This window comes from Agromyces sp. S2-1-8, assembly GCF_021129215.1.
Classification (GTDB): domain Bacteria; phylum Actinomycetota; class Actinomycetes; order Actinomycetales; family Microbacteriaceae; genus Agromyces; species Agromyces chromiiresistens.
The window spans coordinates 1,081,798-1,139,468 of the sequence record NZ_JAJOLP010000001.1 but is presented as its reverse complement, the minus strand read 5'-3'; the positions used below and the strand labels follow the sequence as shown (position 1 = coordinate 1,139,468).

The window sequence follows — 57,671 nt, the reverse complement described above, 5'->3', positions numbered from 1 at the left end:
GGGCGCCTACTCCCCGCTGCCCTGGCTCGCCGACGCGGTCGACGGTCGAGGCGGTCGGTTCGGCAGCGAGCAGGCATTCGTCGACGAGGTCATCGAGACCATCGCGCTGCCGACGGTGCGCCGGCTCGCGTCGGAGGAGACGCCGTTCATCGGCCTGCTCTACGCGGGACTCATCCTCACCTCCCGCGGGATCCGCGTGATCGAGTTCAACGCCCGCTTCGGCGACCCCGAGACCCAGGTCGTGCTGCCCCGCCTCGAGACCCCGCTGTCGGGCCTGCTGCTCGCGGCCGCCACGGGTGGGCTGGGCGGGCTCGACCGGCCGGTGTTCAGCGACCGGGCCGCCGTCACGGTCGTGCTCGCGAGCGAGGGCTACCCCGAGTCACCCGAGACGGGCCGGGTCATCGAGGGGCTCGACGCCGCGGCATCCGTGCCCGGCGTGCACCTCGCCCACGCCGCGACCGCGGTGGGCGCCCTGCCCGACGACGCGCAGCCGGGCGACGACGCGCCGCTCATCGCGACCGGCGGCCGCGTGCTCAACGTGGTCGCCCTCGGCGACGGCTTCGCCGACGCCCGCCGACGCGCCTACGAGGCCCTCGGCCAGGTGCGGCTCGACGGCGGCCAGTACCGCACCGACATCGCGGCGCGCGTCGCGGAGTGAGCGGCGAAGCGGCCCGAAGCGAGGAGATCAGCATGACCGACACCGGTGAACTGCCCGGCTGGACCCACGTCTACTCGGGCAAGGTGCGCGACCTGTACGTGCCGACGAAGCTGATGACCGACGACGACAGCTGGACGGGCGACCCGCTCGCGACCTCGCCCGTCGTGCTCGTCGTCGCGAGCGACCGCGTGAGCGCGTTCGACCACCTGCTCGAGCCGGCGATCCCGGGCAAGGGCGCCATGCTCACGGCGCTCACGCACTGGTGGTTCGACGAGCTTCCACAGGTGCCGAACCACCTCGCGCACCCGCTCGACGACCGGCTCGAGGTGCTCGAGCTCCCCGAGGTGCCGGCCGAGGTCGCCGACCGGGCGACGCTGTGCCGCACGCTCGACATGTTCCCGATCGAGTGCGTCGTGCGCGGGTACCTCACGGGCAGCGGCTACAAGGAGTACGTCGCGACCGGTGCGATCGGCGGCATCGAGCTGCCCGAGGGCCTCGCCGACGGCGACCGCCTGCCCGAGCCGATCTACACGCCCGCATGGAAGGCGCCGCTCGGCGCGCACGACGAGAACATCTCGTACGAGCGCACGATCGAGCTCGTCGGCGAGGTCGTCGCCGCGCAGCTGCGCGAGCTCTCGCTCGAGGTGTTCGCACGCGCCTCGACCATCGCCGAAGAGCGCGGGCTCATCCTCGCCGACACGAAGTTCGAGTTCGGCGCCGACCGCGCGACGGGCATCGTGACGCTCGCCGACGAGGTGCTCACGAGCGATTCGAGCCGGTACTGGGATGCCGCGGCCTACGCCGCCGGCACGACCCCGGCCGAGCGCATGGCGAGCTTCGACAAGCAGATCGTGCGCGACTGGCTCGCCGCGAACTGGGACCAGCAGGGCCGCCCGCCGGTGCTGCCCGACGAGGTCGTCGCACAGACCGCCGCGCGATATCGCGAGCTGCTCGACCGGCTGCGGCTGCCGATCGAGGGTTGACGAGCGGGCGCTCGGAACCCGGTGGTCGAGGAACGAAGCGAATCGAGACCCGCGCGATGGACACGAGGAGGTGACCCCCACCCGATGAACCTCGACGACCTGCGCCGCCTGCGCCGCGCCCGCGACACGATGGACCGCGACTACGAGCAGCCGCTCGACGTGGAGGCCCTCGCGAGGGTCGCCCTCATGTCGGCGGGGCACTTCTCGCGCAGCTTCCGCGAGGCGTACGGCGAGACCCCGTACAGCTACCTCATGACGCGGCGCATCGAGCGGGCCAAGGCGCTGCTGCGCCGCGGCGACCTCAGCGTGACCGAGGTGTGCTTCGCGGTCGGCTGTACCTCGCTCGGTTCGTTCAGCTCGCGGTTCACCGAGCTCGTCGGCGAGAGCCCGAGCGCCTACCGGGCCCGGTCGCACGACGTCGCGGCGCCGATTCCGGCGTGCATCGTGAAGATCCAGACCCGCCCCGTCAGGAATGGAGAAGCGGGCAAGACCTCGCCTCGGTAGCGTCGAGGTCATGGACATCTCACTCTCCCAGTGCTTCATCGCGGTCGACGACCACGACACCGCGATCCCCTTCTACCGCGACGTGCTCGGCCTCGAGGTGCGCAACGACATCGCCTACGAGGGCATGCGATGGGTCACGGTCGGCTCGCCGTCGCAGCCCGACGTCAACATCGTGCTCGAACCGCCGATCGCCGACCCGAACGCGACCCAGTCCGACAAGGATGCCGCGGCGCAACTGCTCGCCAAGGGCCTGCTGCGCGGCGTGAACTTCACGACGCCCGACGTCGACGCGACGTTCGAGTCGATCCGCGCCGCGGGCGCCGAGGTGCTGCAGGAGCCGATGGACCAGTTCTACGGCGTGCGCGACTGCGCCTTCCGCGACCCTGCGGGCAACATGCTGCGCTTCAGCCAGCCGAGCGCTGGATGACGAGCGCCGCCGCGCAGCGGCCGACTCGAGCCCCCAGCGCGGGCCGCTGACTCGACGGTGGGAACTTCTGACCCGCCGACGGCGTGTCGCGACTCGACGCGCGGACGTGGTCTCAGAAGTTCCTACAGTTCTGTGAGGTCGCCGGCGACCGGGGCGGCGAGCCCCAGCTCCGCGACGACCTCGGCGACCCGCGCCCGCTGCCCCTCGTCGAGGCCGAGGATCGGCCGCGGCAGGCACCGGGCGGGCGCGAGCCCGAGCTGTTCGGCGATCGCGGCGACGACGCGCAGGCTTCCGCCGAGCTCGGCGAACAGCTTCCACAGCGGATCGAGCCGGGCCGATTCCGCGTACGCGTCGGAGACCCGCCCGGCCTGCGCCGCGCGCGTGATGCGAAGCGCCAGCTCGGGCAGCGTGCCGCCGATGACCGAGTACCAGACGTCGCAACCGGCGTTCAGCCCGGTCGCCGCGAACGCATCGCCCGAGATGCCGATCGTCACGTGCTCGGGCACGACCGCGCGGATCGCGGCGACCCGCTCGCGCATCGCCGCCTCATCGAGCGGCATGCCCGGGATCTTGATCGATGCGACGCCCGGCAGCTCGGCGAGCCGCGCGTAGAGCTCGCTCGTGAAGGCGAAGTGCGTCGTGGCGGGGTTGTCGTAGACGATGACCGGCAGCTCGGTGCTCGACACGACCTCACGGAACAGCTCGACGACGTCGTCGTGCGTGAGCGGCTGGTACGTCATCGGGGCGAGCAGCACTCCCCTGGCCCCCGCCGCCTCGGCATTGCGCACGTTCGCGAGCACGTCGCGGGTGCGCAACGCGCCCACGCCGACGACGACCGGCGTCTCGCCCGCGTGCTCGACCGCGAGCCGTGCCACCCGGGCGCGCTCGTCGGTCGAGAGATACGCGTACGACCCGGTCGAGCCGAGCGCGGTGATCGTGTCGACACCCGCGGAAGCGAGCCGCCCGACGAGCCCGGCGAACGCGCGCTCGTCGACGGCGTCGTCGGAGAACGGCGTGAGCGGAAACGCGCTGAGTCCGGTGAATATGCCTGCGCCGGCCATGCGACTACGCCTCCGCCGGCACGTGCGCGAGGCCGAGCGCCGGGTTGCCGTAGACCGTCTGCACCTCGGAGATCACGACGCGGTACTCGCCGAGCCACTCGCCGTTGCGCCCCTTGGCGATGCGGTGGGCGTCCATGCCGACGAGCTCGCGCAGCGCCTCCATGCTCGACCAGTAGTACACCTCGGCGTGCAGCCCGGTCGCCTCGTTGTGCCACTCCTCCTCGCCGAGGAAGCCCGGAATGCGCCGGGCCCGCTCGGCGATCTCGTCGTTGAGGCGATGGAACGCGTCATCCAGTTCGCCGATCTCGAAGATGAACGTCGAACTGCAGGCGGGTGTCGTGCTCATACTCGTTCCTCCAGGGGTGCGGGATCGGGGTCGCCGGTCGGTCGGTTGCGGATGCCTCCGCGCTGCGCTCCCGCCCCGGCGAGCACGACGAGCACGATGCCCGCGACCTGCGCCAACGACGGGATCTGGTGCAGCACGACGAGTCCGAGCACGACGCCGAAGGCGGGCTCGAGCGCCATGAGCGTGCCGAACGCGGTGTGCGTCATGCGGCGCAGGGCCAGCATCTCGAGCCCGAACGGGATGACGGGCGAGAGCAGCGCGAGGCCGGCGGCGACGAGCAGCACCCACCACTCGAAGTGGCCGGCCACCTGCGGTACGCCGACGAAGGCCGTCACCACCGCGGCGATCGGGATCGTGATCGAGAGGCCGCTCACGCCCGAGAAGCGGTCGCCGACCTTCTGCGTGAGCAGGATGTAGACGCCCCAGCCGGTGCCTGCGAGGGCGGCGAAGCCGACCCCGACGAGGTCGACCTGCCGGTGCCAGGGCTCGGTGAGCAGGATGACGCCGGCGAGCGCGAGCACGGGCCAGACGAGCATGCGGCGGCTGTGGCTGCGGATCGCCGCGACGGTGAGCGGCCCGAGGAACTCGATGGCCACGGCCGTGCCGAGCGGAATGCGGTCGACCGCCGACAGGAACGCGACCATCATGACGCCGGTCGCGACGCCGAGGCCGACGAGGGGCAGCACGTCGACGCGGCGGACGCGGCGCAGCGGCGGCCGCGCGATGACGATGAAGAAGAGCGCGCCGAACGCGAGCCGCAGCCACGCGGTGCCGGCTGCGCCGAGCTGCTCGATGAGCGGCACCGAGAGCGCGTTCGTCGCCTGGATCATGAGCATCGCGGCGACCGCCATCGTCCACGGCGGCACCCGCTCGCTCGCGCGGCTCACGATCCCGCCTCGCGATGGGTCGTGCCGACGCCGGGTTCGAACACCGCGAGCGAGAATCGCGCGGGCCGGTCGGCGGTGTTGGCGTAGGCGTGGTCGACGTCGCCGGGGAAGGTCAGCGCGTCGCCGACGGCGAGCGCGTGGGTCGCGTCGCCCACCTCGATGACGAGTTCGCCGTCGAGCACCTGCAGGAGTTCGCGCGTGCCGGTCGAGTGCGCTTCGCTCGCGTGCCGTTCGCCGGGTTCGAGCGTCCAGTCCCAGAGCTCGACGACGTCGGGGGTCTCGGTGCCCGCGACGAGCACGCCACGGCCGCCACGTTCACCGCTCCAGAGCGCGGCGCCCGCGCCGTGGCGGGTCACCTTGACGAGGTCGGATGCCACGGCCCGCGGCTCGACGAGGGCGGGCAGTCCGATGCCCAGGGCGTCGCTGAGTCGCAGCAGCGTGCCGACGCTCGGGTTCACGGCACCCTGCTCGACGTTGACGATCATGCGCCGGCTGACGCCGGCCTCGGCTGCGAGTCGGTCGAGGGTCCAATCGCGCGCCTGTCGCTCGTCGCGCACCCTGCGCCCGATCGCGAGCGCGAGCGTCTCCGTCTCGGCATCCATGAGTGCATGATAGTGCACTGATGGCAGCGTGGCGCCCCCTCGACCGACGACCCGAACGCCGGTGCAGTTCAGTCGAACGGCGCCGCGCGCGCCTCGAGCCAGGCGATCGCCTCGTCGCGCCCGACCGCGCCGGCCGCCACCGCGCGCACGAAACGGTCGATCGCCCGGGGCTCCGGCTCGACGAGGTCGAACCCGTTGAGTTCGTAGAAGACGGCAGTCACGAGCCACGAGAGACGCTTGTTGCCGTCGAACAGCGGATGGTTGCGACTCAGCCCGATGAGCAGCACCGCGGCCTTCTCATGCAGGCCGGGATGCACCTCTTCGCCGAAGACCGGCATCGGTGCGGCGAGCGCCGACAGCAGCAACCCGCGATCGCGCACGTGGAAGCCGCGCGATGCGAGCCACTCCTCGACGTCGGCCGGCTCGACGTACTCGGTCACTGCGACAGCAGGTCGAGCGCGTCGGCGTCGCGTGCCTCGATGCGGGCGAATGCGGCGCGGGTGCGCTCGGCCTTCGCCGCGCGCTCGGCGCGATCGCGGATCGCGGCGAGCACGACGTCGTTCTTCGAGCGGTGCTCGCGTGCGGCAAGCTCGGTGAGCAGTCGGTCGTCCTCTTCGGAGAGGCGCAGCGTGAGGGCCATGAGATCACCTCCGGTGATACCACGATGATACCAGTCGGGGGATGCCGCGATTCTGCCGATCCGGAATGGATTCGCCGCGACATCCGTTAGTATTAGTTGTGCTTACAACCAATGGGGCGCCCGAAGGCGCCGGACTCCTCGCGGCCGACACCGGCATGGGTGCGGTGACGCTGCGCGTCGCCGACCTCGACGACATGATCCGCTACTACCGCGACGGCGTCACCCTCGAGCTGCTCAGCCACGACGGCCCCGTCGCCGTGCTCGGCCGCGGCGCGACGCCGATCGTGATCCTGCAGCACGCGCCCGAGCTGAAGCACGCGTCGCCGCGCGACGCCGGGCTCTTCCACACCGCGATCCTCTTCGACGCGCGTGAAGCGCTCGCGACGGCGATCGCCTCGGTCGCGACTCGCTACCCCGGCACCTTCACCGGCAGCGCCGACCACCTCGTGAGCGAGGCCTTCTACTTCACCGACCCCGAGGGCAACGGCGTCGAGCTGTACTTCGACCGCGACCGCTCGACCTGGAGCTGGGTGCACGGCACCGTCGAGATGGCGACCATCTACCTCGACCCGAACGGCTACCTGCGCGACCACCTCGGCGAGACCGGCACGGCCGCCGTCGCCTCGGGCGACCGGCTGGGCGACGCCGTCGTCGGCCACGTGCACCTCTCGGTCGGCGACGTCGCGAGCGCACGCGAGTTCTACGTCGACCGGCTGGGCTTCGAGACGACCGCCGAGATGGGCGACCAGGCGCTCTTCGTGTCGGCCGGCGGGTACCACCACCACATGGCGATGAACACGTGGAACAGTCGCGGCGCCGGCCGCCGCGGGCTCGCCCTCGGCCTCGGCAAGGTCGAGATCGTCGTGCCCACCGCCGACGACCTCGGCGAACTCGGCGAGCGCATGGCCCACTACCGGGTCGGCACGCGCGACGACGGCCGGACGCTCGCGTTCGACGACCCGTGGGCCAACCTCGTCGAGGTGCGCGCGGCGGGATGATCGGGTCCCGCGGATAGGCTGACCCGATGACCTACCCGCTCCGATCGATCCGCCGATACCCCGTCAAGGCGATGGGCGGCGAGGCCCTCACCCAGGTGGCGCTCGACGCGCGCGGACTCGTCGGCGATCGCGGTTTCGCCGTCGTCGACGTCGACGGCAAGTTCGCGTCGGGCAAGAACACGCGACGCTTCCGCCGGCGCGACGCGGTCTTCGAGTACGCGGCTTCGACGACGGCGGACGGCTCGGTGCAGGTGCAGCGGGGCGACCACGGCCTGTGGCTCGTCGGCGAGGAGGAGCTCGACGCCGACCTGTCCGAGCGCATGGGCGCGAGCGTCCGAGCGCTGCCCGAGCGCGACATCCCCATGCAGGACGGCGGGCAGATCTCGATCGTCGGCACCGCCTCGCTCGCGTGGTGCGCCGAGCGCTTCGGCATCGACTCCGACCCGCGACGGCTGCGCGTCAACCTCGTCGTGGAGACCGACGAGCCGTTCGTCGAGGAGGGCTGGCTCGGGCGGGAGATCACCGTCGGCGACGCCCGGCTGCGGGTCGTCGAACGCATCGAGCGGTGCCGAACCGTGGATGTCGCGCAGGACGGCACGACGGCGGAGGGGCGACTGCTGAAGCCGCTCACGAAGGAGCGCGAGATGTCGCTCGCGGTGTACGCCGACGTGGTGGCGCCCGCGGTGATCCGCGTGGGTGACGGGGTCGGGCTCGCGGGCTGAGGCCGACGAGGCCGAGGTCGCTCGGGGTCGGGTTCAGGCCGCTCGGGGCGTGGTCTCGATACGCGCCCTCCTTCGGGCGCTCCTCGACCGACGGTGGGCCGGCCGGGCGCTACTCGACCGACGGACGCGGCTTCGGGCCCTTCGCGTGGGACATGTCGTGGAAGGCGTCGAACGCCTGGCCCGGCACGGGCATCGGGGTCGTGCCCGGTCGCGCCCGCAGCCCGTCGAGGATGATCGTGAGCTGACGCCGCCAGAACGGCAGGTACTCGCCGCCGTACTGGCCGAGCGAGCCGAGCATGTCGACGAGGATGCTGAGGTCGACGGCCGTGACGTCGGCGCGCAGGGCGCCCTCGGCCTGGGCGCGCTCGATCATGCCGTTGACGAGCGGCTCGAACTCGATGCCCGGGCGATGCGACGGGTCGAGCTCGGCGACCCGTCGCATGACGGCGGGCAGGAACGGCGAGTCCGCGACCCAGGCGCCGAGGCGCTCGACATAGAGCTCGACCGATCGCCAGCCGGTCTCGGCACCGAGGATCTCGGGGGCGAGGTCGTGCAGCTCTGCGACGGCGTTGTCGTAGAGCTCGCGGACGAGTGCGTCGCGATTGGGGAAGTGTCGGTAGACGGTGCCCGCCCCGACTCCCGCGCGCGTCGCGAGCTCGTCGAGCGGCGCGTCGATGCCCCGCTCGGCGAAGAGCCGCCGTGCTTCGGCGAGCAGACGTTCGTGATTGCGCCGTGCGTCCCGGCGCGACGAAGCCGAGGAGGTCATCGCTTCACTGTACGCGGTTCTTCACGTATGATTCGGAGAGCCGTCTCCGTTTACCCGAAGAACGAGACGACCGACCTTCACGGGGGAGTGGAGGACGACCGCGCGGCGGGCGAGCCGGGAGATTACGGCGAGCGCCCGTCGCGTCGGTTCGGGGTCGGAGCGGTGGTCTCGATACGCTCCTTCGTCGCTCCTCGACCGACCTGGTGGCGGCTCAGCGCTACTCGACCGACCGTCGCGCTTAGGCTTGACGGGTGAGTACTGAGTCAGCCAGCGCGGGCGAAGGCGTGAGCGACGGCGTCGCGGCGAACACCCGAACCATCGAGGCGACGGTCGTCACCGACTTCAGCGACCGCATGAGCTACGGCGGCTACCTCGACCTGCCGACGCTGCTCAGCGCGCAGCGCCCGATCTCGCGTCCCGAGCACCACGACGAGCTGCTGTTCATCATCCAGCACCAGACCACCGAGCTGTGGCTGAAGCTCGTGCTGCACGAGCTCGAGACCGCGCGCGACCTGCTGCGCGCCGACGAGCTCGGCCGGGCGCTCAAGTGCATCGCCCGCGTCAAGCACATCCAGAAGACCCTCACCGAGCAGTGGTCGGTGCTCGCGACGCTCACCCCGACCGAGTACGCGCAGTTCCGCGGCGTGCTCGGCAACGCGAGCGGGTTCCAGTCGTACCAGTACCGCGCGGTCGAGTTCGTGCTCGGCAACAAGAACGCGAAGATGCTGCAGATCTTCGAGTCGGATGCCTCGGCCACCGCCCTGCTGCGCCATGCGCTCGAGTCGCCGAGCCTGTACGACGAGTTCCTCCGCCTGCTCGCCCGGGCCGGCTACCCGATCCCGACCGAGGTGCTCGAGCGCGACGTGACCCTCGCCTGGACCTTCACCCCCGAGCTCGTCCCCGTGTTCGCGCAGATCTACGGCGACACCGACGAGCACTGGTCGGCCTACGAGACCTGCGAGGAGCTCGTCGACCTTGAGGACAACTTCCAGCTCTGGCGGTTCCGTCACCTCAAGACCGTCGAGCGCATCATCGGCTCGAAGACCGGCACGGGCGGTTCGAGCGGCGCCCCGTTCCTCAAGCGCGCGCTCGAGCTCACGTTCTTCCCCGAGCTCTACGCGGTGCGAACCGAGATCCCGGGTTGATCATGGGCGACGTGCACGAACCGCTCGGGCGGGCCGCCCGGCGCTCGCTCAACGGGGCGCACGCGGGAGAGGTCGGCGTCGTGCTGCCGCCGTTCATCGACCACCACGTGCACGTCGAGCTCGTCGACCCCGACCCGATCGTCGCCCTCGGCATCGCGGCTGTCGTGGACCTCGGCGCGAGTCCCTCGGTCGTCGCAGCGCGCGCCGCGCGCGACGGGCTGCCGGCCGTGGCGTTCGCCGGCGCCTTCCTGACCGCCGTCGGCGGGTACCCCTCCGATCGGCCGTGGCGGCCCGAGGGCAGCGTGCGAGAGCTCGCCGCGGTCGAGGGCGGCGACGGCGACCGCCGCGACCACACGGCACTGCCCGACTCGATCGAGGCCGCCGTCGACGAGCAGCGCGCGTTCGGGGCATCCGTGGTCAAGGTCGTGCTCAACGCCGATGCGGGCCCGGTGTTCGACCGAGCCACGCTCGAAGCGGTCGTGACCGCCGCGCACGCGCGGAGCCTGCCGGTCGCCGTGCACGCCGAGGGCGCCGGAACTGCGAGCCTCGCGATCGAGGCGGGCGTCGACGCCCTCGTGCACACGCCGTGGACCGAGCGGCTCGACGACGAGCTCATCGCGCGCGCCGCCGCCCGGCAGGCGTGGATCTCGACGCTCGCCATCCACGCGCGCGACTTCGGCGACTCCCCCGAACTCGACTGCGCGATCGACAACCTGGCCCGCTTCCATGCGGCCGGAGGCCGAGTGCTCTACGGCACCGATCTCGGCAACGGCGAGCTGCCCGTGGGGGTGAACGCCGTCGAGCTCGCACTGCTCGAGCGGGCCGGGCTCGAGGCAACCGATCTCGTGCAGGCGCTCGCCGACCCCTGGCCGCGCGCCGAACGCGGCGACTGGGGCCTCGGCGGCATCGCGACGTTCGTCGCGGGCGCCGATCCGGCCGTGCCCGGCACCTCCCCCACCCCCCTGCCCGACCGGCTCGCGACCGCGCGCGTCGTGCCCGCCGACGACCTGGAGTTGTTGTGACCCTCGACCCGAACCTCGCCTTCGCCCGCCGCATGGACCGCGCCGACGGGCTCGCCCACTACCGCAAGCGATTCGTCGGAGCCGACACGGACCTCGTCTACTTCGACGGCAACTCGCTCGGCCGTCCGCCCGTGTCGGCGGTCGAGCGGGTCGAGCGGTTCCTCCGCGAGGACTGGGGCGGACGCCTCATCCGCGGATGGGACGAGGCGTGGCTGCAGCTGCCGACCGAGATCGGCGACCGCGTCGGCCGCGCCGTCATCGAAGCGAAGGCCGGCCAGACCGTCATCGGCGACTCGACGACGGTGCTGCTCTACAAGCTCGCGCGCGCCGCCGTCGACGCGCAGCTCGCTCGCGACCCCCACCGGCGCGAGATCGTGATCGACACCGACAACTTCCCGACCGACCGCTACATCGTCGACGGCATCGCCCGCGAGCGTGGCATGCGACTGCGCTGGATCGACGTCGACACGTCGTCGGGCGTCACCCCCGAGCAGCTCGCCGAGGCCGTCGGGCCTGAGACGGCGCTCGTCGTCGTGTCGCACGTCGCGTACCGCTCGGCCTATCTCGCCGACGCCCCCGAACTCACCCGCATCGCGCACGACGCGGGTGCGCTCATCCTCTGGGACCTCTGCCACTCGGCCGGATCGGTCCCCGTGAAGGCCGATGCGTGGGGCTTCGACCTCGCCGTCGGGTGCACGTACAAGTACCTCAACGGGGGGCCCGGGTCGCCAGCGTTCGCCTACGTGCGCGACGACCTGCAGGGCGTGCTCGAGCAGCCGATCCAGGGCTGGTGGGGCAACACCGACATGTTCATGATGGGGCCGTCGTACGAGCCCGTGCCCGACATCCGACGCTTCACGAGCGGCACCGCGCCGATCGTGGGAATGCTCGCCATGGAGGAGACCCTCGCGATGATCGAAGAGGCGGGGATGCCTGCGCTGCGCGCGAAGTCGATCGCGCTCACCGAGTTCGCGATCGCCCTCGCCGACGAGTGGCTCGCGCCGCTCGGCGTGACGCTCGCCTCCCCCGCCGACGCCGAGGAGCGCGGCGGCCACGTCACGCTGCACCACGATGCGATGCGCGAGGTCACGGCGCGGCTGTGGCAGCGCGACGTCATTCCCGACTACCGCGACCCGGGTGGCCTGCGCATCGGCCTCTCGCCGCTGTCGACGAGCTTCGAGGAGGTGCACCGCGGGCTCGACCTCACGCGCGAGGTGCTCCGCGAGGTGCTCACCGAGCGGGCGGGGCTGGCGTAGCGCGCCGGTCGGCTGCCTCGGCCGCGTACGGAGCGAGGCCGGCCTGCCGCCGAGCGGCGGCGATCTCGTCGAGCCCCGCATCGAGCAGCCACCGGTCGTCGGCACGCCTGCGCGCCGTCTCGAGCACCATGTAGAGCACCGCTCCGGTCACGAGCACCGTGGCCGCGGCGAACGGCCATCCGCTCAGCGCGGACGCCGTGAGCCCGATCGTCATGCACGAGCCGAGGATTTCGAGGACGGCAGCCCAGCTGACGGCTTCGCGCGGCACCAGCTGCTGCCGCGAGCGAAGAAGCCAGGTGAGCATCGTCGCCGCGACCGCGACGGTGATCGCGCACGCGGTCGCCGAAACCGCCAGGGCGAAGTCGGTCGGCACGGCGAACATCCCGGCACCCCGCTTGCCGGCGGCGAAGACCGTGAAAGTGTCGGGAAGCCGGGTCCGCGAGACCGCGAAGGCGATCAGGCAGGCAACGGAGATGATCTGCAGCGCCACCAGTGCGCGATGCTGCGCGAGTGCTGCGCGGCGCAGCGTCCAGCGCCACGATCGCGATGCACGGTCGGCGCCCCCTTCACGACGACGACGCCGTCCGGATCCCACCGCCACCTCCACCGCTTCGCCGAGAGCGCGCATCCACGCCGCGGCACAACGCTACTGCGTGACCGCGCGCGCCGTGCCTGCTCTCCTTCACGATGAGCGAACGCTCACTCGGTGCGAGCGGCCTCCGGCGAGGCATCCGCGTCGACGGGCCCGGCGGTCGCCCCGGCCGGGGCGCTGCCGCTCGCCCCCCACGCGACCGTGACCTTCGGCTTCGCGAAGAAGAGCACGACGATCGCGCCGGCTGCGAAGCCGAGGATCGGCAGGAGCATCGACTGCGACATCGCCGCGGTGAAGCCGTCGAGGACCTGCGGCGGCATGCCGCCCGCCCCACCGCCGGCCTGCTCGGCCGCGTTCGTGTCGAACCCGGGCAGCTCGGCCGTCAGTCGCGCGTTCATGAGGGCCGCGATCGCGGCCGAGCCGAGCACCGAGCCGACCTGACGGGTCATGTTGTAGACGCCCGATCCGGCGCCGGCCTGCGACTGCGGCAGGTTGCGCGTCGCCGACGAGGCGAGCGGTGCCCAGACGCCCGAGAGCCCGAGGCCGAGCAGCCCCGAGGGGATGAGCAGCACCCAGAGCTCGGTGTCGGGCTCGAGCAGCGTCGCCGTCCACGCGAGCGCGGCCGCGGTGATCGCGAAGCCGGCGACGGCGATCCACTTGGGGTCGACACGGTCGACGAGCCTGCCGACGACCGGCGCCATCGCACCCGTGACGACCGCCATCGGGATGAGCATGAGCGCCGCCTGCGTCGGGGTCAGCCCGCGCGCCACCTGGTAGTAGAACGCGAGGGGCAGCGGCATCGACACGATCGCGAGGCCCACGAAGGTGATCGCGACGTTCGAGAGCGAGAAGTTGCGGTCGCGGAAGAGCCCGAGCGGCAGCAGCGGCTCGGCCCGGTTGAACGCCTGCCAGACGACGAACCCGGCGAGCACCACGACGCCCGTGATGATGACGCCCCACACCGTGATCGGCCCGGTGATCGTGCCCCAGTCGTACGTCTCGCCCTCCTGGATGCCGAAGACGACGAGGAACATGCCGACGGCGCTCAGCACGACGCCGAGCCAGTCGAAGCGGTGCGAATGCGTCTCGAGGTTCGACACGAGCCGCCAGGCCGCGATGAACGCGACGATGCCGACGGGCACGTTGACGAAGAAGATCCACTCCCAGCCGAGGGAGTCGACGAGCACGCCGCCGAGGATCGGCCCGACGAGCGTCGCGACGCCCGCGACGGCACCCCAGAGGCCCATGGCCTTGCCGCGCTGGTCGGGCGGGAAGATGCGGGTGATCACGGCCATCGTCTGCGGGGTCATGAGTGCCGCGCCGAGGCCCTGCACCGCGCGGGCGACGATGAGCGTCGTGATGTCGCCCGACAGTCCGCACCACAGCGAGGCGAACGTGAACACGACGAGGCCGATCATGTAGACGCGCTTCGGCCCGAAGCGGTCGCCGAGGCGCCCGGTGATGAGCAGCGGCACCGCGTACGCGAGCAGGTAGGCGCTCGTCACCCAGATCACCGAGGTCAGGTCGGTGTCGAGGTCCTCGAGGATCGCCGGGTTCGCGATCGACACGATCGTCGAGTCGACGAGGATCATGAAGAACCCGATGACGAGCGCCCACAGCGCTGGCCAGGGCTTGAGGGTGCGTTCCATGCGTGGAACCTTCCGGTCGGTGGGGCGGTCGCCCCCGGTCAATGGACGGATGATCTCGAGACGCGCTTCGCGCCACTCGATCCGGCGGCCTCGGGCCAGGCGAGCTCGCCCGACTCGAGATCGCCGATGGTCTGTTCGAGCCACGTCGCCTCGGCGACGAGGAGCGTTCGGGTGTAGTGCACGTTGAGGATGTACGCGGTCGGCAGCCCGCGGGCTTCGATCCTCGCGAGCGAGGCGTCGATGAAGCCGAGCAGCTCGCGGATCGACGCGAGCCTGACGCCGAGCAGCTCGGCGACCTCGGCCGCGGGCAGGTGGTGCGCCTCGCCGATCGCGACGGGGAACTCGGGGTACTCGTTGACGTGGCGGCCGAGCATCTCGGCGATCGTGGCACGCAGCCGCTCGCGCCCCTCGTCGGTGATCGCGTAGACCGTGCGCTCGGGGCGGTTGCCCTGGCGCTCGACCGCAACCTCGGCGATCAGGCCGTCGGCGGCGAAGCGCTCGACGGCCCGGTAGAGCGATCCGGGCGAGACCTTGACGACCTTGTCCTCGGATCGTTCGAGCATGAGCTGGTACATCTCGTAGGCGTGCATGTCGCGTTCGGCGAGCAGCGCCAGCACCGTGACGCCGAGCGGCGAGAGCGTGGTCATTCCGGTCCCCTCCGAGGCATCCGCTCACAACTATTCCGCACGGAATAATACGTCCGGAACAATCGATGCGCAACCGACCGGCGGCCCTCCCGCCTCCGCGTTACCAAGGTGCGGCCACCACGGCAACCCCCTCGCCCGAATCGGGCCGCTCGGGGTTCGCGAGCGTACGATTGCCGATCATCTCGTGAAGGGAGCCCCCCCATGTCCGGCACCGAGAGAGACCTCGACGAGACCGTCGCCGCCGCCCGTCACGCGGCCGAACGCGCCGCCGACCGCGCAGGCGACGTGACCGAAGACCTGGTCGACGAAGCGGGCGACCGGCTCGACGACCTGGGCGACCGCGTCGAGAACGTCGCCGACGCCGTCGGCGACGTGATGAGCGACGTGCGCCGCAGCGCGACCGAAGCGGTCGAGACGATCGGCACCCAGGCGAGCGTCGTCGCCGGGGAGGCGCGGGAGGTGCTCGACGACGGCGTCGCGTACGTCAAGGCACGGTACCGCGAGCACCCCGCAGCGGTCATCGCGGTCGGAGCGGCCGTGGTCGTCGGCGTCTGCCTGGTCGTCAAGGCGCTCACGCGGCGCTGAGCACCGAACGACGGATGCCTCGTCCGGCTGCCTCCGGCCGAGGCATCCCCGATCGACTCGGTGGGGGAGCGCGAGGCGCGCCCCGCCGTCACATCGCGGCGGCGGGCGCGGGCGCTCGGCGTCGGTCGCCGATCACGATCGCGAGGACGACCGCGAGCGCGAGCCCGAACTCGAACACGGCCGAGAGCCACAGCTCGGGGGCCGAGATCACGAGCGAGACGCCGAGCACGACGTGCATCGCGCAGATCGTCAGGATGATCGCGCGGCCCGCCACCTCGTTCGCCCGGTGCACGAGCACGAGCGCCGCGACGATCGCCGCGCCCATGAGCATGTTGTAGACGCCCACGTTGCGGGTCCACAGCGCCACGGCGTCGTACTCGTCGGGGTCGATGAGGAAGATCGGGTACAGCTCTGGGCTGCGAAAGAAGAACGACTCGAGCACGCCGACGGTGACGAGCGTCAGCGCCTCGAGGGCGGCGAGCACCTGCGCGACGGGATTCATGCGATGGATTCTCGTCGCCCGCCGCAGCCGCCGCATCGGGGCCTGCCCCGCCCTGCGGGGTGCGGACAGCCCGACCACGGGAGGCGGTCGACCGCAGGTTAGAATCGAGGCATCCACACCCTCGACACCGGACGGAGAACCGCGGTGCCCACCATCGTCGTCGACGTGATGCCCAAGGCCGAACTGCTCGATCCTCAGGGGAAGGCCGTCGCCGGCGCCCTCGCCCGCACCGGTCACACCGGGTTCAGCGGCGTGCGCATCGGCAAGCGCTTCGAACTCACCGTCGACGGTCCGGTCGACGACGCGCTGCGCGCGAACGTGCAGCAGATCGCGGAGGAGATCCTCTCCAACCAGGTCATCGAGGACGTCGTGGGCATCCACTACGAGGTCACCAACGCCGAGCTCGCCGAAGAGGCGGCCGAGGCCGGTGCGGTCGCGGGCGACGGCTTCGGCGCCCCCGCGGGCGAGACCCACTGAGCGGCGGGGTTCGCATGCGTATCGGCGTCATCACCTTCCCCGGCTCGCTCGACGACCGCGACGCGCAGCGCGCGGTGCGACTCGCGGGCGGCGAGCCCGTCGCGCTCTGGCACGGCTCGCACGACCTCGAGGGCGTCGACGCGCTCATCCTGCCCGGCGGATTCAGCTACGGCGACTACCTGCGCTGCGGTGCGATCGCCTCGCTCTCGCCGATCATGACCGAGGTCGTCGCCGCGGCGAACGCGGGCATGCCCGTGCTCGGCATCTGCAACGGCTTCCAGATGCTGACCGAGGCGGGCCTGCTCGAGGGCGGGCTCATCCGCAACGACCACGGCTCGTTCATCTGCCGCGACCAGGTGCTCACCGTCGAGAACGCGTCGACCGCGTGGACCGCCGAGTTCGACGCCGGCCAGCAGATCACCATCCCGCTGAAGAACGGCGAGGGCGGCTTCATCGCGTCCGACGAGACGCTCGACCGGCTCGAGGGCGAGGGCCGCGTGGTCTTCCGCTACGTCGACGTGAACCCGAACGGGTCGCTGCGCGACATCGCGGGCATCACGAACGCGCGCGGCAACGTCGTCGGCCTGATGCCGCACCCCGAGCACGCCGTCGAGCCGGGCTTCGGCCCCGACACCGCTGCGGCGATGCGCTCGGGCGTCGACGGGCTCGGCTTCTTCACGAGCGTCGTCAAGCGGGCGCTCGTCGAGGCGTAGGCCCCGCGCCGCCTCGCCTCGCCTCGCCTCCCGTCCGCGCGGCGTGCCTCGTCTCCCCCCTCGCCGAGTCGCCAAAAAGTGCTGCTCAGCGTGCATCGAACCGCACTTTTCGGCGAGTCGTCCGGCCTCAGGGCGCACGAGCGCGCGCCGCTCCGGGTTCCCGCTCGCCCGGTGCGACGAGTCGCCGGAAGATGCGGCTGAGCGAGTCGCGAAGGGCACTTCTCGGCGACTCGACCCCTGAGACCGGAGGCGGTGACTCGCCCTGTGGATGACGGGCGACGTCCGTGGTCCAGGTGCGTCAGAGTGTCGGAATGCCTCGCGTGCCGCTCCCCGACGAGCTGGGTCGTCGCGCGTTCACGACGGCGGAAGGCGTTCGCTCGGGGCTCGGCACCGGACGCCTTCGCGGGCCCGACCTGCTGCGGCCCTTCCACGGAGTCCGGACGGTCGCCGAGGCATCCGATACGGTGGCTCGCTGCCGCACCTACCTGCCCCGGCTGAGGCCAGGGCAGTTCTTCAGCCACGACACGGCCGCCCGGCTCTGGGGCGTCCCGCTGCCGACGCGGTTCGACCCGACCGCGCCGCTGCACGTCTCCACGTTCGCTCCGCGGCGACCCCCGCGTACGCGCGGCGTGATCGGCCACGAGCTCGGGCCCGACCGCGCGACGATCGTCGTCCGCGGTGGCCTTCCCGTGACCGACGCGGCCTCGACCTGGCTGCAGCTCGCCGGGGTCCTCGCACTCGACGACCTCGTCGCCGCCGGCGATCACCTCGTGCTCGACCCGGCCGTCCTCGATCCACTCGATCTGCGCCCGTTCCTGTCGCTCGACGAACTGGTCGAAGCCGCGCAAGAGTTCCGCGGGCGCGGGAGCCGCCTCGCGACCGAAGCCGCACCGCTCGTGAGAGTCGGCGCCGAGTCGCGGCCCGAGACACTGGTGCGACTCCTGCTCGCACGTCCTGGACTGCCCGAACCGGTCGTGAACCATGTCGTCACGGCCGTCGACGGTCGCTTCATCGCCCGTGTGGACCTCGCGTACCCCGAACTGCGCATCGCCATCGAGTACGACGGCGACCAGCATCGCACCAGCACCCAGCAGTACGAGCACGACATCGCTCGGTTCGACCGACTGCACGAGGCGGGATGGCTCGTGGTGCGCGTCCGATCGCACGGGCTGTTCCGCGACCCGGCCGATACGGTCGCGCGGGTCGCGCGTGCACTCGCCGCACGCTCGCGCTGAACTCGACCGATCCGACGCCACGCCCAGACACGCGAGTCGCCAGGAAGTGCGCCCGAACGCGCTGCAAGCAGCATCTTCCGGCGACTCGCCTCCCCAAAGCGGGCCGGGCGCACCCACCCGCGCTCGAGTCGCCTGAGCGCGCGCGAGCGAAGGGTGCGGCACACTGGGCGGATGCCGCAGCCGACGCCGCCCGAACTCCACGCCCGCCTCGCCGAGATCTTCGCGGCGCGCGACCGGGCCCACATGCAGCCCACGATCGACGCGTTCCTCGCCGTCCTCGTGGAGCATCCCGATGAACCCGAGGTGCTCTACGAGGTGGGCGGCGCCTACGACACGGCCGGCGAAGAGCAGACCGCGGCCGGCTACTACGAGCAGGCGATGGCCGCCGGGCTCGACGGCGACGCGCTGCGCCGCTGCCTGCTGCAGTACGGCAGCACGCTGCGAAACCTCGGCCGGCTCGACGAGTCACTCGCAGTGCTCGAGCGGGCACGCGACGCGTTCCCCGAGTCCGACTCGCTGAAGGTGTGGCACGCGACGAGCCTGCACGCGGCCGGCCGGCACGACGCCGCCTTCGCGATCATGCTCGAGCTCGTCGCCGACCGCGTGCGCACCGATGAGCTCCTGCGCTACGAGGCCTCCCTCCGCGGCAACGCGGCCTACCTCGCCGAGCGCGACGAGCGGCACTGAGCGGGCCGACGGGCCGCCCGACGCCGGGACGGCTGACGACGGCGGCGGCGGCCGGCCCCGGGTTCGGGACCGGCCGCCGCCGGATCGTACGTCGAGCACGCAGTACCTCAGAACGACGCGGGGATGACTCCGGTGTCGGTCTGGTACGCGGTCACCGGCGCGTGCGGGATCTCGTCCCATCGGGCCGGGTCCTCCTGGGGCACCTCGCCGGTCGCCATGCCCGTCAGCAGCTCCCGCAGCGCGAGCACGTTCTGCTGGATCGACTTGCCGCGCGCCTTCTGGCCGAGGCTGCCGTCGGAGGTGTTGCCGCTCGTCTCGAAGAAGATCGCGGGGTTGCTGTGCCCCTCGGGGTTCAGCCCGTCGTGGTTCAGCCCGAGCATCATCGCCGAGACCACGCCGCCCTTGATGTCGATCTCGACACCGCGTCCGACGTCGTAGCGGTCGATGTTGATGTACCCGTACTTCGAGAGCTCGTCGAAGACGTGCACCTGCATCTGACGGGTGAGCACGTCGTAGGCGCCGCCCTGGATGCCGGGCAGCGTGGGCCCGCCGGGTGCGAGCGAGACGCCGAGCGACAGGGTGACCTCGTCGCCGTCGCCGCGCTCGGTCTTGAGTCCCTGGTGGTGGACGTCGACGGCGAAGGCCGGGTCGACCATCGTCCAGTACTCGTAATAGGCCTCCGACTCGGCGGCCTCGAACTTGCCGACACCCCAGTCGCGGTTGAGGTCGATCCGCTTGTTCGTGCCGTCCTGCAGCACCGTGTGGCGGATGTTCAGCTCCGATCCGTCGGGGTTGTACATCGGGATGACGTGGAACGTGTACGCGTCGCGCAGCAGTTCCCACTGGGGCGAGCCGTTGGTGCCGAGCTCCTTGAGCACCGCGAGCAGCGACTCGGTGCCGTAGGGCTCGTTGCCGTGGATGCGGCCCTGCAGCCACACGTTCTCGGGGCCGTCGCCGACGGTCGCGACGTAGAGGGCGCGCCCCGTCTCGGAGGTGTTCACCGCGGTGCCGGCCTCGGCCAGGGTGAAGGCGTCGAGCCCGAAGCGCGAGGTGGCCTCGAGCTTCTCGAGCTCGGCGACGAGGTCGGCGTAGTCGACGATGCTCGAGATGTTGGTGTTGCCCTCGGGCGACGGGAAGTTCGCGTCGGCGAGGGCGGGTGCGCCGGCCGTGAGCGGGGCGGCGAGTGCGAGGGCGGCTGCTGCGGCGAGCGCGACCCCCCTCGGGCGACGGTGCTGAGTCTTCGGGTCGTTGGTCATGTGCTTCTCCTCGTCGAGATGGCATGGCGCGAATGCGACACGAATCCGAGGATGGATCCGTCACGACCGTCCCCCCAGACGTATGGGCAGCCTACGGAGGGGACGTGGCACGGCTCAAGAGCCGGGCGTCCAGATTGTTCAACGATTCCGGCCCGTTCGTCCCCCGCGCTCAGCGGTACTCGGGGTTCTCGTCGTACGGGTCGACCTCGAACCCGTAGTGGTCGCCCCCGTCCCACTCCGAGCGCAGGTTGCCGCCGACCGGGAACCCGCCGGCGTCCTTCAGCAGCCGCGCGAGGTGCAGCAGGTTGTAGGTCATGAACGTGGTGTTGCGGTTCGTGAAGTCGTTCTCGGGGCCGCCCGACCCGGGGTCGAGGTAGCTCGGGCCGGGCCCGGCCTCGCCGATCCAGCCCGCGTCGGCGCCCGGCGGGATCGCGTAGCCCACGTGCTGCAGGCTGTAGAGGATGTCCATCGCGCAGTGCTTGATGCCGTCTTCGTTGCCGGTGATGACCGCCCCGCCGACCTTGCCGTAGTACACGTACTGGCCGCGATCGTTGAAGAGCCCGCTCATCGAGTAGATGCGCTCGATGAACTTCTTCGTGATCGACGAGTTGTCGCCGAGCCAGATCGGCCCGCCCACCACGAGGATGTCGGCGGCGTCGACGAGCGGCCAGACCTCGTCGGGCCACGCGTCGGTCGCCCAGCCGTGCTCGCGCATGTCGGGGTAGACCCCGGTCGCGACATCCAGGTCGACGAATCGCAGGGCGTCGACGCGCACGCCGTGCTCGCGCATGAGCGCGATGCTCGCGTCCATGAGCCCCTGGGTGTTGCTCACCTCGGGACTTCGCTTGAGCGTGCAGTTCACGAAGAGGGCTCGCAGGTCGCTGAAATCCGGCAGCTCGGCCATGCGCGAGATGGTACTCGGGCGCGGCGGGTGCCGACAGGGGGCGGATGCCTCGTGGCGACGCCGCCCGCCTCGACGGCGCCGCCCGAACGGTTCAGTGCCGCGCGAGCAGCTCCTCCTGCGTCGGCCGCTCGTCGGCGCCGCTGCGCCGCGGCCAGAGCGAGACGGCCCGCTCGGCCATGGCGGTGATCGTGAGGGAGGGGTTCACGCCCGGGTTCGCGGGCACCGCGGCGCCGTCGACGACGTGCAGCCCCGGGTAGCCCCAGACCCGGTGGTACCGGTCGACGACCCCCTGGTCTGGCGAGCCCGACACGACGGCTCCGCCCAGGAAGTGCGCCGTCAGCGGGATGCCGAACACCTCGGGCCAGGAGCCGCGCGCCTCGGCGTGCACACCGCTCGCCGACGCGACCCGCGCCGCGATGGCCTGTGCGGCGAGATGCGCGCCGGGCAGGTGGCTCGGGTTGGGGTCGCCCTCGCCCTGGGCGCTCGTGAGCACCCGTCGCCCGAAGCGTCGCCGCAGCGACAGGGTGAGCGAGTTGTCGGCGGTCTGCATGACGAGGGCGATGATGCCGCGTTCGCTCCACCGGCGCAGCGAGCCGAGCCGCAGCGCGGTGACGGGATGCCGGAGCATCCCGCCGACGAGCGAGCCGAGTCGGGCGAGGAGCGATCGGTCACCCGGAACGAGCCCGGTCGCGAGCATGCCCATGAGATTCGAGCCGGGTCCGTAGCGCACGTTCTCGACATGGGTGCGCTCGTCGACGTGGAACGACGTCGTGATGGCGACGCCGCGGGCGAGCTCGAGTTCCTCCGGCACCGCGATCGCGACGGCGCCGTCGAGCGCCTCGGAGTTCGTGCGCGTGAGCCGGCCCAGCGCATCGGGGAGTGCGGGCAGGGCGCCCGAGTCCTTCATCCGGTGCAGCAGCTGCTGCGTGCCCCAGGTGCCGGCCGCGAACACGACCTGCTCGGCGCTGACCGTGCGACGGTCGCGGGCGAGCCACGCTCCGCTGCGCACGGTCGTCACCTCGTAGCCGCCGCCCGCGCGCGGCCGCACCTCGACGACCGTGCGGAGCGGCTCGATCGTCGCCCCGAGCCGCTCGGCGAGCGCGAGGTAGTTCTTCGCGAGGGTGTTCTTCGCGCCGACCCGGCAGCCGACCATGCAGTTGCCGCACAGCGTGCAGCCCGTGCGGTCGGGGCCGTCGCCGCCGAAGAACGGATCGGGCACCGTCTCGCCGGGCGCGCCGAAGAACACCCCGACGGGTGCCCGGCGGAAGGTGTCGCCGACGCCGAGGTCGTTCGCCGCCCCCTCCATGATCCGCTCGACGGGGCCCGAGTGCGGGTACTGCTCGACGACGCCGAGCATGCGCTTCGCGGTGGCGTAGTGGGGGGCGAGCTCGTCGTGCCAGTCGCCGAGGGCCGCCCACTGCGGATCGGCGAAGAACGCCGGGCCGGGCTCGTAGAGCGTGTTCGCGTAGTTGAGCGATCCGCCGCCGACGCCCGCACCGGCGAGGATCATGACGTGGGGCAGCCGGTGGATGCGCTGCACCCCGAAGCATCCGATCGCGGGCGCCCAGAGGTAGCGGCGAACGTTCCACGAGGTCTTCGCGAAGTCGGTGTCGGCGAAGCGGCGTCCTGCTTCGTAGACGTGCACGCGATAGCCCTTCGCCGAGAGGCGCAGCGCCGCGACCGAGCCGCCGAAGCCCGATCCGATGACGACGACGTCGTGGTCGAAGGCGGTCATGCGGAGGCCTCGGGCGCATCGTCCGACGGTACGAGCACCGTGAGCGCGCCGGGCACCACCCGGATGCGCGCGCGGCCGGTTCCGACCCGCTCGCCGTCGGCGTAGACGACGAGCCCGGGGGCGTCGACGTCGACGGTCGCGACGCGCGAGGTCGTCACCTCGGGCCGGTCGACGTGCACGCCGCGCAGCAGCAGCGGGAACAGGCGCACGAGCTTCGCCCGGCCGAGCGGTCCGACGTGGGTGACGTCGAGCAGGCCGTCGGCCGGGTCGGCGTCGGGGCACACGGGCATGCCCCCGCCGTAGCTGCGCGTGCTGCCGACGGCGATGAGCGTGCCGGGCGCCGGTCGTGGCGCGGCGCCGTCGAGGCCGAGCTCGAAGGCGGTCGGCCGCAGGCGGGCGAGCTCGATGAGCAGGGCGAGGTAGTACCTCGCGCGACCGCGCGGCCAGCGCAACCGATTGGTGCGTTCGGCGACGTGCGCGTCGAAGCCGATCGCCGCGACCGTGAGGAACCGGCGGATGCCCGCCGTCGACTCGATCTCGCCGACGTCGATCGTGCGCGGACGGCCGTGCACGGCGAGTTCGGCGGCGTCGGCCGCCGCGTCGGATGCCTCGAAGGGCAGCCCGAGCGCGCGGGCGAGATCGTTGCCGGTGCCGGCCGGCACGAGCGCGATCGGCACGCCCGAGCCCACGACCGCGTCGAGCACCGACGAGAGCGTGCCGTCGCCGCCGACGATGACGAGCGCCCGGGGGCGGCTCGCCACCGCCTCGTGCGCGAGCCGGCGGGTGTCGTCGACCGAGCGGCCTCGGTGCACTCGGACCTCCGTGGCGAGCTGTTCGAGGCGCTCGACGGCCCGAGCGGCGGCATCGGCCCCTCGGCCCCGGCCGGAGGTCGGGTTCACGAGCACCGAGATGTGGTCGGCCACGTCAGGCGATCCCGGTCGACGGGCGGGCGGCGGATGCGGCATCCGTCGACGCACGCTCGACGAGCGCCCCGGGGTTCATGATGCCGGCGGGGTCGAGCTCCGCCTTCACCGCCCGCAGGATGCGCATTCCGACTGCGCCGACCTCGCGTTCGAGCCACGGCGCGTGATCGCGACCCACGCCGTGATGATGGCTGATCGTGCCGCCGCCGGCCATGATCGCATCGTTGACCGCGGCCTTCACGGGCTGCCAGGCCGCGAGCTGGTCGCCCTTCAGGCCCGCGATGATCGTGAAGTAGAGCGCGGCGCCCGTCGGGTAGACGTGCGAGACGTGGCAGAGCACGAGCGACTTCGCGCCGGCGGCGGTGAAGCCGTCGGTGATGGCGGCGGTGACCTCGCGCTTCAGCCGCGCGAGGTTCGACCAGGTCGTCGCCGTCTCGAGGGTCTCGCAGAAGACGCCGTGGTCGAGCAGCGCGTCGCGCAGGTACGGGGCGTTGAAGCGCCCGTGCACCCATTCCTCCGCCGCATCCGGGCCGGTCGACGTACCGCCGGCCTCGCGCAGCACCGTCGCCGTGCGCGCCCGTCGTTCGGCGGCGAGCTCGGCATCGCCCTCGAAGACGGTGACCGCGCTCGCGCCCTTCGCGAGCGCCTTGCCGATGCGTCCCACCTGGGCGAGCGCGATCCCCGTCTCGGCCTCGTCGGAGAGCCGGATGACGGTGGGGCCGGTGCCGAGCTGCGCGACCCGGCGCAGGGCGTCGACGCCGGTCGCGAAGTCGGGGAAGGTCCACGCCTCGGCGAGTCGCACCGCGGGCACCGGGTGCACGCGCAGCCGCACCTCGGTGATGACGCCGAACGCGCCCTCGGAGCCCAGGAAGAGTCGCAGCAGGTCGGGTCCGGCGGCCGATCCGGGCGCGCGGCCGAGCTCGAGCTCGCCGGTCGGGGTCGCGACGCGGAGCCCCGTCACCATCGTGTCGAAGCGGCCGTTGCCGGCGGAGTTCTGGCCCGACGATCGGGCGGCGGCGAAGCCGCCGAGCGTCGCGTACCTGAAGCTCTGCGGGAAGTGGCCCAGCTCGAAGCCCCTCGCGCCCAGCAACGCCTCGGCCTCGGGACCGGTCGTGCCGGCGAGGAGCACCGCTTCGCCGCTCGTCTCGTCGAGGGAGACGAGCCCGGTCAGGCGCCGCAGGTCGAGGGCGACGACCGCACGGTGCGCGCCGCGTTCTGGGTCGAGGCCCCCGACGACGCTCGTGCCGCCGCCGAAGGGCACGACGGCGATGCCGCGCTCGCCCGCGACGTTCAGCACGGCGGCGACCTGCGCGTGATCGGCGGGGGCGACGACCGCGTCGGGCGTGTCCTGGTGTCGTGCGCGGCGGCGCAGCAGGTCTGGCGTCGAGCGTCCGCCCGAGTGCCGGATGCGCGCCTCGTCGTCGATCGAGACGTGCCGGTCGCCGACCACGGCCGCGAGCACGGCCCGGTCGTCGTCGCCGAGCCGCGTCGGGGCGATCTCGACGTCTGCCAGCGCCGTCGCCGGTTCGGGCTTCCGCACCCGCCCGAGCACCATCGGCAGGAGGGCCCGCACCGCGAGCGGCAGCTCCTTCGCCTTGGCAGGATCGCCCCACCCGTTCCACCGCATCGGGGCGGATGCCGCGTCGGGGGCTGCGGCGAGGGTGCTGTCGTCGTCATCGACCATGCGTTACAGTGTGACACATCATGGAAGATCGTCAAGCACTCGAGCTCGACCGTCCCGTGTGGGACGAGGCCGAGTCGCGCATGCTCGACGCCGCCGCCGAACTGATCTCCGCACGCGGCGTCGGCGGGGTCACCGTCGCCGAGGTCGCGCGCAACGCCGGCGTCAGCCGGCCGACGGTCTACCGGCGCTGGGCGAGCGCCGACGAGATCGTCCGCGCGACCCTGCTCCGCGCGACCGTGACGCTCATCGAGCGGTTCCCCGAGCCCGCGACGTCCCGTGACGAGATCGTGCGCGACGTGCTCCGCTTCGCCGAGCTGTTCCGCGCCGACCCGCTGTACGGCCGCCTCCTCGAGCGCGAGCCCGAGGTGTTCACCCGGTACACGCTGCAGCGCCTCGGCCAGAGCCAGCGCGTGATCCTGCGGTGGATCGCCGAGTCGATCGCCCTCGCCCAGCAGGCCGGCACCGTGCGCCCGGGGGCCCCCGGCGACATCGCGGTCATGCTGCTGCTCATCGCCCAGTCGGCGATCCTCTCGCACGACACCGTCTCCGCCCTCATCGACGAGCCGCATTGGAGCAACGAACTTTGGCACGCACTCGACGGACATCTGCGTCCCTGACCTCCTCCCCCGACGCGGCGCCGACGCACTCCTCAGCACTCGATGCCGCACGACGCGCCCGCGACCTCTCGGCGCTCGCCGACCGCGCCGCACCGGTCGACGTGCTCGTCATCGGCGGCGGGGTCACCGGTGCGGGCGTCGCACTCGACGCCGCCAGCCGCGGCCTCTCCGTCGTGCTCGCAGAGGCGCACGACCTCGCGTTCGGCACGAGCCGGTGGAGCTCGAAGCTCGTCCACGGCGGACTGCGCTACCTCGCGACGGGCGACGTCGCCGTCGCTCGTGAGAGCGCCGTCGAACGCCACCTGCTGATGACGCGCGTCGCCCCGCACCTCGTGCGGAGCCTCCCCCAGCTGCTGCCGTTCACCCCGTCGGTCTCGTCGAGGCAGCGGATGACGGGACGCGTCGGGCTCGGCCTCGGCGACGGCCTGCGCATGCTCGCGCACACGCCCGCGAGCGTGCTGGCGCACCCGCGTCGCATCGATCGCGACGAGGCGCTGCGACTCGCGCCGGCGTTGCGACGCGAGGGTCTGCGGGGCGGCATGCTCTCGCACGACGGACAGCTCGTCGACGACGCCCGGCTCGTCGTCGCACTCGCGCGCACCTCGGCCGCGTACGGCGCGACGGTGCTGACGCGGGTGCGGGTCTCGGATGCCGCGGCCGACGGGGCGAGGCTCGTCGACGCGGTGACGGGCGAGTCGGTGCGGGTGCGTGCCCGGGCCGTCGTCAACGCCGCGGGCGTCTGGGCGGGAGAGCTCGACCCCGGCATCCGCATGCGGCCGAGCCGCGGCACGCACCTCGTGCTCGATGCGGCCGCGCTCGGCGACCCCACGGCGGCGCTCACCGTGCCGCACCCCGGGTCGGTCAGCCGATTCGTGTTCGCGCTGCCGCAGCAGCTGGGTCGGGTCGTCGTCGGCCTCACCGATGAGGAGGCGCCGGGACCGATCCCCGACGTGCCGCAGCCGCATGACGACGAGATCGACTTCCTGCTGCGCACGCTCTCGTCCGCGCTCGAGCGCCCGCTCGGCCGGGACGACGTGCTCGGCGCCTTCGCGGGGCTGCGCCCGCTCATCGACACCGGAGCCGACGGCGGCACCGCCGACATCTCGCGCCGTCACCACGTGGCCGTGTCGGGCACGGGACTCGTGAACGTGCTCGGCGGCAAGCTCACGACCTACCGGGCGATGGCGCGCGACGCGGTCGACCTCGCCTGCCGGCACGCCGGCCTCGTCGACCCCGGTTGCCGCACCGCGGGGCTCGCGCTCGTCGGTGCGCGCGGATCGGCGGCGCCGTTCGCGAGCCCGGCCGACGGCGGGGGCTCATCGGCGAGCGGTCACGAACTCCCGGCATCGCTCACGGCCCGCTTCGGCGCCGAGGCCTTCACCGTGCTCGCCATGGCCCGTTGCGACCGACCCGCCGACCGCATCGCACCGGGCCTCGACGTCACCCGCGCGGAGATCGAGTTCGCCGTGCGCGCCGAGGGCGCTCTCGACGTCGACGACGTGCTCGACCGCCGCACCCGCATCGGCCTCGTCGCCGCCGACCGCGACCGCGCGCACGACGCGGTCGCGGAGCTCGTCGCCGAGGCCGCTGCACGGCTCGCCTGAGACGCCGACGGGCCGGATGCCTCACCACGAGGCATCCGGCCCGTCGCCCTGTTCGGCGCCCCTCGCGTCAGCCGAGGTCGAACGCCTGCACCTCCGCGAGCTGCAGCCGGTAGTACCCGAGGCGTCCCTCGTCGGTCGTCGGCCGGCCGAGCTCGGTCACGGCGATCCGCACGTGGCGCGCCTGCACGGTGTCGAACCGGTAGGTCTGGGGCCGCGGGCCGGGGTCGGCCTGGCCGGTGACCTCCTTCACCGTGGTCCAGGCCTGGCCGTCGTCGCTCACCTGCAGCGCGAACGCCTTCGGGAAGTGCGCCCCGTCGGTGCCGTCGGCCGCGGGGTCGTCGGCCGTGGCGGTGCGCGGGTAGACGACCACGGTGTTCAGGGCCGTCGCCTCGCCGAGGTCGAACGCGACCCACTGGTCGACGCCCGTCGGCGACCGGTCGGGGCCGTTCGAGGTGTAGCCCTTCGCGCCGCCCGCGAGGCTCTCGCGCTTGCCGTCGACGAGGTTCGCCGTGCTCCACGCGGGTGCCGACTGCAGGCTCGTGCGCGCCGTCGCGGCGGCGCCCGCGAGCACGTTCTCGGCGGCGTCGAGGCCGGGCGTCGCGGGCATCACCCAGACGTCGGCGATCGACGGGTCGTAGCCGCCGTCGACGTCCTGGAAGCGGAGCCGCACCGTGCCGTCGGCGGTCGCGTCGGAGGGCTCGACCAGGAACTGGAAGGTCATCGTGCCGGCCCCGCCCGCGGTGCGGGCGTAGCGCTGCTCGAAGACGGTCGCCCCGTCGGCGGACACGTCGTACGTCTTCTGGCGCGCGCCGTCGAACGTCTCGACCGCCCGCACGACGAACGGCTCGCCGGCCGGCACGGCGACGTCGAACTCGAACCATCCGCCCGGGTACGAGGTGTGCGTGTAGCGACGGGTGAGGCCCGCCTCGCTCGAGGTGCCCGAGTGCTCCGAGGCGGTGAGGCCGTGCGAGCGCTCCGACTGGGCGAGGCCGAGGTCGACGTGATCGACGACGACCGCGGGGGCGTTCGAGAGCCCGACGGCGAGCGTCGCCGCGCGACGCTCCTCCGCGGTCTGCCCGACCGACGCGGTGAGCGCGACGTCGCCCGCGGTGACCGTGTACGGCACGGTCACCTCGACGTTCGACGCGGCGGATGCCTCGGCGGGCAGGTCGAACGCCGCGGTCGCGTCGCTCCACCCGTCGGGGCCTTCGATCCGGACCGTGCCCGTGCGGTCGTCGTCGCTCAGGTTGGCGAGGTCGACCGTCACCGCGACGACGTCACCGGGGTGCGCCGTTGCGGGCTCGATCGTGACGTCCTGCACGAGGACCGGCGCAGCGACCACGAGCTCGGCGTCGACGGGGATCTCGACGTCGGTGCCCTCGTACCGGTAGTTCAGCGATCCCGTGAGGCCGTAGCGGCCGGGAGCGGTGTCGGCGGGCACCGCCACGACGAAGTCGAACGTGGCGTCGGCACCGGGCGAGAGCTGCGGGAGGGTCCGTCCGCCGTCGGCGGTGACGGTGAAGCCGTCGTCGGAGACGAGTTCTGCCGCGACCCGGCCGAGCTTCTTGCCGCCCGCGACCTCGACGGCGATGCTCGCCGTCGCCTCGTCGCCGGGGAACACGCCGTCGGCGGGCACCGTCAGCGAGACCTCGGCGCCGGCGAGCGCGGCGCACGCCTGCGTCAGCTTCGCCGCGGCGGGATCGAGGACGGCCCGAAGCGCGTCGGCGGTCTCCGCCGGCAGCGCCCCGTGGTCGACCTCGCGGTCGAGGTACGCCGAGATCGTCTGGATCGTGCTCAGCGTCTTGTGCGCCGCGGCCGCGGTGCGGAGGTCGCGGTCGCGGCCCCGCTCGTCGCCGACGTACGAGTCCCACGCCTTGCCGGCGCGCTCGGCGAAGGTCGCCGCGAACTCGCCGAGCGCCTCGGCCTGCTCGGCCGAGAGCGAGCCGGCCTCGTCGAGGGCAGAGACCTGGTCGCCGAACGCCGTCGCCGCGTCGCGCGTGTCGCCGAGGCGGCCGAGCGTCGCGTCCTGCGCGAACTCGTACTCGCCCGATCCGACGGTGAACACGGCGACCCCGTCGGCGTACCGCGAGAACTCGACGCCCCGCGCCGACGCCGCGGGGACGCCGCCCTCCGTGACCGCCCAGCGGCTCGTCGTCGGGATGCGGATCTCGGCCGTCGTGTTCGCCGGCACCGTGACGTCGAGGCGCATCGTGCCCGAGGCATCCGTTCGCCAGTCGGAGACGACCGTGCCGTACGGCGTCTCGAGCGAGTAGTCGACCCGGTCGATGCCCTCGCCCGGCTGCGGCGCGACGAGCACCTTGCGATACCCGGGCTCGAGTGCCGAGACACCGGCCATGGTGCGGTACATCCACTCGCCGACCGCGCCGTAGGCGTAGTGGTTGAACGAGTTCATCTCCACCGGGCCGAACGAGCCGTCGGGCATGATCGAGTTCCAGCGCTCCCAGATGGTGGTCGCGCCCTTGCCGATCTCGTAGCCCCACGACGGGTAGTCGGTGTTCTGCAGCAGGGTGTAGGCGATGTCGGTGCGGCCGATCTTCGTGAGCGCCGGCAGCAGCCCGTCGACGCCGAGGAAGCCCGTCGAGAGGTGGTTGCCGCGACGCGCGAGCGTCTCCTCGAACTGGGTCGCGACGGCCTCGTCGAGCCCGTCGGGGATCAGGTCGTTCATGATCGTCAGGATGTACGCGGTCTGCGAGTCGCCGCGCACCGTGCCGTCGGCCGACACGAACGCCGTGCCGTAGGCCGCCTTGATCGCCTCGTAGCGGTCGAAGTACGCCTGCGCGACGTCGTCGTGCCCGAGCGCCTGCGCCATCTCGGCGAACTCGCGAGTGCCCTTGGCGAGGAAGGCGGTGTCGATCACCGTGGCCGGGGTGTCGTCGTCGAGGTTCAGCCAGTCGTTGTACCCGCCCACGTTGCGGATGTGACCGACCGCGCTCGCGTCGAGGTAGTCGACGTAGCGCTTCATCGAGTCGTAGCTGTCGGCGAGCACCTGGGTGTCGCCGTAGGCCTTCCAGATCGAGTACGGCACGTGCACGCCCGCGTCGGCCCAGCCGGCCCGTCCGTACCCGCCGTCGAAGCGGCCGGGGATGATCGGGGCGACGCCGGGGAAGGAGCCCTCGGCGTTCTGGGTGTCGCGCAGGTCCTGCAGCCACTTCGTCAGGAACAGCTGCGAGTCCATGTTGTAGTTCGCGGTGTTCGCGAACACGTTGATGTCACCGGTCCAGCCCATGCGCTCGTCGCGTGCGGGCGTGTCGGTCGGGATCGAGAGGAAGTTGCCGCGCTGGCCCCACAGGATGTTGCTCTGCAGCTGGTTCACGAGCGGCGACGACGTCTCGAGCGAGGCGGTCGGAGCGTTGTCGCTGCCGACGACCACGCCCGTGATGCCGTCGGCGGGCGGCGCCTCGTCGACGCCGGTGATCTCGACGTAGCGGAAGCCGTGGAAGGTGAACTTCGGCTCCCACGTCGCCGTGCCGTCCTCGGCGAAGGTGTAGTAGTCGGTCGCCTTCGCGCTGCGGAAGTTCGCGGTGTAGAGCGAGCCGTCGGGGTTCAGCACCTCGGCGACGCGGATGCGCACCGTCTGTCCGGCCTCGCCCGTGAGCTTCACCCGCACGTGGCCGACCATGTTCTGCTCGAGGTCGTAGACGTGCACGCCGTCGGCGGGGCTCGGCAGGGCCTTCGCGTCGAGCTCGTCGACGACCCGCACCGGCGGCGCCGTCTGGGGCTCGAGCTTCGCCGTGGCCGACGGGCGCACGACCGCGTCGGACCAGTCGCCGTCGTCGTAGCCCGCCTCGGCCCAGTCGCCGACCTCGGCCGCGCGACGCGCGTCGTAGGCCTCGCCGTCGAGGAGGTCGGCCGAGGTCGTCGGGCCGTTCGTGGTGCGCCAGTCGTCGCCGGTCGCGATCACCTCCTCCGAGCCGTCGGTGTAGCGGACGCGGAGCTGGGCGATGAGCGACGTGTCGCTGCCGTAGATCGAGTCGCCGAACATCGCGACCCGGCCGGCGTACCAGCCGTTCGCGACCTCGGCCCCGAAGGCGTTGTCGCCCTCGGCCACGAGATCGGTGACGTCGTAGCTCTGGTACTGGATGCGCGTGTTGTAGTCGGTCCAGCCGGGCGCGAGCTCCTGGTCGCCCACGGGCTCGCCGTTGAGCTGGAGCTCGTAGAGGCCGCGGGCGGCGGCGTAGACGCGGGCCGAGGCGACCTCCTTGTCGACGTCGAACTCGGTGCGCAGCAGCGGAACGTCGGCCCCGTACGCGTACCAGGCGTCGGTGTCGCCCGAGACGACGAGGTCGCCGCCCTTGAGCGTGCCGCCCGTGAAGGTGCGGTCGTTCGCCGGGAAGTCGGTCTCGAGCAGCACGTCGCCCGTCTTCGAGGTGACCTTCACGGCCGAGACGGTGCCGGTCTCGGCGCCGCTCGTGCGGAAGCCGACGAGCCCGGCGGCGGTGTGGGTCGGGACGGTGCGGGTGTCGAGCACCGCGCCGTCGACCTTCGTCGTGATCGTCGTGCCGTCGACGGTGATCGCGTAGTCGTGCTTCGCCGCGAAGTCGAAGCCCGCGGGGAACGGCGTCGCCGAGAGCACCGTGTAGCCGCCGTTCGACTTCACGTGCGGGCGGAGCGACTTCGAGCTCTCGCTGAGCTGCCACATGTACGCGTTCGAGCCGTCGCGGCCGCGGAAGTAGACGCCGAGCGCGCCCGAGACCTTCGAGGCGGTGAACGTCATCGTCGAGTCGGTCCACCCGGCGGGGATCGAGGTGTCGGCCCCGATCCAGTCGGCGCCCTGCCACTCGTCGAGCGAGGCGAGCGCGGTCTCGAAGCGGGCGGGCTCGCTCCAGTCGGTGGCGCGTCCCGCGCCGTCCCACACCCGGACCTGCCAGGCGTAGCGGGTGGCGCCCTCGAGGTCGGGGCCGCCGTAGGGCACCTCGACCGAGGCGCCCGATTCGACGCGGCCGCTGTCCCACACGTCGGGCGAGTCGAGCGCGGCCTTGCTGGTGGCGACGCGCACCTGGTACGCCGACTGGGTGACGCCGCGGCCGGCCGAGGCGAGCTGCCAGCTCAGCTTCGGGGCCGCGAGCGGGATGCCCAGTGGGGATTTCGCCGAGTTGGTCTCGAGCCCGCCGACGGTCACGGACGGCGCCTGCGACGCCGCCGCGAAGGCGGCCGTCGGTGCGGCCGAGATGACTGACGCGAACACGGTGCCGGCGACGAGTACGCCCGTCGCTGCATTGCGGAGTTTGGATCGCACGCGTTTCTCCTCATTGATGAAACGTTTCAATCGATTGCTGACAGTCGGAGCCTATCCACCGCGCCGACGAGCGGTCAACCCCTCGGCCGATGAGCGGTCAACCCTCGGTCGTCGAGCGGTCAACCCCTCGGTCGTCGAGCGCCGCCGCGAAGGGGGGCGCGACACCGGTCCGGGCCGCGGCACGCCACGGACGCCCCGGGGCCGGAAGCGAGCGGGCGCGGCGACGGGCCGGACCCCTCCGCGGGAGGCATCCGGCCCGTCGACCTCGCTACGCCGCCGCGCCTTCCTCGGCCGCGACCGCGTAGGCCGCGCGCAGCACCTGGCCGAGGCCCGCGTCGACGCTCGTCCAGTACTGGAAGAAGCGCTCGCGGATCTCGTCGACCGTGATCGCCTGCGCCTGGCCGAGCAGGGTCACGTGCAGGCGCTCCTTCGCCTCGGCCGAGTACACGTCGCGGTAGAGCGTGCCGGCCTGGCCGAAGTCGCCGTCGTCGGCGCGCAGCGTGTACGCGGTGCGCACGAGCTCGCCGTCGCCCTCCCACGAACCCTCGCCCGCGGCCGACGCGTCGGCGGTCGGCCCGCCGAACGAGTTCGGCGCGTACACCGGCACGTTCGGCGCGTTGTAGTGGTGACGCTGCGCGCCGTCCTGCGAGTAGTTCGCGACGGGCGCGGCATGCGGCGCGTTCACCGGCAGCTGGTTGTAGTTCGTGCCGACCCGGTAGCGCTGCGCGTCGGGGTAGCTGAACACGCGCGCCATCAGCATCTTGTCGGGGCTGATGCCGATGCCCGGCACCGTGTTGGCCGGCGAGAACGCCGCCTGCTCGATCTCGGCGAAGAAGTTCTGCGGGTTGCGATCGAGCGTGAGCGTGCCGACCTCGATGAGCGGGTAGTCGGCGTGCGGCCAGACCTTCGTGAGGTCGAACGGGTTGAACCGGTACGTCTTCGCGTCCTCGTAGGGCATGACCTGCACGTGCAGGTCCCACTTCGGGTGGTTGCCGGCCTCGATCGCCTCGTGCAGGTCGCGGCGGTAGTAGTCGGCGTCGGCACCGGCGATGGCCTCGGCCTGTGCGGCATCGAGGTGCAGGTCGCCCTGCCGCGAACGGAAGTGGTACTTCACCCAGAACCGCTCGCCCTCGGCGTTGATCCACTGGTACGTGTGCGATCCGAAGCCGTGCATCTCGCGCCACGACTTCGGCAGCCCGCGGTCGCCCATGAGGTATGTGACCTGGTGGGCCGACTCGGGCGAGAGGGTCCAGAAGTCCCACTGCATGTCGGAGTTGCGCAGCCCCGAGCCGGGCAGCCGCTTCTGCGAGTGGATGAAGTCGGGGAACTTGATCGCGTCGCGGATGAAGAACACGGGCGTGTTGTTGCCCACGATGTCGTAGTTGCCCTCGGGCGTGTAGAACTTCACCGAGAAGCCGCGCACGTCGCGCCAGGTGTCGGGCGAGCCCTGCTCCCCCGCGACCGACGAGAAGCGCAGCAGCGTCTCGACGCTCGCCCCGGGCTGGAACAGCGCCGCACGGGTGTACCGCGAGACATCCGCCGTCACCTCGAACCGGCCGAACGCGCCGCCGCCCTTCGCGTGCACGATGCGCTCGGGGATGCGCTCGCGGTTGAACTGCGCGAGCTTCTCGACGAGGTAGCGGTCGTGCAGCACCGTCGCGCCGTCGGCGCCGACGGTGAGCGAGTGCGCGTCGCTCGCGACCGGGGTGCCGGTCTGGGTGGTGGTGTGGTTCGTCATGCGTTCGTCCTTCACTTCGTTCGGTTTCGTTCGGTGACGAGCCGCGCCGGGGCACGGCGACGAGCGCCCCGCGGGGGCGCGCTCGTCCTCCGCCGGGCAGGGCCGGCGGAAGCAGGGGTCGGATGCCGCGGGCTAGGCCGCCGGCTCCGATCGGCAGTCGGCGCAGAGGCCCCAGAAGGTGACCTCGGCGGTGTGGATCGCGAAGCCGCGCGCGTCGCCCGGCTCGAGGCAGGGCGGTTCGCCGACGACGCAGTCGACGTCGGCGACGGTGTGGCACTTCGTGCACACGAGGTGGTGGTGGTTGTCGCCCGTGCGCCCCTCGTAGAGCGCGGGCGAGCCGGCTGGCTCGATGCGGCGCACGAGCCCGGCGCCGGCGAGCGCGGCGAGCACGCCGTAGACGGCCTGCAGCGAGGTCGTCGGCAGCGTCTGCCGCACCCGCTCGTAGACGGACTCGGCGTCGAGGTGCCCGGGGCTCGAGAGCGTCTCGAGCACCGCGGTGCGCGGCGCCGTCACCTTGAGGCCCGCGGCGCGGAGTCGCTCGGGTGCCGCCGCCGTGTCCATGCCATCAGGCTAGCAGTTGTCTTGAATGAATCAAGACAACTCGCGGCACTTCCCTCGGGACGCGCAGTGAAGCAGGATGAATGCCACGCGCGGTCGACGGCGACCGGCGCGCAGGATCGAAGGAGATCGCATGACCCGGAGCGCCCACCCCGACGTCGACATCCCCGATGTCTCCGTGTTCGACTTCCTGTTCGGCGATCTCGACGAGGCGCGGCTCGACGCGGTGGCCCTCATCGACGGCACGAGCGGGCAGACCACGAGCTACCGGCAGCTCGTGCGCCAGATCGAGCTGTTCGCCGGCGCCCTCGCGGAGCGCGGCATCGGGGTCGGCGACACCGTCGGCGTGCTCTGCCCGAACGTGCCCGCGTTCGCGACCGTGTTCCACGGCATCCTGCGGGCGGGCGCCACGGCGACCACGATCAACTCCCTCTACACGCCCGCCGAGATCGAGAACCAGCTGCGCGACGCCGGCGCCCGCTGGATCGTGACCGTCGGCCCGCTGCTGCCGGGGGTGCTCGCCGCCGCAGAGCGGCTCGTCATCCCCGACGAGCAGGTCATCGTGCTCGAGGGCGCACCGGGGCATCCCTCGCTCGCCGAGCTCCTGGGCGAGGGGCGCCCCGCGCCCGACGTGAGCTTCGACCCCGCCACGCACCTCGCCGTGCTGCCGTACTCGTCGGGCACGACCGGTCGCCCGAAGGGCGTCATGCTGACGCATCGCAACCTCGTCGCGAACGTCGCGCAGTGCAGCGCCACGATCGCACTCACCGACGGCGACCGGGTGCTCGCGGTGCTGCCGTTCTTCCACATCTACGGCATGACCGTGCTGCTCAACTTCGCGCTCCGGCAGCGGGCGAGCCTCGTCACGATGCCGAAGTTCGACCTCGCCGAGTTCCTGCGCGTGGTGAGCGAGCACCGCACCACCTGGGTCTTCATCGCCCCGCCGATCGCTGTGGCCCTCGCGAAGCATCCCCTCGTCGACCAGTACGACCTCTCGAGCGTGAAGGTCGTGTTCTCCGGAGCCGCGCCGCTCGACGGCGCCCTCGCCGAGCTCGTCGCCCAGCGCCTCGACTGCATCGTGTGCCAGGGCTACGGCATGACCGAGACGAGCCCCGTGACGCACGTCATCCCCGTCGACCGCCCCGACCTCGACCGCTCGACGATCGGCGTGCTGCTCGCGAACACCGAGGCCCGCATCGTCGACGTCGAGACCGGCGAGGATGTCGCGGTGCCGGCGTCCCCCGACGAGGCGAGCGAGCCGGGCGAGATCTGGATCAGGGGTCCGCAGGTGATGGCGGGCTACCTCGGAAAGCCCGACGCGACCGCCGAGATGCTCGACGCCGACGGCTGGCTGCACACCGGCGACATCGCGACCGTCACCGTCGACGGCGTCTACCGCATCGTCGACCGGCTCAAGGAGCTCATCAAGTACAAGGGCTACCAGGTCGCCCCGGCCGTGCTCGAGGCCGTGCTGCTCGAGCACCCGGCCATCGCCGACGCCGCCGTCATCGGCGTGCTCGACGACGACGGGCAGGAGGTGCCGAAGGCGTTCGTCGTGCTGCAGCAGGGCGCCTCGCTCGACGCCTCGGGAGTGATGGAGCACGTCGCCGCGCACGTCGCCCCGCACGAGAAGGTGCGCGTCGTCGAGTTCATCGAGCAGGTCCCGAAGTCGGCGTCGGGCAAGATCCTCCGCAAGGACCTGCGGGCCCGCGAGGCGGCCGCGGCAGCAGGGTGACGGCGCTCAGTACTGCAGCAGGCTGAACACCTCGAGGCCGGACGGAAGCGCCGCGCGGCCGCCCAGGTCGGCGAGCTCGATCGCGACGGAGACGCCGGCCACGCGCCATCCCGCCCGTTCGACGAGGCGCGCCGCCGCGCCCACCGTGCCGCCCGTCGCGAGCACGTCGTCGACGACGAGCACCCGGGTGCCGGGCGGCAGCTCGCCGACGTGCACCTCGAGCGCGGCGGTGCCGTACTCGAGCGCGTACTCCTCGGTGAGCACCGCGCGCGGCAGCTTGCCGGCCTTGCGCACCGGCAGCACGCCGACGCCCGCGGCCACCGACGCGGCCGCCGCGAGCAGGAACCCGCGCGCCTCGACCCCGGCGAGCACGTCGAACGTGCCGGCGAACGGCGCCGTCAGCGCCTCGGCGAGCGCATGGAACGCCTCGCCGTCGGCGAAGACGGGGGTGAGGTCGCGGAACAGCACGCCCGGCTCGGGGAAGTCGGGGATCACGGCGAGACGCGACTCGACGAGGGCACGGGTTTCGGGCTCGTTCACCGTGGCAGCCTACTCCGGCCGGGCTGCGCGCCCGCCCGACGTCAAACCTTCGACGGATGCCGCGGGGCCCGCGCGCTTGCGAACATGGAAGCATCCCGACCTCTGGAGCCACGACCGCATGACCACCTCCCCCGCCACGAGCGCGACCGCCGCCGTCACCGCACCGACGAGCCGGCTCACGCCGAAGCGCCTGTACCGCCTGCTCGCCTTCGCCGAGGTCGTCACCTGGACGATCCTGATCGTCGCGATGATCCTGAAGTACGCGGCGGGCCTCGAGTGGGCGGTGCTCGTCGGCGGGTCGATCCACGGCTTCGTGTTCCTCGCCTACGCGTTCCAGTCGGTGCTCGTCGGCGTCAACCAGCGGTGGAACGTCGGTCGCATCGCCTTCGCCGTGCTGACCGCGATCGTGCCCTACGCGACCGTGCCGTTCGACCTGTGGCTCGTGCGCAAGGGCTACCTCGAGGGCGACTGGCGGTTCGAGGCGACCGATCACCCCGCCGACGGCAACTGGGTGAACGGGCTGCTGCGCTGGTTCCTCGCCCGGCCGCTGCTGCTCACGGTCGTCGCGGTCGTCGGCATCGCCGCGCTCTTCGCCGCGCTGCTCATGATCGGTCCGCCCAAGGTCGGCTGACTCCGTACCGCTCTGGTCGGTCGGCTCGCGAGTCGCCAGGAAGTGCGCTTCGTCGAGCGACGAGGAGCACTTTTCGGCGACTCGCGTCGTGTCGACCGGAGGATGATGGACGCATGCCCATCCTCAACAAGGACATGCAGGTCTGCATCTCGCTCGCCGGCCGCCCGTCGAACCTCGGCACGCGCTTCCACAACTTCCTCTACGACGAGCTCGGCCTGAACTTCATCTACAAGGCGTTCACGACCGACGACATCGAGGGCGCGGTGCGGGGCATCCGGGCGCTCGGACTCCGCGGCGCGAGCATCTCGATGCCGTTCAAGGAGGCCGTCATCCCGCTCATCGACGTCGTCGAGCCGTCGGCGGCGGCGATCGAGTCGGTGAACACGATCGTCAACGACGGCGGGGTGCTCACGGGGTCGAACACCGACTTCGAGGCGATCGCCCAGCTGATCGCCGACCACGGGCTCGACCCTTCGCTGCGCGTGCTCGTGCGCGGATCGGGCGGCATGGCCAAGGCGGTCGTCGCGGCGTTCCGCGAGGCCGGGTTCGAGCAGCTCACGGTACTCGCCCGCAACGCGGAGCTCGGCCCGGTGCTCGCCGCGCAGTACGGCTACGAGTGGGTCGCGACCGACCCGGGGCCGGGCGCGTTCGACGTCATCGTGAACGTCACGCCACTGGGCATGCAGGGGGCGGATGCCTCGACGCTCGCGTTCTCGGAGGCCCATATCGCCGCGGCATCCGTCGTGTTCGACGTCGTGGCGTTCCCGGCCGAGACGCCGCTCATCGTCGCCGCCCGCGCGGCTGGCAGGACCGTCATCTCGGGCGCCGAGGTGCACGCACTGCAGGCGGCGCGCCAGTTCGAGCGCTACACGGGCGTGCCGATCACCCGCGAGCAGATCGCCCGCGCCGCGGCGTTCTCGCGCGCGGAGTAGTCGCCGACCTCGGGGCCGGCACCCCGCCACCGCTCCTCGACGACCGGAAGCTGCTCAGCGGTGGACGCGATTGACGAGCGCCGTCCAGATGAGCGCGATCGTCGAGCACGAGAGCAGGGCGACGAAGACCCACGGCAGCGCCGCGAGGCCGATCACGCCGAACAGGGCGGCGCCGAGCAGCGCACCGCCGCCGATGCCGGTGTTGAACGCCGTCGTGTAGAACGAGGCCGCGGCGTCGCGGATCTTGGCCGACGCCGAGTGCAGCAGTCGCGTGTTCAGCATCGTCGGCAGGGCGCCGAACGCCGTGCCCCACAGCAGGAAGCTCGCGATGCCGACCCCGGGCACGTCGGGGAACGCCGCGAGCCCCGCCGCACCGAGCCCCGTCGCGACCATGGCGACCACGAGACCGAGCGTCGGGCGACGCCCGAGCACCGCGCCCGCGAGCACGAGGCCGACCGCGCCCGCGATGCCGTACGCCAGGAGCATGGGGCTGATCGCGCTCGACGGCAGCCCCATGACGTCGGTCATGTAGGGCGCGATGTACGTGTAGAACGTGTACATGCCGACCATCGCGACCGCCGTGATGAGGCACACCACGATGACGGGCACGAACGTCGGGTCCTTGCGGATGCGCACGGGCGCGGCATCCGCCTCGCCAGCATGATGCCGCACCGGCGGCAGGAACCGCTGCACGAGCAGGGCGCCGACGAGGGTGAGCACACCGACGCACGCGAACGCGAGCCGCCAGCCGAAGGCCTGGCCGAGTGCGGTGCCGAGCGGCACGCCGAGCACGAACGCCGCCGAACCGCCGGCGACGCTGATCGACACCGCGCGGGCCAGTTGCTCCTTGGGCACGAGATGGCCGGCGTAGGCGCCGACGACCGACCAGAACAGGCCGTGCGCGGCACCGCCGAGCACGCGGGTCGCGACGACCGTCGGGTAGTTCGGCGCGACCGCGGTGAGCAGGCAGCTGAGCGCCAGCACGCCGAGCGTGAGCACGATGAGCGTGCGGCGGGGCACGCGCCTCGTGAGCGCGGCGAGCGGCACGGTGAGCACGACGACGGTCGCGGCGAACACCGTGACCAGTACGCCGATGAGCGGCTCGCCGACCTGCAGGCCGCTGCTCATGTCGGGCAGGAGACCGGTCGGGAGCATCTCGATCGTGACCGAGAGGAACACGGCCGCGGCGAGCACGATGAGCCCGAGCCACGGGAACGGCGGCGCGGGGGTACGGCTGACGGGGGTTGACGACGTCATTGGAGGAGTCCTGAAGCGGATGGCGTCCCGAGGGCGGCGGGCGGGGCTCCGCGAATGCCGGCGGCGGGTCGACTGCGCGCTGATGGGCGCGCCCAGGGCCGTCGGGAACCGACGACCGAGACCATCTTACGTGGCGGGTGCGCGGCAGCGTTCGAGCGGCCGTCGGGAACCGACGACCGAGACCACCTTGCGTGGCGGGTGCGCGGCAGCGTTCGAGCGGCCGTCGGGAACCGACGACCAGGACCATCTTACGTGGCGGGTGCGCGGCAGCGTTCGAGCGGCCGTCGGGAACCGACGACCGAGACCACCTTGCGTGGCGGCGCTCGCCGCCTGACGTGGCGGCGCTCGTCGCGCGGGTCAGTTGCGGAGGGCCGGGGAACCGACGTGGCGCGCCGCACCCGACGCGCGCAGTGCCGAGACGGCAGCGGCGCGGTCGACGCGGGCGATGCCCTCACCGAGCTCGTCGAGCAGTTGTGCGAGCCGTTCCCCCGCATGGACGGCGCCGTCGGTCGTCCGATCGCCGCGCCGCACGAGACCCGTGAGCGCTCGCACCTCGATCGCCGAAGCGCCCTGGGCGCGAGCGACCGCGACCGCCTCCTCGAGCAGTTCGTCGATCTCGGCCACGACGCCCCGCTCCGGGTGGCCCCGAGCGGACGCGACCAGGATCTCGGCGCGGGCGCGCAGCAGTTCCGCGTGGTACCAGCGATCCCCGGTCGAGGCGACCGCGCTGAGCGCCTCGTCGATCGTGGCGTCGGCGCGCTCGTGGTCGCCCGCGAGCGCCGCGGTCTCGGCCGCGACCGCGAGATGGTACGGCCGCCCGAATCCCATGCCGCCGGCCATCAGGTGTTCGGCGGGATGCGCCGTCTCGCGCGCGCCCGACCGCGCGCCCGGGCCCGGAGGGCGCGCCCACCCGTCGAAGAGCGCGGCGACCGAGCGCCATCGCGAATGCTCGTCGAGCTCGGCCACCGCGGCGAGCTGGGCCGCGTACTGGCGCACCCGGGCTCGCTCGCCGCGCAACTGGTGCACCGCGATGACGGGCCAGAGGCTCCGGCAAACGATTCCTGGTGCGCCCGACTCCCGGGCGACGCGCAACCCGTCGAGGGCCAGCGCCCTGGCGTCGTCGGCTCGGCCGACCAGCCAGCTCGCGAGCGCGGCCGTGGACCGATCGACGACGACCGCCTCCGGGCGGTCGGAGCCACCGGGGAACCCTGCGCCCGCCGCTTCGGGCCGCGAGACGACGGCGAGCGCGAGCGCCGGCGACCCTTCGGCGAGCAACGTGAGTGCCCGCGCATCGGCGAGCTGCGTCGCGAGCACCGCGTCGTCGACGTCGGCGACGGCGACCTCGAAGTCGACGAACAGGGCGCCGGCCGCCACCAGGTCGCCGCGCATGAACGCGAGGCTCCACAACACGTGCCGGGCGCGGGCGACGAGCATCGGATCGTCGGCCGACCCGCAGAGCACCTCGACCTCGGCGAGCGAATCCCCCAGGTCCTCGGCCGACGGCCCGTGCTCGCCGAGCAGCGCGGCGATGAGCTGCAGGTGCAGCCGTAGCCTGACGGCGGCCGGTACGCCGGCACCGGCACCCGCGGCGAGTCGGATGCCTCGGCCGGCGTACTCGCGGGCGCGGCGCGTGTCGAGTGCACGATGCGCCGCTTCGGCGGCGCGCGCGTACTGCTCGGCGGCCCGGTCGGGCTGGCGGCCGAGCTCGTAGTGCTCGGCCGCGGTGCCGGCCAGCGATCCCGGCGTCGCGCGCGCCGTCAGCCGCTCCGCGATCGCCCGGTGCACCGCGATGCGCGCCGCCGCGCCCAGCCGGGCGTCGAGTACGTCACGGGCGAGGCGATGGGCGAACCGGTAGCACGCGTCGACCGATCCGTCGGGCCAGACGATCGGCTCGGTCTCGACGATGACCCCGGTGTTCGCGGCGGTCCGTGCCAGCGCGCGGCCGACGTCGGTTTCGCCGGCCACGCCGGCCGCGTCGCCCCCGTCGTCATCCGCGCCCTCGCCGTCGGCGAGCACGGCGAGCGCGGCCGCGGCCTCGGTGACCGAGCACTCCACGCCCACGGCCGCGGCCGCCAGCAGCACGCGGCGATCCCCGGCGGGCAGGCGATCGAGGCGATCGGCGATGAGGCGTTCGACCGCGACCGGCACCTCGGCCGTGGCGAGCTGGGCCGTCGTCATCGGCGAGCCTCCGCTCGCATCGACGCCGTCGGTCTCGACGAGCCGGGCGACGAGTGCCGACACGAACATCGCATTCCCCTCGGAGCGGTCGAGCACCGCCGCGACGACCTCGGGCCCGGGCGGACGCCGGCGCTCCGACCGGGCCAGCAGGCTCGCCACGGCCGAGGCGTCGAGCGGTCCGAGCTCGAGGTGCTCGGCACGCCTGAGTGCCACGAGGCGGCCGACGACGTCGGCCAGTTCGCCGCCTCCCGGCACCTCCTCACCCCGATAGGTGGCGATCAGGAGCAGTCGCGCACGGGACGCCCGGTCGGCGAGGTGGGCGACGAGCTCGACGGTCGCGTCGTCGCCGGCGTGCAGGTCTTCGATGACGATGACGACGGGGGCGACGGCCGACATCGCGTCGAACGCCGCCGCCGCCTCGCGCATCATGCGGCCGATCGACCGGTCCACGGCGCGACGGCGCAGGCGTTCGACGGCGGCCGGCTCGATGAGCTCCGGCAGCTGCAGCAGCCAGGTCGGGGCGGTCCGCCACAGGATCTCGCGGAAGCTCGCGCCGCCCGGTCCGCGGCAGATCGCCGAGATGGCGTCGAGGAACGGCTGGAACGGCAGCGCCGGCCCGGACGCCTCCGACGACGGCGTCGCGCAGCGCCCCTCGCCGAGCACCTGTCGCTCCGGGAGGAGCCTCGCGACGAACTCGCGGACGAGCGTCGTCTTGCCCGCACCCGCCTCGCCCGCCACGAAGCCGACGACCCGGTCGCCCGCGGTCGCGGCCGACCGCCACGCGGCGAGCTCGCCCAGTTCCGGCTCCCGTCCGACCGGCCCCGGCCCGCCGCGCCCCTCGCGCCGCGGCGCGGTCGTCACCGGCGCCCCGAACCGGTACCCGCGCCGGTGCACGGTCGCCACGTAGTGCGGGTCGTCGGCGCGCTCCCCGAGCAGTCTCCGGAGCTCGGCGACGCAGACGGCGATCGACTCGTCGCCCGTGGCGCCGTCCCACACCTCGTCGATGAGCTCCGCCTTCGTGACGAGTCCGCCGGCGCGCTCGAGCAGGGCGGTGAGCACCGCCGCCGTCTTCGGACGGAGGTGCAGCTCCCCGCCCGCGAGGCGGGCGGTGCGCGCCCTGCCGCCGTCGAGCACGAGCGTCCCGGTGGCGGGCTCGAAGCGATGACCGTCGAAGAAGTACGCGTCGGGCGCGACGAAGGCGGCCGAACCACCCGATCGCCCGGTCATGCGACACCCTTGTTCATCCACTCGGAATCCCATCGGCGTCGCCGCACGCGTCGACGACGCCGTCCCCCCGGTTGAAGGCTACTTGAAGGCTTTCTTCATGACACGGCACCAGTTCTGGGGTCGACTGGGCTTCGACCCGCGCACTCCGCGCGCGGGACGGGATCGGCCGACGGAGGACGACGATGTCTGCAAAGCGCACGGCGGTGAAGACGGCGGCGGTCGTCGCAGTACTCGGATTGCTGGCGACCGGGGCATTCGCGGCGACGGGCGGGTTCGGCGGCGCCGCCGACCCCGGCGAGACCCTCGCACGCGAGTCGCTGCTCACGCCCGACGACCTCGGCGACGGGTCGTTCGACGGCCTGCAGTACGCCGATCCGGCGGAGGGCCTCGCGCTCATCGATGCGCCCGAGGCATCCAGCGACGGCAGCGCCCAGCTGTCGTACCCGCTCATCGTCCCGCAGGGACGCGGCATGACGCCCGAGCTCTCGCTCGACTACGCCTCCGCCACGGAGTCGAGCTGGGCCGGCATCGGCTGGGACCTCGGCGTCGGGACGGTCGAGGTCGACACGAGCTACGGCGTGCCGTACTTCGACGCCGACAAGGAGTCGGAGTCGTACTCGCTCGACGGTGCGATGCTCGTGCCGAACGCCCTCGGCGACGCGTGGGAGGACCGCATCGCCGACCGGCAGGACTTCACGCGCCAGGTCGAGACCGAGTACGAGCAGATCATCCGCCACGGCGACAGCCCGAAGAACTACTGGTGGGAGGTCCGCGACAAGATGGGCGGCATCCGCTGGTACGGCGCCAAGCCCGACGCCGGCGGGCCGATGGGCGGACCGCTCGGCGTGACCCGCGGGTTCGTCGAGCCCGGCCCGAACACGGGGGCGCTCGACCCCGACTCCATCGTGAAGGACGACGACGGCAACATCGTCAAGTGGCTGCTCTCGGCGCAGCGCGACGTCGGCGTCAACATGTTCCGGTACGCGTACGACACGCTGCGGTACCGCTACGACGCCTCGGTCGACGGCGGCTGGGTCGCGGATGCCTCGTGCGACGACGACGCCGACACGTTGTGCGCTCGCCACACGTTCCTGCGCAGCATCTTCTACACCGAGGCCGCCGAGGCCTCCGACGAGAACCATCCGGTCGAGGGCTACCACGAGCAGCCGCCGTACGAGATCCGCTTCATCCGGCAGACCGAACTCGTCGACCCCGCGTCGGAGACGAACGCGAAGTACCCGCTGCGCCCCGACTCGACGCTCGACGGCACCGGCCGCTACCTCGACCTGCTCGCCGAGCGGCTCGCGAGCGTCGAGGTCTGGTACGGCGACCTCCAGGTCGACGGCGGTCGGGACTACGACCAGCTCGCCACGCGCTACGACCTCGGCTACAAGACCGGGCCGTTCGGCAAGACCCTGCTGTCGACGGTGACGCAGGGCGCGGGCACCCCCGCCGCCGTCACGCACACCTTCCAGTACTTCAACGACGTCGGGTACTCGCAGGCCGGCTACGCCGGGTTCGCGGCCGATCCGACGTGGAACACGGGCGAGACGGGCGCGAACGACGACCTCGGCGACCGCCTGTTCCTCGACGAGAACGTCACGGCCGGCGCGCTCGGGGGCTCCGAGTCGAACTCGGCCGAGGGCCACGCCTACATCGGGTTCAACCCGGCCATCCCGCAGAAGGTCGGCTCCTTCGGGGCATCGATCCAGGTCGGCGGCGGCCAGACCGACGGCCTCGAGGAGTTCATCGACCTCAACGGCGACGGACTTCCCGACAAGGTGTTCAAGAACGCCGGCAAGACGGACGCGAACGGCGACAAGCACGAGGTCTGGTACCGGCTGAACCTCGGCGGACCCGACGGCGAACCCGAGTTCAGCGCGCCGGTGCCGCTCACGACGCTCACCGGCAAGGGGCTCTCGCGCGACCACGAGTTCCAGCTGCAGGTCGCGGTCGAGGCGCACATCGTCGTCACCGCCTCGTTCGGCGTCGGTGGCGCGGTCGCCTGGGGCGACGTGTACTTCACCGACGTCAACGCCGACGGGCTGCCCGACCTGGTGCACGAGGGATCGGTCTACTTCAACCGGCTGAAGAACGGGGTCCCGTCCTTCGAGGCCGGCAGCACGGGCACGCCGGTGCCGCTCGCGACCGGCGGGCAGACGCCGCAGGTCGACAGCACCGAGCTCGACGCGCTGCAGCAGCGACTGCAGTCCGCCTCGCCGCCGATCGACACGGTCCGGCGCTGGGTCGCCCCCTTCGACGGCACCGTCTCGATCACCGGCGCAGCGGACCTCGACTCCCCCGAGGCGGCCGCGAGCGACGACGGCGTTCGCGTCGCGATCCAGCTGAACGAGGCGAGCGAGGTCGTCGAGACGCTCGTCGCCGACGATCCCGCCACCCCCGGAGACGAATCGGTCGCGTTCGACGCGGCCACCCCGCTCGAGGTGCAGGCGGGCGACCGCGTCTACTTCCGGGTCGGCTCGATCGACGACGGCGCTCATGACGAGGTCGCGTGGGCACCGACGGTGACCTACACGGCGATCGGCGGCGACGCGGTCGTCGACGAGGGCTCGGTCGACCCGGTGCCCGACGACACCGTCGAGGTGCCGCTCGACGTCAACGGACTGTCGCAGACCGTCTACTCGATCGCCGACGACTTCACGCTCGCCGGGCGCCCGAACACGCGCGTCGTCATGCCGTACGACGGCACCGTGCGCTTCACGGCGACCGTCGTGAAGTCGAAGGCGACGAGCGACGACGTGCGGCTCGTGGTCGACCGCACGGACGCCGATCCCACGACGGTGCTGCCGGTCGCCATCCCCGACGCGGTCGGCACGCCCGACGACGGCTCGGCAGACGTCACGATCACCGACGGCATGATCCCCGGCGACTTCGTGGGCACGATCGCGTTCACGGCGGACACGCCGGTGTCGGGTCCGGTGGCCGCCGACCCCGCCGACGCCGCCTCCGAGCCCGAGACCGACACGGTGCACGCGCACCTCGGGGTCGACTCGTCGATCGACCTCACCGCCATCTCGTGGAACCCGTCGATCCACTACACCGCGGCGACCGACGAGAACGGCGACCCGATCGAGGTGCAGCAGGAGATCGACGGCGTGCTCACCGACACGAAGCGCGTCGACCTCGCGCCCGAGATCGAGCAGTACCCGAACCGGTCGACCGCCGAGGTGCTCGCGCCGTGGACGGCCGACGACACCGAGGACTACGGCGAGCTGAAGATCGAGCACGCCGTGCTCTCGCCGATCGCCGACGAGCTGCCGAACCGCGACGTCGTGCTCAGCATCAAGAGCCGCGACGGCCTCGTCTGGAAGAAGCAGGTCACGCTCGGCGCCTCGGTCGACCAGACCTCGGTGGATCTCACGGACCCGACGGCGACGCCGCCCGACCAGTCGTTCGGGCTCGTCGACGGCGAGGAGTACTGGTTCGAGGTCAGCGTGCGCGAGCCCGCGCTCGCCGACGCGCTGTCGGCCGACGGGTTCGCGGTGACGCTGCGCACCGACGAGGCCGTCCCCGAGGAGGTGACACCGCCCGTCGTGATGACGTGGACCGGCCGGCAGGGCATCTTCCCCCTCGCCTACCGCGGGTGGGGCGTCGCCGGCTACACGGCGAGCGCCGGCAAGGCGACCCAACCCGTCGACGAGGACGCGTTCGTGATCGACGAGGCCGCCGCGCAGTCCGCGGAGCCCGCCGACGGCTTCGACGACCTGTGCACGGGCCCGGTGACCGAGTGCGAGGCGGAGCCCGACATCGACCCCGCCTACGCGTACCTGCCGCTGCTCGATCCCGACTCGCTCGGTGAGGGGGCATCGCCGCTCGACGCCCCGCAGTGGCGCGGCACCCGCGACAACCTCGCCGCGTCGGCCGAGCGCATGCGCTCCTCGCGCCTGTCGAGCGACACGGTCTCGCTGGGCGTCGACGACGGGGCCTCGAAGAGCGGTGTGACGCGCATCTCGGTCACCGGTCCGAGCCTCTCGCTCGGCTTCGGCTTCGGCCCGCTCGGCGGGTCGGTCGGCATCGGCCCGAGCTGGAGCCTCGTCGACTACGAGGACCTCAACGGCGACGGCTACCCCGACGTCATCACGCCCGGCAACGTGCAGTACACGAGCCAGCGCGGCATCTTCCAGAAGACCGTCGCGGATCCCACCCCGAGGAAGGGGCTCGTCAACCAGGACTTCACGGTGAACGCATCGGGCGGCCTCGACGCGGGCCTCGTCGACATCTCGGCCAACAACAAGGGCAAGACGAACACGACGCAGGGCAATGCGGCGTCGAAGGGCAGCAAGGCCTCCGACAGCGATCCGGGCCTCGGCGCAGGCTTCGGCGTGAGCGTCGGCGGCGGGTTCGACGTGTCGTTCACGAACCCGAACGAGTCGGGCCCCTCCGGCGGCCCGCTCTCGGCCGACTACGGCCCGCCCGATGCGCTCTCCGACATCCCGACCGGCGGCGGCGACACGGCGCAGATGTCGCAGGAGCTCGCCGACGTCAACGGCGACGGCCTGCCCGACGTCGTCTACACGAACCCGAGCGGCGTGTTCGTGCGCTACAACCTCGGCTACTCGTTCGCCGACGCGGTGCTGCCGCTCGCGACCGGGGGCTTCAACACCCAGGAGTCGATCGGCGCCCACGCGTCCGCCGGTTTCGCGACGCCGTGGGGCGAGTTCTCGGGCGGCGTCTCGTTCAACTGGAACTACGACATGGCCCGCTTCGCGTGGCTCGACGTGAACGGCGACGGCATCCCCGACCGCCTGCACAAGCCGTCCGCCGGTGAGCAGCCGACGGTCGAGTTCGGCACGGGGTCGGGCCTCGCGCCCGCGGTCGACTTCGGCGACTTCGCCCGCGCCGCCGGTGTCGGCGTCGCCGACCTCGGCGCGTCGCCGCAGGTGTCGTACGACCGTTCGCAGGGCATGGGCGGCGGCGTCGACTTCACCGTGTACGCCGGCCCGCTGTGCCTCGTCGCGTGCTACCTCGTCATCAACCCCGGCGCCTCGTACCAGAACTCGGTGAGCTTCTCCGAGGTCACGCTCGAGGACATCGACGGCGACGGCTTCGTCGACTCGCTCGCGTCGACCGACGACCACCAGGTGGCCGTGCAGCGCAACACGACCGGGCGCACCAACCTGCTCTCGTCGTACACGAACCCGCTCGGCGGCACGGTCAGCCTCGACTACGAGCGGTACGGCAACACGGTCGCGCACCCCGGCTCGACGTGGGCGCTCAGCCGCGTCGCGGTCGACGACGGCCGGCCCGGCGACGGTGCGGATGTCTCGGTGTCGACGTTCGCGTACGACGACCTGCGCTTCGACCGGCTGTTCCGCCAGCCGCTCGGATTCGGCAAGGTCACCGAGCAGGAGCTCGACGAGCAGGGCGTCGCCAAGCGCACCACCGAGACGGAGTACCTCAACGACGACGTGTTCGTCACCGGGCTGCAGACCTCGATGGTCGTGAGCGACGCGCAGAGCGGCAAGAAGCTGCGCGCCGCGACGCTCGACTGGGGCATCCGCGACGTGCAGGGCGTCGCCGACGGCTTCGACCCGCTCGCCGAGGCCGACCTCGTCGACATCGACACGGCCATCCCGACCCTGACCGGAACCGAGTCGCTCACGTGGTCGTACGCGCCGCTCGTCGTCGACAGCGAGGAGCGCTACTTCGCCGCCGACGGCACGACGGTCGGCAACGAGACGAGCGTGAGCTTCACCTACGACGGCCTCGGCAACGTGCTCGAGCAGTTCGACGAGGGCGAGCTCGAGACCGATGCCGACGACGTGCTGACCGTCACCGACTACGCCGACTGCCGCATCTCGTCCTCCGAGGTCGAACTCGACGACGGGGGCGACTACTCGGCCGGCCTCGGCTGCTTCGGCGACACCCCGTACTACCCGATGCCGAGCGACGAGCAGGCCTCGCCGATCTTCTCGCCCGACGTGTGCCCCACGTGGGTGAGCGTGCCGGCGGTCATCACCGTCTTCGACTCGGACGGCAACGTGATGCGGCAGCGCGACGGGCGCGACGCGGTCTGCGACAACCAGTCGGTGACCCACCTCGAGGAGCGCATCAGCGACACCGAGACCGCCGTCACCGAGCTGCAGTACGACTCGTGGGGCAGCTACAACCGCATCGTCTATCCCGAGGGCGAGGGCGGCGTGCGCTACGCGGTCGAGTACGTCTACGACACGAACGTGGGCCACGCGAACATCGCGGAGGTGACGGAGTACGACTTCGACAGCCAGGACGAGGTCGACGTCTTCCTCGACTACGAGGCCGACACCGATCCGGTGCCGCTGCGCACCGGCATGACCTCGACCGCGACCTTCGACTGGGCGTCGGGGGCGGTCGCGAGTCGCACCGACGCGAACGGCAACACGACGTCGTACACCTACGACGGCCTCGGTCGGCCCGCCTCGATCAGCAACCCGCTGCAGGCCGACGCCGTGACGTTCGAGTACCACCCGAACGCACCCGCATACGGCTACGCGATCGCGCGGCACGCCGACCGGTTCAACGACGACCCGATCGAGACGGTCCAGTTCGCCGACGGCACCGGCCGCATCACGCAGCAGAAGCGCGATGCGCGGGTCGTCGACGCACAGGGCGTCCCGGCCGACGGGCGCGTCGTCAGCGGCGCCGTCGTCTACGACGTCTTCGGCCACGAGGTCGAGACCTACCGGCCGACGTTCGACACGGTCGCGCAGACGACCTACGAGACGGCGACCTCGGATGTCGCGACGAAGACGGTCCGCGAGGTCAACCTGCTCGATCAGGAGACGCTGCAGACCGAGCCGGGGGCGCGGACCACGACGACGACGTACGGCTTCGGCGACGCCGAGGTCGCCGGTCACGAGGCATCCGTGATGCGAGCCGTCAGCACCGACCCGCGCGGCCGGGTGACGACGACGTTCACCGACATCCGCGGCAACGAGCTGCAGATGGACGACCAGCCGCTGAACCCGGCGACCCCCGACCCGACCGACCTGCTGGCCCCGAAGACCGCGCGCTACGGGTACGACCCCCTCGGCCAGCTGCTGCGGGTCGTCGACGTCGCCGGCAACGAGACCACCCACACCTACGACGGGGTCGGCAACAAGACCAGCACCGACACCCCCGACGGCGGCCTCGTGGAGACGTGGTACGACGCCGAGGGCAAGGTCATCAAGGAGGTCTCGGGAACGCTCCGCGAGGAGGACGTCGAGACGACCTACCACTACGAGCTGCAGAACCTCGTGAAGATCGACTATCCCGAGGACACCCCCGACGTGACGTACACGTACGGCGAGGCGGGCGCGCCCGACAACGGCGCCGGCCGGATCGTGCAGATCGACGACGCCGCTCGCGTGGTCACGCTGGGCTACGACCCGCTCGGCAACACGACGAGCCAGCTCAGCGAGATCAAGCTGCACAACTGGGTGCCCGGCGACCCGCGGTTCCAGTGGACCACCGAGTGGGAGTACGACGGGCTCAGCCGCGTCGAGACGATGACCTATCCCGACGGGGAGGTGCTGACCTACGACTACGACGCGGGCGGGCTCACCAGGTCGGTCGTGGGCGACGAACCCGGGCTCGTGAAGGTGCCCGTGCTCGACGCCGACGGCAACCCCGTGCTCGACGCCGACGGCAACCCGACGTACACCGACGAGCCGACCACGTGGCACTACGACTACGTGAACGACCGGCGCTACGACGAGTTCCTCGTGCCCGCCGCGATCGACTACGGCAACGGCGCGACGACGACCTGGAGCTACGACGAGCTGACGAGGTGGATGGACAACGTGCGCACCGTCTCGGCGGACCGGCCGCTCAAGGGCAACCCGGCGCACTACGCCGAGGTGCAGGACCAGACGTACCAGTACGACAAGGTGGGCAACCCGACGAAGTACTCGAACGACGTGCCGTCGACCGTGACGAACCTGTTCGGCAGCCCCGTGTCGATGACGTACGGCTACGACCCGTACGACCGGCTCGTCGACGCCTCGGGTTCGGCGAAGGTGTGGAAGAACACCCGCAGCTACACGTTCGACCTCGACTTCGACGACGCCGGCAACGTCGTGAAGAAGGCGCAGGTCGACAAGCTCGGCAGCAAGGTGCAGTCCGGCACCTCGTACTCGTTCAACCGCACGTTCGCGGCCGACGGCCCGCACCAGGTGAGCACGCAGGGGCAGGACACGTTCCACTACGACGCCGACGGCGAGCTCACGCAGATCGTCAACGGCACCGGCAAGAAGGCGAAGATCGCACGGGAGATCAGCTGGGACTGGGCCGGCCACATGGTGCTCGTCGACGAGTACGGCGAGACGACCGAGTACGCCTACGACGACGAGGGCCGCAGGGTCATCGAGCGCGGTCCGAACGGCGAGACGGCGTTCATCAACCCGTGGGTCACGGTGCGCAACGGCAACGAGCTCACGAAGCAGGTCTGGGTCGACGACGAGCTGATCGCGCAGCAGCGCGACCCGGGCGACGATCCGTACGCCGCCGAGGGTCAGCGCTACTTCCTGCACAAGGACCTGCAGGGCAGCACCAACGTCGTCACCGACGCGACGGGCCAGACGTTCCAGCACCAGGAGTACTTCCCGACCGGCGAGGTGTGGATCGACGAGCACTCGACGGTGTACCGCACGCCGTACCAGTACGCGGGCGCGTACACCGACGAGCGGCGCAGCCTGATGGACTTCGGCGAGCGCTGGTACGACGCGCGGCGCGAGCTGTTCCTGACCGTCGATCCGGCGCTCAGCGACCCGTTCAGCCTCATCGGCTCTCCTGAGCTGCAGGCCTCGTACGCGTACGCGGGCTCGAACGCCATCAGGTACAACGACCCGAGCGGCGCGCTCTTCACGATCGCGAAGGCCAACGACGTCGTCAGGGCGGCGTGGGACAAGAGCGACGCCGCGGGCAAGATGTCGGGCTTCGCAGCGCTCGGGGCGGTCGGTCAGGCGATGGACGCCGGCAAGGCGAACCATCTGCCGAAGGCGTTCGTGCGGCTCGGCGTGGGCATGGACCGGGATGCCGCGAAGAAGTGGCAGGACACGGCCGAGATCGCCGAGCCGAACCCGCTGATCGACATCGACCTCGACGAGGGCACCGTGAAGCTCGGCGCCCCGTACGGCAAGCGGGCGAAGTTCGGCGGCGACAAGACCGCGGCGACGGCGAACGCGCCGGGCGGCGGAGCCGGCAACGCGACGGCGGGCGGCACGCCGTCGGTGAACAGCAGCCAGCCGTCGACGTCGACGGCGACCGCCGGCGGCGCCGGCGGCGGCGCCCAGGCGACGGTCGCGCCGACGACGAAGCCGCTGCCTGCGACGCCGACGAAGGCGAAGTCGAGCGGTCAGGCGAAGAAGCCGCTGCCGACACCGCCGAAGACGACGGGCAGCTGAGCACGGGCCGCGGCGAGGCGTCGGCCGGGTGGGATGCCTCCGGCCGGCGCCGCGCGGATCGTCACTCCGCCGAGGGAGGGAAGTACCAGCGCTTCGGGCGCTCGTCGCGCGTGCCTCGGCCGAGCCGTCGGTCGAGGTGGCGCATGACGAGTGCGGCCGCGATGAGCGAGGCGCCGAGCGGGGGGATCGTCGCCTGGAGGACCGAGACGATCGTGACGATGAGCTCGTAGACCGCCGCGAACGACTCGGTGTTCGGCGTCACGAGCACGTTCACGATCGTGGGGGCGAGCACGATGAGCGCTCCTCCGCCGAACAGCAGGGCGATGCCCCACCACATCGTCGCCCGAGGCATCCGATCGTCGCCGTCGCCCATTGCGCCTCCTCTGCCGCGTTTCGTGCCCTCACTCTGGCAGGTCGGTCTCGACCCTGCCACCCCGGCGCAGCACCCCGCACCCGGCCGTCTCATCGAGTGGGTCGCGGCTGATCGCCCAGGCGACCGGCGGCCGATACGCCGATGCCACACGCCTCGTCGCGGTCGGCCGGGCGACCGGTGAGCGTGCGTCGTTCACGGGTGAGGCACTGCCGCCTCGGCACCCGCACGTGGCCGCCGCGCTCCACGCCGGCGTGCTCGCGGTGGCCGCGGCCGAGGTGATCCGCCGGTTCCTCGACGGGGTCGGTCCGCGCGCCGACCGGGCCGAGCTCGACGACGCCGAGCGATTCCTCGTCGATCGGGCCCCCGCGGTCGGCGTCGACGGCCTCGCGCGGCTGGTCAAGCAGCTCGAGGCGCACCTCGACCCCGACGGCGTGAAGCCCCGAGAAGACGAGTTGCGAGCCCGTCGAGGCCTCTCCGTCTGGGAGGACGCCGCGGGCATGATCAACCTCAAGGGTGCGTTCGACCCCGCCACCGGCGCCCCGATCAAGCTCGCGATCGAGACCCTCGTGAAGGCCGAACTGCGGCGAGCGCGCGACGCGAAGCGTCCGTTCGGCGCCGCCGCAGACGAGTGCGGCGGCGGCGAGGGCGTCGACCCGATCACGGCCGAAGAGCGCACGATCCAGCAGCTGAACGCCGACGCCCTCGCCGACATCGCGCGGCTCTCGCTCACCGCGACGTCGGCACCGCCCGCGCTGCGAGCGGTCACGATCGTCGCCCGGGTGAACGCGACCGACCTCGCCGCCGGCCACGGGTTCGCGACGATCGACGGCATCGACCAGCCGGTGTCGATCGCGACGCTGCACGAACTCGCCGCATCGGCCGGCATCGCCCCGATGCTCATCGGCGACGGCCACCAGGTGCTCGAGTTCGGCCGATCCGCCCGCCTGTTCTCGGCCGCGCAGAAGATCGCCCTCGTCGAGCGCGACGGCGGCTGCGCCTGGCCCGGCTGCACCCGCCCGCCATCGCACGCCGACGCCCACCACATCGCCTGGTGGAAGCGCGACGCCGGCCCGACCGACCTCGACAACGGCGTCATGCTGTGCGCGTTCCACCACCACCGCGTGCACGACGACGGATGGCTCGTCGTCATCCGCGATCACCGCACCTGGTTCGTGCCGCCCGTGCACCTCGACCCCGAGCAGCGACCGCGACCCGGCGATGTCGGCCCGGGGCATCCCGCGAACCGGCCACCCGACCCGGGGCGGGGTCGCATCGGGCCCGAACCGCTCGCCGACGCCGCCTGAAACGCTCCCCCGGTCCAGCCGGGCGCAGCGCGTAGCGCCACCCGGGCGCGCCACGTCGCACGGTCCGAACCCCCGCCCGCGAGCGGCCTGCTCACCTGAGCACGGCCGGTAGACTGCTGGGGTCAGGCATCCGCCCCGCGGCATCCGCCACGCCGCCGTTCTCTGGAGCTCGCCACTCGTGACCACCGAAACCCCCACCACCATCGCTGCACCCTCGACGCCGGTGCTCGACACCGTCGAGGTCGCGACCGCGACGCCCGAGAAGGAGCAGCCGTACGCCGCCCTGGGCCTGAAGCCCGACGAGTACGAGCGCATCCGCAACATCCTCGGCCGCCGCCCGACGAGCGCCGAGCTCGCGATGTACTCGGTCATGTGGAGCGAGCACTGCTCGTACAAGTCGTCGAAGATCTACCTGCGCCAGTTCGGCAAGAAGGTCACGCCCGAGATGAAGCAGCACCTGATGGTGGGCATGGGCGAGAACGCCGGCGTGCTCGACATCGGCGAGGGCTGGGCCGTCACCTTCAAGATCGAGTCGCACAACCACCCGAGCTACATCGAGCCGTTCCAGGGCGCCGCGACCGGCGTCGGCGGCATCGTGCGCGACATCATCTCGATGGGCGCCCGCCCGGTGGCCGTCATGGACGCGCTGCGCTTCGGCGACATCTCGCACCCCGACACCGCGCGCGTGGTGCACGGCGTGGTGAGCGGCATCAGCTTCTACGGCAACTGCCTCGGCCTGCCGAACATCGGCGGCGAGACCTGGTTCGACTCGACCTACCAGGCGAACCCGCTCGTCAACGCACTCGCGGTCGGCGTGCTGCGCCACGAAGACCTGCACCTCGCCAACGCGAAGGGCGCGGGCAACAAGGTCGTGCTCTTCGGCGCCCGCACCGGCGGCGACGGCATCGGCGGCGCGTCGATCCTCGCCTCCGACACCTTCGCCGAGGGCGGCCCCACCAAGCGTCCGGCCGTGCAGGTCGGCGACCCGTTCGCCGAGAAGGTGCTCATCGAGTGCTGCCTCGAGTTGTTCCAGAACGACCTCGTCGAGGGTATTCAAGACCTGGGCGCGGCCGGCATCTCGTGCGCGACGAGCGAGCTCGCCTCCAACGGCGACGGCGGCATGGCGATCGTGCTCGACGACGTGCTGCTGCGCGACCCCACGCTCACGCCTGAAGAGATCCTCATGAGCGAGAGCCAGGAGCGCATGATGGCGATCGTGAAGCCCGAGAAGCTCGAGGGCTTCCTGAAGGTCGTCGAGAAGTGGGACGTCGAGACGAGCGTGCTCGGCGAGGTCACCGACACCGGGCGCCTCAGCATCATGTGGCACGGCCAGGAGATCGTGAACGTCGACCCGCGCACCGTCGCCGTCGACGGCCCCGTCTACGAGCGCCCCGTCGCCTACCCGTCGTGGATCGACGCCCTGCAGGCCGACACCGCCGCGAAGCTCGACCGCCCGGCCACTCCCGACGAGATCCGCGAGCAGTTCCTGAAGCTCGTCGGCTCGGCCAACCAGGCGGATGCCGCGTGGGTGACCAACCAGTACGACAAGTACGTGCTCGGCAACACCGCGCTCAGCCACCCCGACGACGCCGGCATGGTGCGCGTCGACGAGGAGTCGGGCCTCGGCGTCTCGGTCGCGACCGACGCGAACGGCCGCTACTCGCAGCTCGACCCGCGCCAGGGCGCGAAGCTCGCCCTGGCCGAGGCCTACCGCAACGTCGCCGTGACCGGCGCGAAGCCGATGGGCGTGAGCGACTGCCTGAACTTCGGCTCGCCCGAGAACCCCGAGGTCATGTGGCAGTTCTCCGAGACCGTCGAGGGCCTGAGCGACGCCTGCCTCGAGCTCGGCATCCCCGTCACCGGCGGCAACGTGAGCTTCTACAACCAGACCGGCGACGTGCCGATCCACCCGACGCCCGTGATCGCCGTGCTCGGCGTGATCGATGACGTCGCCCGGCGCATCCCGTCGGGCTGGCAGGACGACGGCCACAACATCTACCTCCTCGGCGACACGACGGCCGAGCTCGACGGTTCGGCCTGGGCCGACGTCGTGCACGGCCACCTCGGCGGCCGCCCGCCGGCGGTCGACCTCGCCGGTGAGAAGGCGCTCGCCGAGCTGCTCTCGGCGGCCACGATCGAGGGCCTCATCGACTCGGCGCACGACCTCTCCGACGGCGGCCTCGCGATCGCCCTCGCCGAGGCGGTCTCGCGCTTCGGCGTCGGCGCCCGCGTGTTCCTCGGCGAGGTCACGGGCGACGCCGGCATCGATCTCGCGACCGCGCTGTTCAGCGAGTCGGCGGGCCGTGTCATCGTGACCGTCCCCCGGGAGGACGACGTGAAGTTCCGCGGGCTCTGCGAGGGTCGCGGCTATCCGGTGCGCCGCATCGGCGTGACCGACGCCGCATCGCAGTCGCTCGAGGTGCAGGACGCGTTCACCGTGTCGATCGACGAGCTGCGCGGCGTCAACCGCGCCCCGCTCGCCGACGCGTTCGGGCCGGTCGTCGGCTACTGAGCCGGTCGTCGAGCGGCGATGCGAATCGAGACCCCATGACCGAGACCGAGCACTACACCGACGCGTACGCGTCGACCCACGGCAGGTTCACGGTCGTGCCCGCCGCGTACGTGCTGCTCCGCCGCGGCGACGAGGTGCTGCTGCAGCTGCGCCGCGGCACGGGCTACTACGACGAGCACTGGGCGTTCGGCGCGGCCGGCCACGTCGAGGCGGGCG

46 protein-coding genes (2 of these 46 only partly in view) are annotated in these 57,671 nt (G+C 72.0%); 23 read left to right on the top strand and 23 right to left on the bottom strand.

Features of this window, described 5'->3' with window-relative positions:
• From purD to LR269_RS05185, 4 genes are all read left to right on the top strand, one after another.
• A protein-coding gene (purD, locus tag LR269_RS05200) for a phosphoribosylamine--glycine ligase (RefSeq protein ID WP_231429704.1) crosses the window boundary here: on the top strand, positions 1-658 show its 3' end. It extends 686 nt beyond the left edge of the window; the window shows 658 of its 1,344 coding nt (coding positions 687-1,344); its start codon lies beyond the left edge, outside the window; its stop codon occupies positions 656-658.
• A 32-nt stretch (positions 659-690) separates the two neighbouring features.
• Positions 691-1,641, top strand: coding sequence for a phosphoribosylaminoimidazolesuccinocarboxamide synthase (locus tag LR269_RS05195; protein WP_231429703.1), 951 nt, complete (start codon positions 691-693; stop codon positions 1,639-1,641).
• A gap of 84 nt (positions 1,642-1,725) precedes the next feature.
• Positions 1,726-2,145 (top strand): helix-turn-helix transcriptional regulator, encoded by a 420-nt coding sequence (locus tag LR269_RS05190; RefSeq protein ID WP_231429702.1) that lies wholly within the window; start codon positions 1,726-1,728, stop codon positions 2,143-2,145.
• A 10-nt stretch (positions 2,146-2,155) separates the two neighbouring features.
• Positions 2,156-2,572: a VOC family protein gene (locus tag LR269_RS05185; protein WP_231429701.1), complete on the top strand. Its 417-nt coding sequence runs from the start codon at positions 2,156-2,158 to the stop codon at positions 2,570-2,572.
• Positions 2,573-2,694: 122 nt separating this feature from the next.
• On the opposite strand, the gene LR269_RS05180 is transcribed toward LR269_RS05185, so the two are convergent.
• From LR269_RS05180 to LR269_RS05155, 6 genes are all read right to left on the bottom strand, one after another.
• Positions 2,695-3,633, bottom strand: a complete 939-nt coding sequence (locus LR269_RS05180) for a dihydrodipicolinate synthase family protein (RefSeq protein WP_231429700.1) — start codon at positions 3,631-3,633, stop codon at positions 2,695-2,697.
• A 4-nt stretch (positions 3,634-3,637) separates the two neighbouring features.
• Positions 3,638-3,979 (bottom strand): antibiotic biosynthesis monooxygenase, encoded by a 342-nt coding sequence (locus LR269_RS05175; protein ID WP_231429699.1) that lies wholly within the window; start codon positions 3,977-3,979, stop codon positions 3,638-3,640.
• Positions 3,976-4,830 (bottom strand): EamA family transporter, encoded by an 855-nt coding sequence (locus tag LR269_RS05170; RefSeq protein WP_231432246.1) that lies wholly within the window; start codon positions 4,828-4,830, stop codon positions 3,976-3,978. The genes LR269_RS05175 and LR269_RS05170 overlap by 4 nt, the downstream gene beginning before the upstream one ends.
• Before the next feature lie 32 nt (positions 4,831-4,862).
• Positions 4,863-5,468, bottom strand: a complete 606-nt coding sequence (locus LR269_RS05165) for an XRE family transcriptional regulator (RefSeq protein WP_231429698.1) — start codon at positions 5,466-5,468, stop codon at positions 4,863-4,865.
• Between the two features lie 68 nt (positions 5,469-5,536).
• Entirely contained in the window at positions 5,537-5,908 is a 372-nt protein-coding gene (locus LR269_RS05160; RefSeq protein ID WP_231429697.1) for a type II toxin-antitoxin system death-on-curing family toxin, read from the bottom strand.
• On the bottom strand, positions 5,905-6,108 hold the full coding sequence (locus LR269_RS05155; protein WP_231429696.1) for a ribbon-helix-helix protein, CopG family: 204 nt from the start codon (positions 6,106-6,108) through the stop codon (positions 5,905-5,907). The genes LR269_RS05160 and LR269_RS05155 overlap by 4 nt, the downstream gene beginning before the upstream one ends.
• A 155-nt stretch (positions 6,109-6,263) precedes the next feature.
• On the opposite strand from LR269_RS05155, the gene LR269_RS05150 reads away from it, so the two are divergent.
• Both LR269_RS05150 and LR269_RS05145 read left to right on the top strand, forming a co-directional pair.
• Positions 6,264-7,106 (top strand): VOC family protein, encoded by an 843-nt coding sequence (locus LR269_RS05150; protein ID WP_231432245.1) that lies wholly within the window; start codon positions 6,264-6,266, stop codon positions 7,104-7,106.
• A gap of 26 nt (positions 7,107-7,132) precedes the next feature.
• A complete protein-coding gene (locus tag LR269_RS05145; protein WP_231429695.1) occupies positions 7,133-7,828 on the top strand; it encodes an MOSC domain-containing protein in 696 nt (231 codons plus the stop codon).
• 109 nt (positions 7,829-7,937) lie between these two features.
• Here LR269_RS05145 and LR269_RS05140 read toward each other — a convergent pair whose 3' ends face one another.
• Complete coding sequence (locus LR269_RS05140) at positions 7,938-8,594, bottom strand: TetR/AcrR family transcriptional regulator (RefSeq protein WP_231429694.1); 657 nt, start codon at positions 8,592-8,594, stop codon at positions 7,938-7,940.
• 251 nt (positions 8,595-8,845) lie between these two features.
• Here LR269_RS05140 and kynA point away from each other — a divergent pair, with 251 nt between their 5' ends.
• The 3 genes from kynA to LR269_RS05125 are packed head-to-tail and all read left to right on the top strand — an operon-like array spanning position 8,846 to position 12,017.
• On the top strand, positions 8,846-9,739 hold the full coding sequence (gene kynA, locus LR269_RS05135) for a tryptophan 2,3-dioxygenase (protein ID WP_374201082.1): 894 nt from the start codon (positions 8,846-8,848) through the stop codon (positions 9,737-9,739).
• An 11-nt stretch (positions 9,740-9,750) separates the two neighbouring features.
• A complete protein-coding gene (locus tag LR269_RS05130; protein ID WP_231429693.1) occupies positions 9,751-10,761 on the top strand; it encodes an amidohydrolase family protein in 1,011 nt (336 codons plus the stop codon).
• Positions 10,762-10,793: 32 nt separating this feature from the next.
• Complete coding sequence (locus LR269_RS05125; protein WP_231432242.1) at positions 10,794-12,017, top strand: kynureninase; 1,224 nt, start codon at positions 10,794-10,796, stop codon at positions 12,015-12,017.
• Here the strand turns inward: LR269_RS05125 and LR269_RS05120 are convergent.
• The 3 genes from LR269_RS05120 to LR269_RS05110 form a co-directional block, all read right to left on the bottom strand.
• Positions 11,992-12,645 carry a hypothetical protein gene (locus LR269_RS05120; RefSeq protein ID WP_231429692.1) on the bottom strand — a complete coding sequence of 218 codons (654 nt, stop codon included), beginning with the start codon at positions 12,643-12,645 and terminating at the stop codon, positions 11,992-11,994. The genes LR269_RS05125 and LR269_RS05120 overlap by 26 nt on opposite strands.
• Before the next feature lie 71 nt (positions 12,646-12,716).
• A complete protein-coding gene (locus LR269_RS05115; RefSeq protein ID WP_231429691.1) occupies positions 12,717-14,258 on the bottom strand; it encodes a DHA2 family efflux MFS transporter permease subunit in 1,542 nt (513 codons plus the stop codon).
• A gap of 38 nt (positions 14,259-14,296) precedes the next feature.
• A complete protein-coding gene (locus LR269_RS05110) occupies positions 14,297-14,905 on the bottom strand; it encodes a PadR family transcriptional regulator (RefSeq protein ID WP_231429690.1) in 609 nt (202 codons plus the stop codon).
• A gap of 201 nt (positions 14,906-15,106) precedes the next feature.
• Here LR269_RS05110 and LR269_RS05105 point away from each other — a divergent pair, with 201 nt between their 5' ends.
• Positions 15,107-15,490: a hypothetical protein gene (locus tag LR269_RS05105; protein ID WP_231429689.1), complete on the top strand. Its 384-nt coding sequence runs from the start codon at positions 15,107-15,109 to the stop codon at positions 15,488-15,490.
• Positions 15,491-15,578: 88 nt separating this feature from the next.
• Here the strand turns inward: LR269_RS05105 and LR269_RS05100 are convergent, their stop codons facing one another.
• Positions 15,579-15,992: a DUF1304 family protein gene (locus LR269_RS05100; protein ID WP_231429688.1), complete on the bottom strand. Its 414-nt coding sequence runs from the start codon at positions 15,990-15,992 to the stop codon at positions 15,579-15,581.
• Positions 15,993-16,136: 144 nt separating this feature from the next.
• Here LR269_RS05100 and purS point away from each other — a divergent pair, with 144 nt between their 5' ends.
• The 4 genes from purS (at position 16,137) to LR269_RS05080 (ending at position 19,104) form a co-directional block, all read left to right on the top strand.
• On the top strand, positions 16,137-16,469 hold the full coding sequence (gene purS / locus LR269_RS05095; RefSeq protein WP_231429687.1) for a phosphoribosylformylglycinamidine synthase subunit PurS: 333 nt from the start codon (positions 16,137-16,139) through the stop codon (positions 16,467-16,469).
• Positions 16,470-16,483: 14 nt separating this feature from the next.
• The gene (gene purQ / locus LR269_RS05090; RefSeq protein WP_231429686.1) at positions 16,484-17,182 is read left to right on the top strand and encodes a phosphoribosylformylglycinamidine synthase subunit PurQ; all 699 of its coding nucleotides are present in this window, start codon (positions 16,484-16,486) and stop codon (positions 17,180-17,182) included.
• A 311-nt stretch (positions 17,183-17,493) separates the two neighbouring features.
• On the top strand, positions 17,494-18,417 hold the full coding sequence (locus tag LR269_RS05085; protein WP_231429685.1) for an endonuclease domain-containing protein: 924 nt from the start codon (positions 17,494-17,496) through the stop codon (positions 18,415-18,417).
• 171 nt (positions 18,418-18,588) lie between these two features.
• A complete protein-coding gene (locus tag LR269_RS05080) occupies positions 18,589-19,104 on the top strand; it encodes a tetratricopeptide repeat protein (RefSeq protein ID WP_231429684.1) in 516 nt (171 codons plus the stop codon).
• A gap of 107 nt (positions 19,105-19,211) precedes the next feature.
• Here LR269_RS05080 and LR269_RS05075 read toward each other — a convergent pair whose 3' ends face one another.
• The 5 genes from LR269_RS05075 to LR269_RS05055 form a co-directional block, all read right to left on the bottom strand.
• Complete coding sequence (locus LR269_RS05075) at positions 19,212-20,360, bottom strand: M14 family zinc carboxypeptidase (RefSeq protein WP_231429683.1); 1,149 nt, start codon at positions 20,358-20,360, stop codon at positions 19,212-19,214.
• Positions 20,361-20,529: 169 nt separating this feature from the next.
• On the bottom strand, positions 20,530-21,264 hold the full coding sequence (locus LR269_RS05070; protein ID WP_231429682.1) for a flavodoxin family protein: 735 nt from the start codon (positions 21,262-21,264) through the stop codon (positions 20,530-20,532).
• A 91-nt stretch (positions 21,265-21,355) separates the two neighbouring features.
• The gene (locus LR269_RS05065; protein WP_231429681.1) at positions 21,356-22,999 is read right to left on the bottom strand and encodes a GMC oxidoreductase; all 1,644 of its coding nucleotides are present in this window, start codon (positions 22,997-22,999) and stop codon (positions 21,356-21,358) included.
• Positions 22,996-23,922, bottom strand: a complete 927-nt coding sequence (locus LR269_RS05060) for a diacylglycerol kinase (protein ID WP_231429680.1) — start codon at positions 23,920-23,922, stop codon at positions 22,996-22,998. The genes LR269_RS05065 and LR269_RS05060 overlap by 4 nt, the downstream gene beginning before the upstream one ends.
• Position 23,923: 1 nt before the next feature.
• A complete protein-coding gene (locus tag LR269_RS05055; protein WP_231429679.1) occupies positions 23,924-25,606 on the bottom strand; it encodes an FAD-binding oxidoreductase in 1,683 nt (560 codons plus the stop codon).
• A gap of 20 nt (positions 25,607-25,626) precedes the next feature.
• Here LR269_RS05055 and LR269_RS05050 point away from each other — a divergent pair, with 20 nt between their 5' ends.
• Positions 25,627-26,223 (top strand): TetR/AcrR family transcriptional regulator, encoded by a 597-nt coding sequence (locus tag LR269_RS05050; protein WP_231429678.1) that lies wholly within the window; start codon positions 25,627-25,629, stop codon positions 26,221-26,223.
• Positions 26,190-27,827: a glycerol-3-phosphate dehydrogenase/oxidase gene (locus tag LR269_RS05045; RefSeq protein ID WP_231429677.1), complete on the top strand. Its 1,638-nt coding sequence runs from the start codon at positions 26,190-26,192 to the stop codon at positions 27,825-27,827. Before LR269_RS05050 ends, LR269_RS05045 begins: the two co-directional genes overlap by 34 nt.
• Positions 27,828-27,894: 67 nt before the next feature.
• Here the strand turns inward: LR269_RS05045 and LR269_RS05040 are convergent, their stop codons facing one another.
• From LR269_RS05040 to LR269_RS05030, 3 genes are all read right to left on the bottom strand, one after another.
• The gene (locus LR269_RS05040; protein WP_231429676.1) at positions 27,895-33,084 is read right to left on the bottom strand and encodes a family 78 glycoside hydrolase catalytic domain; all 5,190 of its coding nucleotides are present in this window, start codon (positions 33,082-33,084) and stop codon (positions 27,895-27,897) included.
• Between the two features lie 268 nt (positions 33,085-33,352).
• Entirely contained in the window at positions 33,353-34,822 is a 1,470-nt protein-coding gene (locus LR269_RS05035) for a catalase (RefSeq protein WP_231429675.1), read from the bottom strand.
• A 132-nt stretch (positions 34,823-34,954) separates the two neighbouring features.
• Positions 34,955-35,383, bottom strand: a complete 429-nt coding sequence (locus LR269_RS05030) for a Fur family transcriptional regulator (RefSeq protein WP_231429674.1) — start codon at positions 35,381-35,383, stop codon at positions 34,955-34,957.
• A gap of 130 nt (positions 35,384-35,513) precedes the next feature.
• On the opposite strand from LR269_RS05030, the gene LR269_RS05025 reads away from it, so the two are divergent.
• Positions 35,514-37,115 (top strand): AMP-binding protein, encoded by a 1,602-nt coding sequence (locus tag LR269_RS05025; protein ID WP_231429673.1) that lies wholly within the window; start codon positions 35,514-35,516, stop codon positions 37,113-37,115.
• 6 nt (positions 37,116-37,121) lie between these two features.
• Here LR269_RS05025 and LR269_RS05020 read toward each other — a convergent pair whose 3' ends face one another.
• Positions 37,122-37,655 carry an adenine phosphoribosyltransferase gene (locus LR269_RS05020; RefSeq protein ID WP_231429672.1) on the bottom strand — a complete coding sequence of 178 codons (534 nt, stop codon included), beginning with the start codon at positions 37,653-37,655 and terminating at the stop codon, positions 37,122-37,124.
• Positions 37,656-37,773: 118 nt separating this feature from the next.
• Between LR269_RS05020 and LR269_RS05015 the strand changes: the two genes are divergently transcribed.
• Both LR269_RS05015 and LR269_RS05010 read left to right on the top strand, forming a co-directional pair.
• Positions 37,774-38,286, top strand: coding sequence for a DUF3817 domain-containing protein (locus LR269_RS05015; RefSeq protein WP_231429671.1), 513 nt, complete (start codon positions 37,774-37,776; stop codon positions 38,284-38,286).
• Between the two features lie 113 nt (positions 38,287-38,399).
• Positions 38,400-39,218: a shikimate 5-dehydrogenase gene (locus LR269_RS05010; RefSeq protein WP_231429670.1), complete on the top strand. Its 819-nt coding sequence runs from the start codon at positions 38,400-38,402 to the stop codon at positions 39,216-39,218.
• Between the two features lie 54 nt (positions 39,219-39,272).
• Here the strand turns inward: LR269_RS05010 and LR269_RS05005 are convergent, their stop codons facing one another.
• Both LR269_RS05005 and LR269_RS05000 read right to left on the bottom strand, forming a co-directional pair.
• Positions 39,273-40,475, bottom strand: coding sequence for an MFS transporter (locus tag LR269_RS05005; RefSeq protein ID WP_231429669.1), 1,203 nt, complete (start codon positions 40,473-40,475; stop codon positions 39,273-39,275).
• Between the two features lie 357 nt (positions 40,476-40,832).
• A complete protein-coding gene (locus tag LR269_RS05000) occupies positions 40,833-43,880 on the bottom strand; it encodes an AAA family ATPase (RefSeq protein ID WP_231429668.1) in 3,048 nt (1,015 codons plus the stop codon).
• Positions 43,881-44,062: 182 nt separating this feature from the next.
• Here LR269_RS05000 and LR269_RS04995 point away from each other — a divergent pair, with 182 nt between their 5' ends.
• Entirely contained in the window at positions 44,063-53,266 is a 9,204-nt protein-coding gene (locus LR269_RS04995; RefSeq protein WP_231429667.1) for a SpvB/TcaC N-terminal domain-containing protein, read from the top strand.
• Positions 53,267-53,327: 61 nt separating this feature from the next.
• Here LR269_RS04995 and LR269_RS04990 read toward each other — a convergent pair whose 3' ends face one another.
• On the bottom strand, positions 53,328-53,639 hold the full coding sequence (locus LR269_RS04990; RefSeq protein ID WP_231429666.1) for a hypothetical protein: 312 nt from the start codon (positions 53,637-53,639) through the stop codon (positions 53,328-53,330).
• Between LR269_RS04990 and LR269_RS04985 the strand changes: the two genes are divergently transcribed.
• The 3 genes from LR269_RS04985 to LR269_RS04975 form a co-directional block, all read left to right on the top strand.
• Entirely contained in the window at positions 53,639-54,943 is a 1,305-nt protein-coding gene (locus LR269_RS04985; RefSeq protein ID WP_231429665.1) for an HNH endonuclease signature motif containing protein, read from the top strand. The two genes, LR269_RS04990 and LR269_RS04985, sit on opposite strands and share 1 nt — an antisense overlap.
• Positions 54,944-55,121: 178 nt before the next feature.
• Complete coding sequence (purL, locus tag LR269_RS04980; RefSeq protein ID WP_231429664.1) at positions 55,122-57,455, top strand: phosphoribosylformylglycinamidine synthase subunit PurL; 2,334 nt, start codon at positions 55,122-55,124, stop codon at positions 57,453-57,455.
• Positions 57,456-57,490: 35 nt separating this feature from the next.
• On the top strand, positions 57,491-57,671 hold the beginning of the coding sequence (locus tag LR269_RS04975; RefSeq protein ID WP_231429663.1) for an NUDIX domain-containing protein. Its footprint extends 338 nt past the window's final position; 181 of the gene's 519 nt are visible here — the first part of the coding sequence; its start codon is at positions 57,491-57,493; the stop codon falls past the right edge of the window.

Excerpts from the sequence above, each read along its gene's own strand:
- LR269_RS05100 (WP_231429688.1), bottom strand. The coding sequence starts at position 15,992 with ATGAATCCCGTCGCGCAGGTGCTCGCCGCCCTCGAGGCGCTGACGCTC.
- LR269_RS04995 (WP_231429667.1), top strand. The coding sequence starts at position 44,063 with ATGTCTGCAAAGCGCACGGCGGTGAAGACGGCGGCGGTCGTCGCAGTA.
- LR269_RS05075 (WP_231429683.1), bottom strand. The coding sequence starts at position 20,360 with ATGACCAACGACCCGAAGACTCAGCACCGTCGCCCGAGGGGGGTCGCG.
- LR269_RS05050 (WP_231429678.1), top strand. The coding sequence starts at position 25,627 with ATGGAAGATCGTCAAGCACTCGAGCTCGACCGTCCCGTGTGGGACGAG.
- LR269_RS05195 (WP_231429703.1), top strand. The coding sequence starts at position 691 with ATGACCGACACCGGTGAACTGCCCGGCTGGACCCACGTCTACTCGGGC.
- LR269_RS05010 (WP_231429670.1), top strand. The coding sequence starts at position 38,400 with ATGCCCATCCTCAACAAGGACATGCAGGTCTGCATCTCGCTCGCCGGC.
- purQ (WP_231429686.1), top strand. The coding sequence starts at position 16,484 with ATGCGTATCGGCGTCATCACCTTCCCCGGCTCGCTCGACGACCGCGAC.
- LR269_RS05030 (WP_231429674.1), bottom strand. The coding sequence starts at position 35,383 with ATGGACACGGCGGCGGCACCCGAGCGACTCCGCGCCGCGGGCCTCAAG.
- LR269_RS05080 (WP_231429684.1), top strand. The coding sequence starts at position 18,589 with ATGCCGCAGCCGACGCCGCCCGAACTCCACGCCCGCCTCGCCGAGATC.
- LR269_RS05015 (WP_231429671.1), top strand. The coding sequence starts at position 37,774 with ATGACCACCTCCCCCGCCACGAGCGCGACCGCCGCCGTCACCGCACCG.
- LR269_RS05180 (WP_231429700.1), bottom strand. The coding sequence starts at position 3,633 with ATGGCCGGCGCAGGCATATTCACCGGACTCAGCGCGTTTCCGCTCACG.
- LR269_RS05125 (WP_231432242.1), top strand. The coding sequence starts at position 10,794 with ATGGACCGCGCCGACGGGCTCGCCCACTACCGCAAGCGATTCGTCGGA.
- LR269_RS05150 (WP_231432245.1), top strand. The coding sequence starts at position 6,264 with ATGGGTGCGGTGACGCTGCGCGTCGCCGACCTCGACGACATGATCCGC.
- LR269_RS05175 (WP_231429699.1), bottom strand. The coding sequence starts at position 3,979 with ATGAGCACGACACCCGCCTGCAGTTCGACGTTCATCTTCGAGATCGGC.
- LR269_RS05170 (WP_231432246.1), bottom strand. The coding sequence starts at position 4,830 with ATGGCGGTCGCCGCGATGCTCATGATCCAGGCGACGAACGCGCTCTCG.
- LR269_RS05115 (WP_231429691.1), bottom strand. The coding sequence starts at position 14,258 with ATGGAACGCACCCTCAAGCCCTGGCCAGCGCTGTGGGCGCTCGTCATC.
- LR269_RS05065 (WP_231429681.1), bottom strand. The coding sequence starts at position 22,999 with ATGACCGCCTTCGACCACGACGTCGTCGTCATCGGATCGGGCTTCGGC.
- LR269_RS05000 (WP_231429668.1), bottom strand. The coding sequence starts at position 43,880 with ATGACCGGGCGATCGGGTGGTTCGGCCGCCTTCGTCGCGCCCGACGCG.
- LR269_RS05155 (WP_231429696.1), bottom strand. The coding sequence starts at position 6,108 with ATGGCCCTCACGCTGCGCCTCTCCGAAGAGGACGACCGACTGCTCACC.
- LR269_RS05165 (WP_231429698.1), bottom strand. The coding sequence starts at position 5,468 with ATGGATGCCGAGACGGAGACGCTCGCGCTCGCGATCGGGCGCAGGGTG.
- LR269_RS05035 (WP_231429675.1), bottom strand. The coding sequence starts at position 34,822 with ATGACGAACCACACCACCACCCAGACCGGCACCCCGGTCGCGAGCGAC.
- LR269_RS05120 (WP_231429692.1), bottom strand. The coding sequence starts at position 12,645 with ATGCGCGCTCTCGGCGAAGCGGTGGAGGTGGCGGTGGGATCCGGACGG.
- LR269_RS05185 (WP_231429701.1), top strand. The coding sequence starts at position 2,156 with ATGGACATCTCACTCTCCCAGTGCTTCATCGCGGTCGACGACCACGAC.
- LR269_RS05105 (WP_231429689.1), top strand. The coding sequence starts at position 15,107 with ATGTCCGGCACCGAGAGAGACCTCGACGAGACCGTCGCCGCCGCCCGT.
- LR269_RS05145 (WP_231429695.1), top strand. The coding sequence starts at position 7,133 with ATGACCTACCCGCTCCGATCGATCCGCCGATACCCCGTCAAGGCGATG.
- LR269_RS05190 (WP_231429702.1), top strand. The coding sequence starts at position 1,726 with ATGAACCTCGACGACCTGCGCCGCCTGCGCCGCGCCCGCGACACGATG.
- LR269_RS05085 (WP_231429685.1), top strand. The coding sequence starts at position 17,494 with ATGCCTCGCGTGCCGCTCCCCGACGAGCTGGGTCGTCGCGCGTTCACG.
- LR269_RS05070 (WP_231429682.1), bottom strand. The coding sequence starts at position 21,264 with ATGGCCGAGCTGCCGGATTTCAGCGACCTGCGAGCCCTCTTCGTGAAC.
- LR269_RS05110 (WP_231429690.1), bottom strand. The coding sequence starts at position 14,905 with ATGACCACGCTCTCGCCGCTCGGCGTCACGGTGCTGGCGCTGCTCGCC.
- LR269_RS04990 (WP_231429666.1), bottom strand. The coding sequence starts at position 53,639 with ATGGGCGACGGCGACGATCGGATGCCTCGGGCGACGATGTGGTGGGGC.
- LR269_RS05140 (WP_231429694.1), bottom strand. The coding sequence starts at position 8,594 with ATGACCTCCTCGGCTTCGTCGCGCCGGGACGCACGGCGCAATCACGAA.
- LR269_RS05055 (WP_231429679.1), bottom strand. The coding sequence starts at position 25,606 with ATGGTCGATGACGACGACAGCACCCTCGCCGCAGCCCCCGACGCGGCA.
- LR269_RS05025 (WP_231429673.1), top strand. The coding sequence starts at position 35,514 with ATGACCCGGAGCGCCCACCCCGACGTCGACATCCCCGATGTCTCCGTG.
- LR269_RS05005 (WP_231429669.1), bottom strand. The coding sequence starts at position 40,475 with ATGACGTCGTCAACCCCCGTCAGCCGTACCCCCGCGCCGCCGTTCCCG.